This is a genomic window from Micromonospora noduli (assembly GCF_003264475.1).
Lineage (GTDB): Bacteria > Actinomycetota > Actinomycetes > Mycobacteriales > Micromonosporaceae > Micromonospora > Micromonospora noduli.
The window spans coordinates 111,085-168,755 of record NZ_PYAC01000033.1; the positions used below are offsets into that span (position 1 = coordinate 111,085).

Consider the following 57,671-nt stretch of genomic DNA (forward strand, 5'->3'; position numbering starts at 1 on the left):
AAGACCTGAAGTTCGAATACGTCCACCCCACGCAGCGGAGCTACAAGTGAACCTGACCCTGCGCATCTGGCGCCAGAAGGGCCCTGAGGACAAGGGTCGGATGGTGACCTACCCGGTCAACGACGTGTCCCCGGCCATGTCGTTCCTGGAGATGCTCGACGTGCTCAACGAGCGGCTGATCCTCGCTGGCGAGGACCCGGTGGCGTTCGACCACGACTGCCGCGAGGGCATCTGCGGCATGTGCGGCCTGATGATCAATGGCGACGCGCACGGGCCGCAGCGCGGCACCACCGCGTGCCAGCTGCACATGCGGCAGTTCAAGGACGGCGAGACGATCGACATCGAGCCGTGGCGGGCCAGCGCCTTCCCGGTGGTCAAGGACCTGGTCGTCAACCGGAGCGCCTTCGACAAGATCATCGCGGCTGGCGGCTACGTCACCGCGCCGACCGGCAGCGCACCCGAAGCCCACTCCACCCCGGTGGCCAAGGCCAACGCCGACGCCGCCTTCGAGTCGGCGGCCTGCATCGGCTGCGGCGCCTGCGTGGCAGCCTGCCCGAACGGCTCCGGCATGCTCTTCACCGCCGCCAAGCTCACCCAGCTCTCGCTGCTGCCGCAGGGCCAGCCCGAGCGCTACACCCGGGTGATCGGCATGGTCGACGCGCACGACGAGGCCGGCTTCGGCGGCTGCACCAACGCCGGCGAATGCACCCCGGCCTGCCCGAAGGGCATCCCGCTGAACACCATCGGCCGGCTCAACCGCGACTACCTCGCGGCCACCGCCAAGGGAGCCAACAACACCCCCGGTTCCTGAGGGTCCGCCGTACCACGCCAGACCGCCGTATCCCGCTTTCCCGGGGGTACGGCGGTCTCTGCTCGCGGTGGGGGCTGGGGCGACCGTCCCCGGCTCCGGGCGGTCAGGCTGGACCCCTGCGCCGGGGACGGTCACCCCAGCCCTGACCCTGGTCACGGCTCGTCCGCACCTTGCGCTCCTGCTGGGGTACGCCGACCGCTCCGCACCCGTCGCGCCCGGCCTCCCCGTGGCGCCCGGCCCGTCGCGCCCGGCCCGCGCGCCCGGCCCGTCGCGCAGCCGCCTCACCCGTCTCGCATCGCATGATCCACTCGGGTTTCAGGAAGTCGGCCTGTCACCGGACGTCGGATACCGCGACTTCAAGGAACCCGAGTGGATCAAGCCGCAACCACCCACGCCAGGGACACGCCGCCGGTTCAAGTGCCCGAGCCCGGGTAGCAGTCCTTTGAGACGGCAGTGAGAAGGGATGAGGGACATGAAGGCGCTCACCTGGCAGGGCAAGCGGGACGTACGGGTCGAGGAGGTCCCGGACCCTCGGATCGAGGAGCCGACCGATGCGATCGTGAAGATCACCTCGACCGCTATCTGCGGTTCCGACCTGCACCTCTACGAGGTGCTCGGGCCGTACCTGAAGCCGGGTGACGTCCTGGGCCACGAGCCGATGGGCATCGTCGAGGAGGTCGGGTCGGAGGTGACCGGGCTCAAGCCGGGCGACCGGGTGGTGGTGCCGTTCAACATCGCCTGCGGCAGCTGTTGGATGTGCGAGCGCCAGCTCTACGCGCAGTGCGAGACCACTCAGGTCACCAGCGAGGGCAAGGGAGCGTCCCTGTTCGGCTACACCTCGCTCTACGGTTCGGTGCCGGGTGGGCAGGCCGAGTACCTGCGCGTCCCGCAGGCCCAGTTCGGGCCGATCAAGATCCCGCAGACCGGCGCGGACGAGCGCTACCTCTACCTGTCCGACATTCTGCCCACCGCCTGGCAGGCGGTGAAGTACGCGGACACCCCACACGGCGGCACCCTGGCGGTCTTCGGCCTGGGTCCGGTTGGGCAGTTCTGCGCCCGGATCGGCCGCCACCTCGGCGCGGGCCGGGTGATCGGGCTGGACCTGGTTCCCGAGCGGCTGGAGTTGGCCCGCCGGCACGGCATCGAGGTGCTCGACGTGAGCCAGCTGTCCGACGTGCCGGGCGCGTTGATTGATCTGGTCGACGGCCGCGGCCCGGACGCGGTGATCGACGCGGTCGGGATGGAGGCGCACGGTTCGCCGGCCGGGAAGTTGGCCCAGACCGCCGCCGGGCTGTTGCCGGACAAGCTGGCCCAGACGATGACCGACCGGGTGGGCGTGGACCGGCTGTCCGTCCTGCACGCCGCGCTCAAGGCTGTTCGCCGTGGCGGCACCGTGTCGCTCTCCGGCGTGTACGGCGGCGAGGCGGACCCGATGCCGCTGATGGAGATGTTCGACCGGGGTATTCAGCTGCGGATGGGGCAGTGCCACGTGCGCCGGTGGACCGACGAGATCCTGCCGCTGCTCTCCGGCGACGACGACCCGCTGGGCGTGGAGGACCTGCGTACCCACCGGGTGCCGCTGGCCCGTGCGCCGCAGGCGTACGAGATGTTCCAGAAGAAGGAGGACGGCTGCATCAAGGTCGTGCTCGAACCATGAGTGCGAGGAGTGAGCCGGGGTTGCGAGCCCCGCAGTCACGAATGCAGCCGGTGCCATGAGTGCGAGGAGTGAGCCGGGGTTGCGAGCCCCGCAGTCACGAATTCAAGTGGCACCGTGAGCCGGGTGGTCGTGATCGTTGGCGCGAGCAGCGGGATCGGCCGGGCGACGGCCCGGGCGTTCGCCGAGCGCGGCGACCGCCTGGTCCTCGCCGCTCGCGCCACCACGATCCTGGCCGAGGTACGCAAGGAGTGCGCCGACGTCGACGTGCTGACCGTGCCGACCGACGTGACCGAGCCGGACGCGCTGGACGCGCTCGCAGGCGCCGCGATCGACCGTTTCGGCCGCATCGACGTGTGGGTGCACACGGCGGCGGTGATGGCCTACGGGCGCTTCGACGAGTTGCCGGAACGGGTCTTCGACCAGGTGGTGCGGACCGACCTGCTCGGCGCCGCCGGCTCGGTGCGGGTGGCGCTGCGACACTTCCGGGCCACCGGGGCCGGCACTGTGATCCTCACCGGTTCGGTGCTCGGGCACATCACCGCGCCGTACATGAGCGCGTACGTGGCGAGCAAGTGGGGGTTGCAGGGTCTGGTCCGGACGGTGCAGCAGGAGTTGCGTGACAGCCCGGAGATCCGGCTGTGTCTGGTCAACCCGGGCAGCGTGGACACACCGGTGTACCAGCAGGCGGCCAACTATCTGGGTCGGATCGGGCGACCTCCGCCGCCGGTCGCCGGCCCGCAGCGGGTGGCCCGGGCCATCGTGGACTGTGTGGACCGGCCGCGCCGGGAGGTGTCGGTGGGCCGGCTCAACGTGGTGCTGCGGGCCGGGTTCGCCGTACTGCCGGGGGTTTACGACGTCGTCGTCGGGCCGTTGATGCGGGCGGCGGGCCTGAGTGGACGGTCGGTTCCCGCGCACGACGGCTCGGTCTTCGCCGCGAACCCGGCCGGCGAAGCGGTACGCGGCGGCCACCTGCCCGACCTGCGGCAACTCGTGTCCGGGCCGGTGGTTGCGGTGGGCGCCGCGCTGCGTCGACGGTTCGGTTGACCTGTTCGGGACTGTTCGGGACAAATTCGGGGGCATCGTGCATCGATCAACTCGCCTAGGGTGGTGGGCCAGCAAGCGCTCTGGCACACCACGATCGGGGAGACGATTGACCATGCGACTGAACCGCAGAACGGCACTCGGGTTGGGCACGGTGGCCACCGCCGGCACGGTGCTGGGCGCTGCCGCCCCGGCGAGCGCCGCCGAGACCACCGAGGCGTCGCCGACCACCCCCGCTCGGGCCGCCCGCCGGGTCGCCTCCGTCTTCACCAAGCACAGCGCCGAGGCCGGCGGCAACTGGCAGGCGTACGTCAGCGTCGCCGACCCGGCCGGTGCGCCGGTGGTTGCGGTCGAGACTGACGCGGACCGGCGGATCGAGGCGTACAGCGTCAACAAGATCGCCGTCGCCACGGCGGTGCTCGACAAGGTCGACCGGGGGCTGCTCACCCTGGACCAGCAGGTCGAGGTGAGCGCGGCGATCGTCGTGCCGGGCGGTGACGGCATCTTCAGCCTGGACGGCGCGTACCCGAGCCTGGTGACCATCGGGCACGTGCTGGCCAACCTGCTGACCGTCTCGGACGACACGGCGGTGCGGCTGTGCGGGCTGGTCGCCCCGGCCGCCGAGATCAACTCCATCCTGGTCGCCAAGGGCTTCCCGAACACCCAGGTCCAGCCGGTGGCGAACCCGAACCGGTTCTTCCTCGGCACCAGCACCCCCCGGGAGACGCACGACCTGCTGCGCGCCCTGGTCGCTGGCACGCTGCTCTCCCCCGCCTCGACGACGTACCTGTTGGGCATCCTGCGCTCCCCGGTGGCGTTCACCGACGGCATCCGGCGCACCATGTCCTCCGACGAGCGGGCCCGGATCGCCACCAAGGCCGGCTGGTACGCCGACGCCCGGCACGAGGCCGGCGTGATCTTCGACCGCTCCGGCGCGGCGGTGCTCACCTACGCCCTCTTCGCCGACGGGCAGGCCAACCCGGAGGACTTCGGCGCGACCCAGCCGGCGGTGCAGGCCCGGGCCGCCATGGGCCCGAAGTTCCTGGCCGCTGTGGACCGGATCGCGGGCGTGGGCAGGACGTTCCGGATCACCGCCCGACGCCCCAGCAACGGCGGCTAGGGCACCCGCTGAGCTCCGTCCCGGGTCGGTCGCCGCTGCCGGCGACCGACCCGGCGTGGCGACCACCGAGGCACGGGTCGGTCCGGGTGACTACCGTGTAGGGCGGACACGTCGGAGGGACGGCAATGGCACGAGCGCAGAACACGGACGTCGAACGGTCGCTCGGGCGACGGATGCGGGGCGCCGCTGGCCTGGCCGCGCTGGCCGGCCTGGCGTGGGTCGCCCGGGATGTGCCGGCGGCCCTGGGTGGCCGGCTCAGCGGGGCGCGGGCCGAACGGGCGGCCCGCTCGCCGCAGTTCCGCGAGGGCACCTTCCACAACCGGGCCGGCACCCGCACGATGATCGCCGAGCCGGGGCGCAACCTGGTCCGCGAGCTGATCTTCGGCAAGCAGAAGCGGCGTCCGACCGCAGCCGTCCCGCTGCTGCGCCCCAGCGCCGGCGGGCCGGAGGCCGCCGACAGCGCCGGCGAACTCAACATCGTCTGGTACGGCCACGCCTCGACCCTGATCGAGATCGAGGGCCGGCGGGTGCTGCTCGACCCGGTCTGGAGCGAGCGGTGCTCCCCCTCGGGCCTGGTCGGCCCGCGCCGGCTGCACGAGCCACCGGTGGGCATCGACGAGCTGCCCCCGCTGGACGCCATCCTGATTTCGCACGACCACTACGACCACCTCGACATGGCCACCGTGCGGGCGCTGCTCGCCGGGCAGTCCGCGCCGTTCCTGGTGCCGCTCGGCGTGGGCGCACACCTGGACCGCTGGGGCGTACCCGCCGAACGGATCATCGAGCTGGACTGGTCCGAGTCGCACCGGGTGGCCGGCTTGGAGATCACCGCCACCGCCGCCCAGCACTTCTCCGGACGAGGGCTGCGCCGCGACGGCACGCTCTGGAGCTCGTGGGTGGTGGCCGGGGCGCACCGCAAGGTCTTCTACACCGGCGACTCCGGCTACTTCGACGGGTACGCCGAGATCGGTGCCGAGCACGGGCCGTTCGACGTGACGCTGATGCAGATCGGCGCGTACGACCGGGCGTGGCCGACGATCCACATGTTCCCGGAGGAGGCGGTCAGCGCCCACCTCGACCTGCGCGGTGGGCTGTTCGTGCCGGTGCACTGGGCGACGTTCAACCTGGCCCTGCACGACTGGTCCGAGCCGGTCGACCGCCTGTGGGCCGAGGCGAAGGCCCGCGACGTGCGGCTCGCCGTTCCCCGGCCGGGCGAGCTGGTGGTGGTCGACGACCCGCCCGCCGTCGACGGCTGGTGGCAGTCCGTCGCCTGAGCCGGGCCAGGCAGGCATCGCCTGAGTCAGGTCAGAGCACGAACGCGTCGGTCCAGAGCGCGCCCGACCGGCCGGAGAGCGCGTCCAGCATGGCCACCGCCTGACCGTCGGTGAGCTGGGCGACGAAGTCCACGATGGCTCGGCCCCGGGCACGCCCGATCCGGTCCGGGGTACGCGGGTGCAGCTCCGCCTCGGCCAGCTCGACCAGGTCGTGCAGCCGCCGGGGCAGTCGGGACTCCTCCTCCGGGTCGAGCAGCCACTCCCAGAGCGCCTCGACCAGGGTGCCCAGCAGCCGGGCCTGGCCGCGCTGGTGCAGGGCGAGATCCGGGCGGGCCAGCACGAACCGGTGGTGGACGAACTTGAGTACCTGCACCTCGTGCCACTGCGCGCAGCCCAGCAGGACGTGCCCGGAGCGCACCGACGGCTGTTCGGTGACCGTGATCGCCTCGACGAAGCGGGTGGACCAGCGGGCGGAGAACCGGGCCACGTACTGCTCGGCCTCGATCGAGCCGTCGAACGGCATCGCGAGCAGCCCGTCCACCAACTCCTCGCGGACGTGCTCGACGGCGGCGGCGAACGCGTCGTCGTCGGCGATCCAGGCGTCCTTGCGGTGCAGTTGCCGGCGTAGCCGCTCAATCGCTGCCCCGGGTCGCCGGGCAGCAGTGGCCAGCGCCGCGTCGGTGATCGCCCGCAGTTGCCCGCTCTCGCGCTGCCAGGCCATCAACTCCGCGGAGACCGAACCCTGCTGGAGCACCCCGACCCGGTAGAAGTCCTCCACGTCGTGGATGGCGTACGCGATGTCGTCGGCGGTGTCCATCACGGACGCCTCCACGGTCTGCTGCCAGTCCGGAATGCGACCGGCGAACGGCGCCCTGGCCTGCCGCAGGTCGTCCAGCTCGGTCCGGTACGCGCCGAACTTCGACGAGCCGCTCTCCGGGTCGTCCGGCGGCGGGGTGGCGCCGCGCGGCGGCGGGTCCATGGTGCGCGGGTGCGGGTCGGGGTGGTCCAGGCGGGTCCACGGGTACTTCAGCATGGCCGCGCGGACCGCCGCGGTCAGGTCCAACCCGGTGGTGGCCGCGCCGCGGATCTCGGTGCTGGTGACAATGCGGTACGACTGTGCGTTGCCCTCGAAACCGTCGGAGAGGCCGAGGCGCTGGCGGGCCAGCCGGTCCAGCACCCGCTCCCCCAGGTGCCCGAACGGTGGGTGGCCGAGGTCGTGGGCGAGCGCTGCCGCCTCCACCACGTCGGGGTCGCAGCCGCCGAGCTTGTCCAGCAGGTCACGCCACCGTTCGTCGGCGCTCAACCGTTCGGCGACCGCCCGGGCCACCTGGGCCACCTTGAGGCTGTGGGTGAGCCGGTTGTGCACCAGCAGCCCGGAGCCGACCGGGCTGATCACCTGGGTGACACCACCGAGGCGGGCGAAGAACGGCGAGCCGACGATCCGGTCCCGGTCGGCACGGAACGGGTTGGCCGTGAGGTCGCCGAGGGCCCGGGCGCTGCCGCCGAAGAGCCGCCGGGCGCGCGGCTCCGCAGCAGATTCCATGATCGCCACGCTAGCGCAGGCCCGACGGGACCGCCGCCGGTCACCCCGGCCGGGCGCGCTGGTTCGGTCCCCCCGCCCCGGCCGGGCGCGGCGACAGCGCCCCGACCCGCCCGGCAGAATGCAGGCGTACCCACTCCCGAAGGCGGATCGAGATCGTGACCCAGTCTGTTCATCAGCGGATCGCCGACGAGCTCGGCGTGGCCGAGCGTCAGGTGCGGGCGGCCGTGGAGCTGCTCGACGGCGGCGCCACAGTGCCGTTCATCGCCCGCTACCGCAAGGAGGCCACCGGCCTGCTCGACGACACCCAGCTGCGCACCCTGGAGGAGCGGCTGCGCTACCTGCGCGAGCTCGACGAGCGGCGGGCCGCGGTGCTGGAGTCGATCCGCGGCCAGGGCAAGTTGGACGAGGCCCTGGAAGCGCAGATCATGGCCGCCGACTCGAAGTCCCGGCTGGAGGACATCTACCTCCCGTACAAGCCGAAGCGGCGAACCCGTGCGCAGATCGCCCGCGAGGCCGGGTTGGCGCCGCTGGCCGAGACGCTGCTGGCCGACCCGGGTCAGGACCCACGGGCGACCGCCGCCGGGTTCGTCGATGAGGAGAAGGGCGTCGTCGACGTCGCCGCCGCGCTGGAGGGCGCCCGGGCCATCCTCATCGAGACCTTCGCGGAGGACGCCGACCTGATCGGCACGCTGCGCGAGCAGATGTGGTCGCGGGGCCGGCTGGTTTCCCGGGTACGCGAGGGTCAGGAGGCGGCCGGCGCGAAGTTCGCCGACTACTTCGACTTCTCCGAGCCGTACCCGAAGCTGCCCTCGCACCGGATCCTGGCGATGTTCCGGGGCGAGAAGGAGGGCGTGCTCGACCTGACCATGGAGTCGGAGGAGGCGGGCGAGGCGGACGCCGTACCGACCGGCCCGACCCGGTACGAGGCGGCCATCGCCGGCCGGTTCGGAGTGTCCGACGCGGGCCGCCCGGCCGACCGTTGGCTGACCGACACGGTCCGCTGGGCGTGGCGTACCCGGATCCTCATCCACCTCGGCGCGGACCTGCGGATGCGGCTGTGGCAGGCGGCCGAGGAGGAGGCGGTGCGGGTCTTCGCCACCAACCTGCGGGACCTGCTGCTCGCCGCGCCGGCCGGCACCCGGCCCACAATGGGCCTGGACCCGGGCCTGCGGACCGGCGTGAAGGTGGCCGTGGTGGACGCCACCGGCAAGGTGGTCGCCACCGACACGATCTATCCGCACGAGCCGCGCCGGCAGTGGGACGCGTCGGTGGAGACCCTCGCCCGGCTGGCCGGGGCGCACGGGGTGGAGCTGATCGCGATCGGCAACGGCACGGCGTCCCGTGAGACCGACAAGCTCGCCGGTGATCTGATCGCCCGGCATCCGCAGCTCAACCTGACCAAGGTGATGGTCTCCGAGGCCGGCGCGTCGGTCTACTCCGCCTCGGCGTACGCCTCGCAGGAGCTGCCCGGGATGGACGTGTCGCTGCGCGGCGCGGTCTCCATCGCCCGCCGCCTCCAGGACCCCCTCGCGGAGCTGGTCAAGATCGACCCGCGCTCGATCGGCGTCGGTCAGTACCAGCACGACCTGTCCGAGGTGAAGCTGTCCCGGTCGCTGGACGCGGTAGTGGAGGACTGCGTGAACGCGGTCGGGGTGGACGTCAACACCGCCTCCGCGCCACTGCTGACCCGGGTCTCCGGGATCGGCGCCGGCCTGGCCGAGAACATCGTGCTGCACCGGGACGCCAACGGGCCGTTCCGTACGCGTACCGAGCTGAAGAAGGTGGCCCGGCTCGGGCCGAAGGCGTTCGAGCAGTGCGCCGGCTTCCTACGCATCCCCGGTGGCGACGACCCGCTGGACTCCTCCAGCGTGCACCCCGAGGCGTACCCGGTGGTGCGCCGCATCCTCTCCACCACCGGGCAGGACCTGCGCTCGGTGATCGGCAAGAGCGGCATCCTGCGCGGGCTGCGGGCCACCGACTTCGTCGACGACCGGTTCGGCCTCCCCACCGTCACCGACATCCTCGCCGAGCTGGAGAAGCCCGGCCGGGACCCCCGCCCGGAGTTCCGCACCGCCACCTTCGTCGAGGGGGTGGAGAAGATCAGCGACCTGACGACGGGGATGGTGCTGGAGGGCGTGGTCACGAACGTGGCCGCGTTCGGCGCGTTCGTCGACGTCGGGGTGCACCAGGACGGGCTGGTGCACGTCTCGGCGATGTCCCGGACCTTCGTGAAGGACCCTCGCGAGGTGGTGAAGTCCGGCGACGTGGTCAAGGTCCGGGTGCTCGACGTGGACGTACCCCGCAAGCGGATCTCGCTGACCCTGCGCCTGGACGACGAGCCCGCCGCCGGTGGTGGCGGCGGTGGTGGTGGTCGGACGAGCCAGGAGGGGCGTGGCGGCCCGGCGCAGCGCGCGCCGCAGGGTGGTCGCGGCGGGCAGAGCGCATCCGGTGGCCCGCAGGGTGGTCGCGGCACCGGGCAGCAGGACGGTCGTGGCGGGCAGGGCGGTCGCGGCGGCGGACAGGGCGGTCGTGGCGGGCAGGCCGGTCGCGGCGGCGGGCAGCAGGGCGGTCGTGGCGGGCAGCAGGGCGGTCGTGGCGGGCAGCGGCAGGGCGCACCGGCGCCGGCCAATGACGCGATGGCGGAGGCCCTGCGCCGCGCCGGACTGGCCTGACCTGGCGCGAGCAGGTGACCGGGATGCCGCCGAACGGGCGGTCATCCCGGCACCTCGGCCTCTGCGGGCTGTGGAAAAAATCCGCTCGCGTGGCCGCGAGGGTCGGGGTGATGATCTCGCGGTGAGGATGCACGCCGATCAGGTGGACGTGAGCGTGGACGTCGTTTCCGCGCTGGTGGCCGAGCAGTTTCCGCGGTGGCGGGGCCTGCCGGTCCGGCCGCTCCCCTCGACCGGCACGGTGAACGCCCTGTTCCGGCTCGGCCCGGACATCGTGCTGCGGTTTCCGCTGCTCCCCTCGACCGATCCCGAGCTGCGCGCCGAGCTGCGGCGCGAGCAGGAGCACGCCGTGCTGCTCGGCGGGCACCTGCCGGTCGCGGTGCCCGAACCGCTCGGTCTCGGCGAGCCGGGCGACGGGTACCCCGGGCCGTGGACGGCGTACCAGTTCATTCCGGGCCAGACGGCCCAGCCCGACCGGATCGCCGACCTCGACGTCTTCGCGCGCGACCTGGCCGACGTGGTGACGGCTCTGCGCGGCATCGACACCGGCGGGCGGATCTGGTCCGGGAACGGGCGCGGCGGGCGGCTGGCCGCCGAGGACGCCGGCGTGCGTGCCGCGCTCGCTGTCAGCGGCGCGCTCACCGACACCACCGCGCTCAGCGAGGTGTGGGAGCGGTGCCGGGACGCGCACCGCGACGACCTCGCCGACGTGTGGATTCACGGCGATCTGATGCCGGGCAACCTGCTGGTCCGCGACGGCCGGCTGGCCGCGGTCATCGATCTGGGCGCGGTCGGCGTGGGCGACCCCTCGGTGGACCTGATGCCGGCGTGGAACCTGCTCGACGCGGGTTCCCGGGAGACGTACCGGCGGGCGCTCGGCGTGGACGACGACACGTGGGAGCGGGGGCGCGGTTGGGCGCTGCTACAGGCGATCAACGCGCTGCCGTACTACGTCGAGACCAACCCGGTGATGGCCGACATCGCCCGGCACACGCTGCGGGCCGTGCTCGACTGAGTTGGTTCGCGTACCGTCGGCGTCGTGGGTGAGCGAGACGCCCGGGAGTGGCGGGATCAGCAGCGGCAGGCGGTGCGGGCGCACGCCGACGCAGACGCGCGGCGGCGGGCCGCCGAGCACGCGGAGGCGGCGGAGCTGGTGGCCTGGTTCGTGGCCGAGGCGACCCGGCGAGGGCTGCCCACCACCCGGCTGGCCGCCCGGGGATACGACGGGCGTGGGCGCTACCGGACCGGGCTGACCGGCTGGTACGTCGACCGGGCCGAAACCCGGGCGGTGGACGTGGCTGGTCGATTCCACCTGCTGACCGTGCCGGGCGGTCTGCGGGCTCGGCTGTTCGGTGTCGACCCGCAGCCCAGCCCGGCGCCGTTGGTCGTCGGAGCGGGGGGTCGCGACGGTGAGTCGATCCCGCTGCGGACGCTGCTCAACCGGCTGCTGAACGACGGGACCGGCGAGCCAGGTTCCACCACGAGGCCTGCTGCACCACGAGGGTGAGCAGCCCGGCCAGGACGATCGCGCACAGGTTGATCACCAACTGGAGAGCCGAGCCGGCCGCCTCGTCCCACTCTCCGTAGGCGGCGGCCACCGCCACGTTCGCCGCGGCCGGCACGGTGGTCACCGAGATCAGCACCCCGACCAGGCTGCCGGACTTCTTCGACGTCAACGACAGCATGCCGGCCACGCCGGCGAGTAGACCGACCACCCAGGACAACGCGTCCGGCCGCCAGATGAAATCGGTGAGCGGGCGCTCGGCGAGCAGCATCTCCTCGGTCACCAGGCCGGCGGCGGTCAGCGCCCAGGTGCTCAGCACGGTCGCCACCATGGCCGCCAGGAAGCCTCCGGCGAGGGCCTGCACGGACCTGCCGATCACGTCGAGCCGGCGGCGCAGCAGCGCCACGCAGAGCGCGGCGAGCGGGCCGAACTCCGGACCGACCACCATCGCCCCGACGATGAGGATCGGCTGATCCAGCAGCACACCGATGCCGGCGATCATCGTGGCCACCACGATCAACACCAGGTAGGTGCCGGACAGTTCGGTCTGTTCGCCGGTCTTCGCGGCGATCTCGTCCCAGACCACCGCGTCGGCGCCGCTGCCGGGCGCATTCTCCGCAGCCCGGTCGGCCGACGCGGAGATGGTCAGCTCGACGTCCTCGGCGGCGATACCGCCACTCGTTTCCACACCGAGCTGCTGCAGGCCCCGCAGGACAGCGTCGGCGCTCTCCCGGACCACATCGCAGAGGATCAGGTCGCCCTGCGGCTGCAGGGCAACGCCGGGCAGCACGGCAAGGTGCGTGACCCCCGCCTCCGCGGACAGCAGGTCGACGACCTCCGCGGACCGGCCCGTCGGGGCAATCACCCTGAGGTGCAGCACTCGTTCTCCCTGTTGTACGCGGCACGCAGGCGCGGCCGGCAGCACTCTAGCCGGCCGGGCTCGGCCGTCGGTTCGTGTGCCAGGGCCGGTCGGCTCTATTTCGTGCAGGGTCGGTGGAAACGGCCATCAACGCCCATAAGCCCTGCTACAACCATTTTGGTCCTTTATCACGTCCGATCGGAGGCGCCGTCCGTGGATCTGATCCACAACCGTCCGTCCGTGGCACCGCGCAGCGGCGGCCCGACCGTGACCGACCCGGTCTACCTGTCGTCGCCGGACATCGGCGAGCTGGAGGAGTCTTACCTCCTGCGTGCCATCCGCGGCGGCCGCTTCGACCCCGACGGGCCGGAACTGGGCGCGTTCGAACGAGAGATGGCCGCACGGGTCAAAGTCGGGTACGCGCTGGGGCTCTCTTCCGGCACCGCCGCGCTGCACATGGCGTTGCTCGCGGTGGGTGCCGGGCCGGACAGCGTGGTGGTGGTGCCCACGCTCACGTTCGCGGCCACCGCCAACGCGGTCACCTACACCGGCGCCGAACCGGTCTTCGTGGACTGCGACGCCTCCACCGGCAACCTCGATGTCGACCTGCTCTCCGACCTGCTCGGCCAACTCACCGATACCGGCCGACGGGTCGCCGCCGTGCTGGCCGTCGACATCAACGGCCGGTGCGCCGACTACGACCGGCTGCTGCCGCTCTGCGCGGCCATCGGCGTTCCCGTGGTGGAGGACGCCGCGCAGGCGTTGGGCTCCACATACCGTGGGCGCTGCGCCGGCACCCTCGGCCGGGTCGGGATCTACTCGTTCAGCCACAACAAGGTGATGACCACCTCGGCCGGAGGAATGCTGATCTCCGACGACGCCGCGCTCGTCGCCCGCGCCCGTCACCTGGCCACCCAGGCCCGCGAGCCGGTGTCGCACTACGAGCACCGCGACATCGGCTACAACTACCGCCTCAGCACGCTGCTGGCCGCTCTCGGCCGAGCGCAGCTCAGCAGGCTGGACACGATGGTCGCCCGACGGCGGGCGCTGCGGGACCGGTACGCGCGACTTTTCGCCACCGTGCCGGGCACGCAGATCCTCGGCGCCGACGACCCCGGCTCGAACTGTTGGCTGACCTCCGTGGTGGTCGAGCCGGAGCGGACCGGCTGGGACCCCGGCGAACTCGCCGCGCACCTGGCCGGCCGTGGTGTGGAGAGCCGGCCAATGTGGAAGCCGATGCACCGCCAACCGGTGTACGAGGACCGGCAGGCCGCCCTCACGGGCGCCGCCGACCACCTCTTCGCCACCAGCCTCTCGCTGCCCAGCGGCTCCGCGCTCACCGACGACCAGGTCGAGCGCGTGTTCGCCGCGATCGCCGAGTTCCTTGAGGGACGCCAATGAGCCGGCCCTATGACGCCGTCAAGCGGTTGCTGGACGTGCTCGTGGCCGCCGTCGGTCTGCTGCTGACCGCCCCGGTGCTCGCCGCTGTGGCATTGGCCGTCCTGATCACGATGGGTCGTCCGGTGCTGTTCCGCCAGGCCCGGCCGGGGCGGCACGGGCGGCTGTTCGAGCTGGTCAAGTTCCGCTCGATGAGCATCGACGGCGAGGACGGCGCACCGACCAACGACGGCGCCCGGCTCACCCCGTTCGGCCGGTGGCTGCGGACGACCAGCCTGGACGAGCTGCCTCAACTGTGGAACGTGCTGCGCGGCGAGATGAGCCTGGTCGGGCCGCGCCCGCTGCTGCCGGCGTACCTGAACCGGTACACCCCGGAGCAATTCCGCCGCCACGAGGTGCGTCCCGGCATCACCGGTCTCCAGCAGGCATACGGGCGCAACGCGCTGAGCTGGGACGACCGGTTCGCCCTCGACGTGTGCTACGTGCGGCAGCGTTCGTTCGGGCTGGACCTGCGCATCCTGCTCCGCACGGTACGCATCGTGCTGCGCCGTGATGGCATCACCGCCCCCGGGGCTGCCACCGCACGCGAGTATCTCGGCCCGCGTGGGCTGGCCGCCGCAGGCACCGGCCACAGCTCCGCGGAGGGCCCTCGGTGAGCCCGGTCACCGGCCTCGACCACCGTGTTGGGCACTGTCGGGCGGTCAAGGGACTCCCAGCCCGGTGAGCGCCGTCGGAGCGGTTCATCCGCCCAGTCCGCGACGGTTACGTATCGCGGTGCTGGTCAAGACCAACGCGGGCGGAATGTGGCTGCTCCCCCAGGTGGAAGAGCTGCGGCACCGGGGGCATGAGGTGGCCGTGGTGCTGCCGCCCGGGTCCGGTCGGCTCAGCGACGAACTGGAACGCCGGGGCATCGAGGTGCTCGCCTCACCGTACGACTTCACGATGGACCGGTACGTTCCCATCGGGCTGCTGCGGCTACGCGCGCTGCTGCGCCGGCTGCGCCCCGACGTGGTGCAGTACCACCTCATCGCCTCGGCCTACGCGGTGCGGCTGGCCACGCTGGGTCTACCGGTGCATCGGGTGCACATGGTGGCCGGCCCGGCGTACCTGGAGTCCCGACTGGTCCGGTCGGTGGAGCGGATGATGTGGCGGCTGGACGATGTGGTGATCTGCAGCTGCCGGTATGCCTCCGTCCGGTACGGGGAGCTGGGCTGCCCGCCGCAGCGACGCCCGGTCGCCGTGTACGGGGTGGACACCGACGCGTTCAGCCCGGACGCGACCGGTCCGGACCAACGGGCGAAGCTCCGGGCCGAGCTGGGGATCGACCAGGCCGCGTTCCTCGCGGTGATGGTCTCCCACGTCTACCCGCCCATGCGCCTGGTCCGCTCGGGTCGGGGCGTGAAGGGGCATGAGGTGCTGCTGGCCGCGTGGCGGACGTTCCGCCGCCGGCACCCGGAAGCGCATCTGTTGCTGGTCGGGGGCGGCTGGACGGGTGCCGGGGAAGACTACCGGCGGCAGCTCAGCGATCAGTTTGACGTTACCGGCGATCCTGGGGTGACCTGGGTGGAATCGGTCCCGGACGTGCGGCCCTGCTACGCCGCCGCCGACGTCAGCGTCTCCCCGTCGCTGTGCGACGGGCCGGGATCGGCGGTGGAGGCCGGGTCGATGGGCGTGCCGAGCATCGTCAGTGCGGCCGGCGGTCTTCCCGAGGCGGTCACCGAACGCTCCGGCTGGGTGGTGCCACCGGCCGATCCGACGGCCCTGCTGGGCGCGCTCGACGCGGCGTACCAGGGCTGGGTCGCCGGCACGCTCGCCCTGCGCGGCCGGTTGGCCCGCCGACACGTGCAGGCGTCCTTCGACGACCTGCGGGCGGCGGCCGAGGTGGCGGACATCGTGGAGGACGTGGCGGCCCGCCGCCGCTGAGCACGACGCCGGTGGTCCGGTGGTTGGTCCCACCGGACCACCGACCGCCCGCCGTGGGGTCAGTGCCGGATGCCCGCCCAGTCGTGGTCGAGGAGGAACGCCACATCAAGCGGTGTTCGGCGCGGCGATCATCTGCCACCTGCGACGCCCAGAGCCTGCGACGCCCCTGCCGTCAGACCTGGCTGGACCTACCGTGAGCGGCCGAAAGAGTTCATTTCTCCCGTAACGTCCCGGTGTTAGTTGAGGTTGACGAGGGTGTGCCCGTCTCGCCGTAGCGAGCCGGCGGGCAGAAACCTGCCCCACAAGACGGATCCGCCCACCTGCCGACAGCACCGGAGACGTAATTGTGGATCTTCCTTATGAGAGGAACCGGTCATGGCCACGGACCTCGTGATCGTGGGCTGCGGTGGACACGGCCGAGAAGTTCTCACGATCGTCCATGCCGTCAACAAGGCCTCCGACCACGGATCCGCCTGGCGGATAGCCGGCTTCGTCGACGATGCGCCGAGTGAGGTCAACCTGAAACGCCTACGCGCACTCGGCGCCGACTACCTGGGCCGGATTCACGTTCTCGCGACGCTGCCGGCAGAGACCCACGTGGCCCTTGGCATCGGCGACCCGCGCGGAAGGCAGACAGTGGTCGACAGGATGGCGGCATATCCACGGCCCGCAGCGGTGCTGGTGCATCCGGACGCGACGGTGGGACCAGACCTCGTCCACGGCGAAGGGCTGTTGGTCTTCGCCGGTGCCCGGGTCACCACCAACGTCGTTCTGGGCCGGCACGTCCACCTCAACCAGAACGCGACAGTCGGACACGACTGTGTTCTCGGTGATTTCGTATCGATCAATCCACTGGCCGCCGTCTCCGGCGGCTGCCGGGTCGACAGCGGCGCGCTGGTCGGCGCCGGCGCCGTCGTCCTCCAGCAGCGTCACGTCGCCACCGCCGCCACCGTCGGCGCGGCGGCCTGCGTTGTCCGGGACGTCCCGTCGCACGCCGTCGTCAAGGGGGTACCAGCCCGATGAACTCCCGCTCCGCACGTCCGGAGATCCTCCGCCCCTACCTGCCGGCAGATGGATCAGAGGGGAACGTCCGGCCCCTGCGGGTGGCTGTCCTCGTCAAGACCAACGAGGGCGGGATGTGGATCCTGCCGCAGATCGAAGAACTTCGCAGACGGCGCCACCAGGTAGTCGTCATTCTGCCGCCCGGGCCGGGCCGGCTCACCGTCGAGCTGCGGCAACGAGGCTTCGAGGTGGCCGAGTCGCCGTTCGACTTCCGCGTCGGCGCCCCCAGCCTGCGAAAACTGCTGGGGCTACGGGCACTGATCCGCCGGCTACGTCCGGACGTTCTCCACTATCACCTGCTCGCATCCGCGTTCGCCGGCCGGATCGCGACGCTTGGCCTGCCGGTCGGTCGCGTGCACATGGTCGCCGGCCCGCTCTATCTGGAGTCCCCGCTCATCCGTCTGTTCGAGCGCCTGCTGTGGCGGCTGGACGACGTCATCATCTGCGGCTGCCAACACGCCGCCGACCGGTACGGGGAACTGGGGTGCCCTCCCGAGCGCAGAGCGGTCGCGACCTACGGAGTCAATACGGACCGGCATCGCCCGGACTGGCTGTCCCCCACACCCACCCCGACCGCTGGGCTCGACTACGACCCGCAGGTCCCCGTCGAGGCGCGGGCGAAGGCGCGCGCGGAGTTGGGGATCGCCGCCGACACGTTCCTCGCCATCATGGTCGCCTACGTGTATCCACCGATCCGACTCGTCAACCGGGGCCGCGGCATCAAGGGACACGACGTGCTCTTCCCGGCCTGGCGTCGGTTCCGCGAGCGCCACCCGAACTCGCACCTTCTCGTCGTCGGCGGCGGCTGGGCAGAGGAGGGCGCACGCCATCGGCTCGAACTGATCGACCGCTTCGGGATCAACGCCGACCCGGGTATCACGTGGTTGGAGACGGTGGACGATGTTCGACCCTGGTACGTCGCCGCAGACGTCAGCGTCAGCCCGTCGCTGGGCGAGAGCCATGGGGCGGCCGTCGAGGCCGGAGCGATGGCGGTACCGAGCATCGTCAGCCAGGCCGGCGGCCTACCGGAAACTGTCGACGAGCAGTGCGGGTGGGTGGTGCCGATGGACGACATACCGGCGCTGACCGACGCTTTGTCACAGGCCCACACGGCGTTCGAGGACGGCACGTTGACCGAGCGGGGACGTGCGGCGCGACGCCGGATGGTCGAGTTGTTCGACAACCGCAGGTCGGCGCTGACGGTCGCCGACACCATCGAGGCTGTCGCCGTCCGTGGGCGGCGCCGGTGAGAGTGGTCGTCACCTCCGAGGCCCGATTCTCCCGTACTCCCGATGGCGCGGTGTGGACCACCGATGGGCCGGACCACGGTTTCTGGGTCCGGTATCTGACGACGTTCCACCGGGTTCGGGTGATGGCTCGGGTCCGCGAGGTGACGGCGGCACCGGACGGCGCCCGGCGAGTCGACGGTGACGACATTGACGTGTGGCCCGTGCCGTACTACGTCGGGCCGCGGCAGTACATCTCGGTTCGACCGGCGATCCAGGCAGCCGTGCGCGGAGCCGCGACGAATCACGACGCGGTGATCCTGCGGGTGCCATCGGCCATCGGTACGCTCCTGGCGGCTCACCGCGATCGCGCACAACTGCCGTACGGCGTGGAGGTGGTGGCGGACCCGTACGACGTGTTCGCGCCCGGCGTCATCAGGCACCCGCTACGTCCCCTGCTGCGACGCCGATTCGTGGCCAGGCTGCGCCACGAGTGCCGCAGGGCGGTCGCCGCCTCGTACGTCACCGAGCGCCACCTGCAATCGAGATATCCAACCCGCACCGACGTGCCCACCGTGGCAGCGTCGAGCATCGACCTCTCGGCGTCGGCCTTCGCGATGGCGAGTCGCGGGCCTAGCGCGAAAGGCGAGGCGCACCACATCATCACCGTGGGCACGATGGACCAGATGTACAAGGGGTTCGACACCCTGATCACCGCAGTGGCGCGGTTAAACCACGTTGGCGTACCAGCCCGGATGTCGCATATCGGGACAGGCCGGTTCCAGCCGCGCCTTGAGCAGCTCGCCGCTCGCCTCGGCGTGGCGGACAAGGTCGCGTTCGTGGGCTGGTGCTCTCCCGGAGAGGAGCTACGCCAGCACCTTGACGCCGCCGACCTCTTCGTCATGCCGTCCCGGACCGAGGGACTTCCGCGGGCTTTGATCGAGGCGATGGCCCGCGCCCTGCCCGCCGTCGGCACGCGGGTGGGTGGGATTCCCGAACTGCTGCCGGCGGTGGACATGGTCCGCCCCGACGACCCACGGGAACTCGCCCGGGTAATCGGCGAGATGCTCCAAGACCCGGACCGGATGAGCGCAGCCTCCGCCCGCAACCTCGCGCACGCCCGACGGTACTCCCGGGAGTCCCTGAATCCCCGGCGCGAAGCCTTCTACCAGGCCGTGCGCGACGCGACCAAACGGCCGATCACGACACCCTCTCGCTGACCACCCGCCACCCTGATCTCCGTCCCGCGACCTGTGAGGAGCGCCGAGCGATGGCATCCCTAGGACCAGCCAAACCACGCCGTCTGTCCGACGGTCAAGCCCGCTCCGCTCCTGGTCAGCTGCGCGACACACGACCGGGCGACCCACCGGTGCCCCCCGGCTCCAGGCGCGCAGACGGCACACTGGGGGTACCTTCTCGGGCTGGCGGCCCCGTCCGGGTGGTCCATGTGATGGGATGCCTCGATCGGGGCGGAATCGAGACGTCCTCGCTGGACATATGTCGCACCATTCCGCAGTCGGAGATCTTTCAGACCTTTGTCACTGTCGCCGGTTGGGAAGGCACACTGGCGGATGACTTCCGGGCTGCCGGTGCCGCCGTCACACAATTGCCGGTGAATCCGAAGCACTCCTTCCCCCTGCGCATGTGGCGGTACCTGCGATCGTCGCAGCCAGATGTCGTGGTGTCCCACATCAGCTTGACCAGCGCCCTCGTCCTGCTGGCAGCGCGAGCGGGCGGAGTACCGACACGGATCGCGCGGCTGTCCAGCGAAGGCGACGGCCGGCCGGACACCCGCCGACGTCGCGCCCAACGGGCGCTGCTCAGACGGTTGCTTTCCCACGCGGCCACTGACGTCCTAGGAGTGACCGCAGCGTCCAGGGACTTCGCCGCGGGACGCCCGGATGATCAGCGGTACCGTGTGCTTCCGAACGGCGTCGCCATCGGCCGGATAGATGGGTGGGACCAGCAGAGCGCCCGCCGACACTGGGGACTACCGCTCGATGTGCCGGTGTTCGGCTATATCGGCAGGGCCGCGCCAGAGAAGAACAGGCAGTTCCTCATAGAAGTGCACCGAGCCGCATGCGAGGTGCAGCCGCAGGCCCGACTCCTGATCGCTGGCCCAGGTGGCACCGCTGATATCACCGGTGTGCACCCGGAAGCAGCTGGCGATGCACGAATAATCCTGGCGGGTGAGGTCGACGAGGTCGCGTCCGTGCTGGCTGCCTCCGATGTATTGCTTCTGCCGTCGATACGGGAAGGGCTTCCGGGTGTGGTGCTGGAGGCCCTGGCCGCTGGTGTTCCCGTGGTGACAACCGACCTGCCCACGCTGGTAGAGGTGGCAACGCTGGTCGAGGGAGTAGTGCCGGCATCATTGACGGCCGGGGCGGACGCCTGGGCCGCCATCGCGCTGCGTCAGGCGGAAATGCCAGCTGAACAGCGTCAAGCGCTCAGCCGCTCCTTGAGGTCGTCGCACTTCACAGTCGAACATGTCGTGCAGGAATGGCGACGGCTCTGGCAGCGGACCGCCAGCCGCTCCTGACCTTGACCGCTGGCGCAGTCAGCTGGGTGGTTGCCGAGTGGAAGTCCGCCCGGCTCGCTGAATCCCCGGCCCAGCTGGTTCGGGTAGTCGGCTAGACCGAACACTGTCCAACAGACGGGCCGCGCAGATGATGCTCAGGCAAAGCAAGACCTGTGCCACGACCGGCGTGAAGTTGTTGCGGGTCCAGACCAGCAGCACGTAGCCGATCATTCCTACCGAATACTCCCACATCGACCAGGATTGGCGGGAGTCCAGAAACGCGACCGCGGCCCCGATCAAGGCCATCACGACGACGACGCCGACGACGCCGGCAGCGCGGTATGCCTCAGCTGTGGGCGATCCGCCGATGGCACCCAACTCCGGCTGGGCCAGGAAGACAGTGGAAAGGTTGCGCTCATCGAGCGTCGCTGGGACGACATCCAGCCCCAGGGCGTGGCCGATCAGACGCTCCACCGGCGCCCAGTAGGTCTGCCAGCCCACCGCAGGCACGTGTCCGTTGACGTCCCATTCCCGCACTACGACCACAGTACGCAGCGTCGCGCTCATCTCAGCGAGACCGTCCAGCGGGTTGAGTGACGCCGCCGTCAAACGGAACCCACTCGGTCCGCCCTCACGTGCCTGACGTACCACCGATCCCAGTGTGAGCAGGCCGAGAAAGGCTGCGCCGTGCCATAGCCGGATCCGCACATGCTGCCGTCGGCTCCAGGCCAGGAGGAAGGCTGCCAGCGGAAAGATCGTGCCACTGCGCCACCCGATGACGAGCGGAACGATGACGACGGGCAGAAAGGCCAATGCCCACCAGTGCGATTTGCCAAGACGGCCGTTTGTCCCCAGCACTGCCATACCTATGCCAAAAGACAAGAACGACCATGCCAACTCCGGTGTGTGCTGCTCGGTACGAAACAACGCGTAGTTGTCTGCACCGAGAGTGTTCAACCCCTCGGACAAGACGACCTTGAGAAGTAGCACGGTCCCCAGGAGTATTAGGATCGGCCCCATCCACACGATGCTCGAGGTCGCTACGCGGTCTCTCGCGGCCGCCGCAGTGCGTTGGTGCCGCCCGGCGCTTCGCCGGCAAGCGACGGCGGCATAGCCGAGCAGATACGCCGCCATGCTAACCGTGACCAACACCAGCGCTGCAGCGATCTGCGGCGACAGCAGCCACGTCAACGGATCACCGGTACTTCCGGTGAGGAGCCTCGGCATGGCACCGAGGATGAGGTAAGGCGTCAGGCCAACATGGAACACGGCATAGATGAACAGGAACATCGAGCCGAGACTTACCTGCCGGTTGCCACGAAGTCGCGCCAGCAGGACAACATTCGAAACCGCAACAAGCGCGGCCGAGGCCGCCGCGAGCCTGGGCGAAGCCACCAGCGCGGGGAGCGCGAGAGCAATGCTGATCAGTTGCAGCATGGCGACGCCGACTACGGCATCCGGCCGAATGCCTGACCGCGCCGGAACGTCGTCACGACCAACCCCGGCCTGACTTCGGCGCCCAAGCCTCCCGATCGGCGAGACGGTAGGCGTGACGAGGGCCATGCGTCAGTCCCTTCACTCTTCACGGGCTGAAACGCATCGGCGGGGCGCCCGGCTTCATGCGGCGTACCGCATTCACCGCCGACGTGCCGACCACGGCCCTGTCCCAGGTACTGACCCGCCCGCAATGGACACCTTCCTCTGAGTGTTTCTATCAGAAAAGGGCAGCCTTTTAGGGCTGCTTCACGGCAAGCCGACTAATGTGATTTGTGCTCACCTGCACCGATAGCTCGATCATTATTGACAAGACGAGCAGGGTCACTGTCGCCCCGGGGGCCGCACCCATTTCGCTCATGGTCCGTTACAACCTGAGTACATGTCCAGACAGTGGCGAGCGGACCACGCCCTAGTTGCATCTCGACCTGTCCTGCAGCCAGGTGTCCGCTCGCTCGCGATCCAACCGGACCCGGAAAAACCCAGGCGGCGGACACACCATGAGACGAACGCTCACCGCGATGGCGGGGGCGAGCCTGACGCAAGCTGCCAGTCTTGCCATTGGCGGCATTCTGGCCAGCCGGCTGCTCGGGCCTCACGACCGAGGTCTGATGGTGCTCGGTGCCACGAGCGGTAGCATCGCCTCGTTGGTAGCCGCTCTCGGCACGTCTCACGCTCTCCGGGCACGACTGCCGACGCTGAAGGACGAGTCGTCGCGTCAAAGACTGCTTGCTTCCTACACCTGGCTGACGGTGGCTGCGGTGGTCCTCAGTGGCACATTGGCCGCCGTCGCGTGTCGGGTATGCGGGCTAACCATTGACCAGGGCCTGGCCGAACCCTCGTTCCTACTTGCGGTGCTGCTCGTAACCAGCGGTCAAATAGCCCTGGTCCAGTTCCCAGACACGTGGTACGCGGCTGGTCGTTTCCGAACCGGCAGCACTTGGGCTGCCGCCGTCGCGGCCGGAGGCACTGTGGGTCTCGTGCTCGCCGCGTTGCTGCTCGATCGGACGGCCTGGGCACTGTTGGCCGGTCAGGCAGTCGGCATGATGACGCTGGCGGTCGCACAAGCACTTCACCTGCGCTCGTCTCGACTGCTCGTGTTCGCCAAGCCCAACCGGTGGGAGACGGTCCGGCTGCTTCGCTCGGGCATCCAGTCACTAAGTCTCACCATCGGACTCGCGTTGGCACTCCGCGCAGATCGATACATCCTGGGCGGCGCCGCTGGCGCCGATGTCGTCGGTGTCTATTCGACAGCGGCGACGCTGAGCGAGGCACCTCGCGTAGTACCCGCGGCCTTGGGCCAAATAACCTACCGGAAGGTCACCCTGGGCTGTGAGACAGCCGAGGTGGACCGAACCGCGTTCTACGCATTCCTCGCCTCCCTGGCCACGGGTCTACCGGTGGCGGTGGCGGGCTGGTTCCTCATAACACCCGTCTTCGGCTCCGCGTTCGCCGACGCCAAGCCGCTCCTATTGGTCCTGCTGCTCGGCGAACTGCTGTTCGCACCGTTCGCGGTGGCCAGTCGGGGCCTACTGGGGGGCGGCTGGGTGGGATGCGCAGGGCTGGTCGGAGCGAGCGGGACGGTAGCCGCGCTGCTGCTGTACTCGGTAACGGCTCCGATCTGGGGAGCAGCCGGGGCTGCCTGGTCTTCCGCCCTGCTCTACGGTGGCCTGTCCGTGGCATCGATGACCGTTCTGCGCAGTCGGCTCATCTGGCAGCGTAGACAAGCGCCGCTCCCTGATGCTCCCGCCTCCTCGGACCACGGGCTCCAACGCGTCCCCAACTAGCCAGGTGTCGCACGCTCAGCCGCCGTCCGTCCAAATCGCCTTGACCGTGTCGGCGAGCGCATGCCCAGGGGCCCAGCCGAGTTCCCGGGCAGCGGAGATGTCGGCGCACATCCACGACACGGTCGCCGAGCGGGCGGCGTCCGACGCCGGGGCGGTCTCGTTGACCGCACCGGTGAACCCGGCAGCGTCGGCCAGCAGTCGGACGACATAGCGGATTCGTACTGCGTTGCCGCTGCCGACGTTGAGAACGGGTGGAACCCGGGGAGCACCGACGGCGGCCTGGACGGCTGATGCAACGTCCCGGACGTCCACGAAGTCCCGCCAGGCATCCAGCGAACCCAGCGCGATCGCCGGCGAGCCCTGCCTGATTGCGTCACGCAGCAGCCGCACCGTGCGGCCCAAGACGTTCTGCTCGGCCATGCCGGACCCGATCGGGTTGAATACCCGCAAGACCACGGCATCGATCCGGCGGGCCGCGATCGCCAACTCGGTCAGCCGGGTGGCCGCCAGCTGACTGAGCCCGTAACCGCCCACAGGCTCGGTCGGGTTGCCCTCTCCGACCGCCCGCCCGACGGGCACCGGGCCGTACTCGCCAGCCGAGCCGAGCCGGACCAGTCGGGCACCGGGCGCGCCGGCGACGACGGCCTCGATGAGCTTCGCGGTGACCAGCGTATGTGCGCGCAGCAGCTGGTGGTCGTCGCCGGCCATCCGACCGCTGCAGTTGATCACAGCGGTTGGCCGGCTGGCCCGGACCAGGGCGGTGAGGTCGCGCAAGTCGACCGTAACCAGGTCACACTCTGCGCGAGTGGGGCAGGTCAGGGTGGCGTCGGCAGCCAGCGCCGTCCGCACATGGCGGCCCAGGAAACCGGAGGCGCCAAAGAGCAGGATCCTGGTCATCTCGGAGGCGGACCGCGGTCAGGCCGAGCGTGCACGGGCGGCGGGCCATTGGGCAGTGGGAACCCGGGCCCGACGGAACCAGTCGACCGTCTCCCGGAGCCCGTCAACGAGAGAGGTCGCGTTGACCGCCGGGAAGAGTTCCCGCAGCCGCTCGCAGTCGGCCTGGGAGTCCCGCACGTCACCGGCGCGGGACGGCCCGTACACGACCTCCAGCCGCCGGCCCAGCACGACCTCCAACTCGGCGATCAGTTCCAGTAACGAGATCCGGGCGCCGAAGGCGAGATTGACCGTATCCGGCGCGGAGACCCCTCGCAGGATCGCGTCGCTGATCACCGAGATGACGCTGCCGACGTACGTGAAGTCGCGGGTCTGCGTACCGTCGCCGTGCACCTGCAGTGGACGCCCGTCCAGAGCAGCGCTGACGAATCGGGGAACGACCGCGGCGTAGGCGTGGTCGGCCGCCTGCCGGGGACCGAAGACATTGAAGAACCGGAACGGCAGCACCGACATGCCGTAGCAGGCGGCGTACGCGTTGGCGTATGCCTCGGTCGCCAGCTTGGAGACCGCGTACGGGCTGAGCGGTATCGGGCGCAGGGTCTCCCGACGGGGCAGGGTCGGGTTGGCACCGTAGACCGACGACGAGGAGGCCAGAATGATCTGGGCAACCTTGTGTCGCCGCGCCGCTTCCAAGACCATCAGGGTGCCGGTGGCGTTGGCGTGATGGCTGCTTACCGGGTTGTCAATGGAGCGGGGCACCGATCCGAGAGCACCCAGGTGCACCAGGCTTGTCGCCCCGTGGACCGCCTCGTCGAGAAGGTCGGGGTCCAGGATGGTGCCGGTCAGCAGCCGCACCGGCAGGTCGAGGAGGTTGTCCAGCGAGCCAGTCGACAAGTCGTCCACAGCGACGATCTCACTTACCCTGGGAATCCCGGCGAGGGTCTCGATGAGGTTGGAGCCGATGAACCCTGCCCCACCGGTCACGACGATCTTCAAGACTGCTCCTGTCGCTGGTTGCGGTCGTTGACCGCGCTGTTTGTGTCCTACGAGTTGAGGCCAGAGTGCCGGCCGCCACCGCGTCGGTTCGGGGGCGGCCGGTCACGGTGAGATTGGCGCTCAGACGGAGCGGTCGACCCGGTAGCGGGCGAGATTGGCGGGGTCGAGGAACCATTCCACGGTGGCCTTCAGCCCGGCGTCGAGGGACGTAACCGGCGCCCAGCCGGTCTGCGCACGGAGCAGACTGGCGTCACCGAGAAGCCGTTCCACCTCGGAGCCGGTCGGACGTAGTCGTGCATCCGAAACCAAGATCTGCGGATCGGCGCCAAAAATCCCAGCTATCCGGCGGACCAGTTCACCGACCGAGGTTTCCCGGCCCGTGGCCGCTTGGAACACCTGCCCGACCACACGGTCGGCGGGCGCGGACCCCACCGCGATGAAGGCGGCGACGGTGTCCCCGACGAACACCAGGTCCCGGGTGGTCTCGACGGCACCCAACTCAATGAGGTCGGGCTCACGTGCGAGTTGGGCGACGATTGTCGGGATGACCGCCCGGGTCGACTGGCGCGGGCCATACGTGTTGAACGGGCGCAGGGTGACCACCGGCAACTCGAAGCTCAGGTGGTAGCTCTCGGCCAGCTTATCCGCGCCGATCTTGGTGGCCGCGTACGGGGACTGCCCGCGCAGTCGGTGCGTCTCGGTCATAGGGACGCTGGTCGCCGTGCCATAAACCTCGCTGGTCGAGGTAACCACCACTCGCGGGCTGCCTGCCACCCGAGCACTCTCGAGCACGTTGAGCGTGCCGACGATGTTCGTCTCTACGTACGACTGCGGCGCCAGGTAGGAGTACGGGATGCCGCCGAGGGCGGCCAGGTGGTAGACCACCGACACGTCGTCGACCAGCCGCTGCACCATTCCCCGGTCCCGGATGTCGCCAGCGACCACCTCCACTTGCGCCAACTGGTCAGCGCCGAAGGTGTCCAGCCAGCCGTACGAGCCGGCCCCGTTGTAGTGGACGAAGGCCCGCACCCGGTGCCCCCGATTGACGAGTGCCTCGACGAGGTGCGAGCCGATGAACCCGCCTGCGCCGGTCACCGCCACCAGTTCGTCGGTCGAAGATGCCTGCATGGGGCCTGCTCCTAGTCTGCTGTCGATACGGGTGAAATGCGGGTCAGCTGAGCGGCTGTCACCGTGTCGACCTCGACGTGGGGGCGGGCCACACCAGCCGGCAGCAGGATGGGCTCAACCTCGGCGAAGCAGCGGTTGGCCTCGTCGTAGTCCTCAGGACGGCCGATATCGAGCCAGTACCCGCTGAAGTCATAGCTGGTCGGGGGCTCGCCCTTCCTGAGTAGATCTAGAACGAGCTCGTCGAACCCGAAAGCGCGCCCCGGTTGATAGTTCGCGATCGTGCGGGCGGAAAGGCCATAGACGCCCATGCTGACCCGGTAGTCCAAGACCGGCTTCTCGTTGAACTTAATGATCTTGTCACCCTCGGCCTCCAGCACCCCAAAATCGATCTTCACGCTCCGCCGGTAGGTGGCCACCGTCAACGGGGCGCCCGACCGAACGTGCGTGGCAAGCAGGTCGGCGTAGTCGAGATCGGTGAGCACGTCCCCGTTCATCACCAAGAAATGCTCGGGGAGTCGGTCGCGCATCCCGAACAGCGGCCCGATGGTTGACAGGGGTGCCCCCTCCTCCAGGTAATCGACTCGAAGGCCGAACCGGGAGCCGTCACCAACGAAGGCCCGGATCAGCGAGCCGAGATGGTTGATCGCCAGGGTGACCTGGGTGAATCCTCGAGCCGCCAATTGGTAAAGGATGATCTCGAGAATCGCGTAGTTGTCGCCGATCGGGACCAACGGCTTGGGCAGCACCGAGGTGTACGGGCGTAGCCGCACCCCCTTGCCGCCCGCCATGATCACTACGTACATCTCGCCCTCGCCCTCTTCGTCCTGCGGCGACCGTCCGAGCCGAATAGGCGACGTCCGACAGGAGGTGACTCCTGACGGAACAACGACCAGAAGAACGCAGAGATGCGCAAAAGGGACCTCGCGCCTCGGCGGTGGTTTGCTGTTGCGTCTTGGCCGACCCGAGCCACCGTCACCTACAGCCCCGACACCGGCACGGTCAGCGACCTCGCACCCATCGACCTATTGACACTGATCACGCCGCACCGAAGGCTCGCGCCTACAGGTCCTTCACCCAAGGAGGCGCGATGAGACCGAGACGACTGGCGATCGCCGGCGTGGTCACCCTGCTCGGCGCACTGGCACTGACCCCACCGGCCAGCGCGCGGCCGCCGTCCGACCCGGCCGTCCGCGACGGCCTGGAGGTGTACGTCGGCACTGTCGACGCAAAACAGCGGGAGCAACTGCGCGCGGCGGGGGTCGACCTCGGCCACGACGCGAAGGCGGACGCGTCCGGCCGCACGACTGTCGAGACGGTCCTCAGCCGACGGCAGGCGAAGCGGTTGACCGACAAGGGCGTACCGCTGTCGGTGAAGAAGGTGCGAGGCAAGGACGCGTCGCAGGCGCTACGGGAGCAGGCCGCGGCCGGCTGGACGAGTTTCCGTCAGTACGGTGAGCCGGGCGGCCTGCGAGACGAGCTGAACGCCACCGCGGCCCGGTATCCCAAGCTGACCAAGGTGGAGACGATCGGTCGCAGCCAGCAGGGGCAGCCGATCGTCGCCGTGAAGGTCACCAAGAACGCGCGGACCGTCGCGGACGGCCAGCGACCGGCGGTGCTCTACGCCGGCGCGCAGCACGCCCGCGAGTGGATCACGCCGGAGATGACCCGCCGGCTGATGCATCACGTGCTGGACAGCTACGGCACCGACCGGGAGATCACCCGACTGCTGGACACGACCGAACTGTGGTTCCTGCCGGTCGCCAACCCGGACGGATACGACTTCACGTTCACCCCCGGTAACCGTTTGTGGCGCAAGAACCTGCGGGACAACAACGGTGACGGGCAGCTCGGCTCCGGCGACGGCGTCGACCTCAACCGCAACTTCAGCTACAAGTGGGGGTACGACAACGAGGGCTCCTCTCCGGAGCCGAACAGCGAGACCTACCGGGGCCCGGGCCCCAACTCCGAGCCGGAGACCAAGGCCCTGGACCGGCTCTTCAAGCGGGTCGGGTTCGAGTTCTTCGTCAACTACCACTCGGCGGCCGAGCTGCTGCTCTACGGCATCGGCTGGCAGGTGAGCACACCCAGCCCCGACGACGAGATCTACAAGGCGATGGTCGGGGACGACGAGCATCCCGCGGTGCCCGGCTACGACCCGGACATCTCGGCGGAGCTGTACACCACAAACGGTGACACCGACAGTCACGCCACCGTCAGGTACGGCACGCTGGGCTTCACCCCGGAGATGTCCACCTGCGAGGCCGCCTCGGCCGTCGACCCGGACGACCAGTGGCGCCCCGAGGACTGCGTCAGCGGCTTCATCTTCCCTGACGACGAGACGCTGATCGCCGGCGAGGTGAGCAAGAATCTACCGTTCGCGTTGGCAGTGGCCCGGTCGGCGGCGGACCCGGACGACCCGGTTTCGGTGGTCGGTCGGAGCACTCCGGACTTCGTGGTCGACGCCTTCGACACCTCGTACGGGCGCACCCAGCAGGTCGCCTCGATCACCCGTCGGGCGCTGAGAAACGTGCGGATGCACTACACGATCAACGGTGGGCGGCCGAAGACGGTCGCGGTCCGCGAGTGGCGCGGTGGCGAGCGGTACGGCGACACACACGACGACTACTACGCCGAGCTACGGGGCACGGTCAGCGGCGCGAAGCCGGGCGACCGGGTGGAGGTCTGGTTCACCGGGAACAAACCGCGCGCCGGGGTGGTGGCCAGCGAACACTTCACCTATCGGGTGCACAACGACGTCGGGGGCGACGTGCTGGTCCTCGCGATGGAGGACGTCACCGGCCTCAGCCCGGCGCAGACCGGCACCACAGCGAAGTACGCCGACGAGGTCGCAGCGTCGCTGGGCGCCGCCGGGCGCAGCAGTGACGTGTACGACTTCGACGCGATGGGCCGCAGGGCGCCGCACCCGCTCGGCGTGCTGTCGCACTACGAGGCGGTGGTCTGGGAGACCGGCGACGACGTGATCCTGCGCTCCCCCGGTCAGGTGGCCGGCACGACGGCCAGGGCGGCACTGGAAACCGAGCTGGCCGTTCGGGACTATCTGAACGAGGGCGGCAAACTACTGGTCAGCGGCCAGTACGCGTTGTTCGCGCAGGGCGCCAACGGGTCGTACGTCTATCACCCGGACGCGCCGCCGGAGTGCACCGACGCCGAGGCCGCCAGCTGTCTGCCGCTGTTGAACGACTTCCAGCAGTACTGGCTGGGCGCGCACACCTACGTCAGCGACGGCGGAACCAACCCGGACGGGGAGCCGTTCCCGGTCGTCGGGACCGACGCGGCGTTCACCGGCTTCGAGGGGCAGCTGAACGCCTCCGGCTCGGCGGAGAACCAGGCGCACACCGCGTCGTTCCTGACCACGTCGAGCTTCCTGCCGCAGGACGAGTTCCCGCAGTTCGCCAGTTCCGCGCCGGTGGGCTGGACCCGGCCGGGCGGCGCGCCGTTCGATCCGCGTACGGGTGAGTGGTACCTGTACAGCGGGCAGACCGACGAGTCGTACAAGCGGCTCACACGCACTGTGGATCTCACCGGGGCGAGCAGCGGAGAGTTGCGCTTCTTCACCTCCTACGAGATCGAGCAGGACTGGGATTTCATGTTCGTCGAGGCGCACGAGGTGGGTAGCGACGACTGGACGACCCTGCCGGACGCCAACGGCAAAACCAGCACGGTCACCGGGGACAGCTGCACCGAGGGTTGGGTGGAGCAGTTGCACCCGTTCCTCGCGCACTACCAGGGCGCGGACTGCTCTCCCACCGGGAGCACCGGCAGTTGGAACGCGGCGAGCGGGTCGTCGGGAGGCTGGAAGGAGTTCGTGGTCGACCTGTCGGGCTACGCAGGTAAGCAGGTCGAGGTGTCGATCACGTACGCCTCGGACTGGGGCACCCAGGGTCTCGGCGTCTTCCTGGACGACGCCCGGGTGCTGGTCGACGGGTCGACAGTGGCGGAGACCTCGTTCGAGTCGGCCGACCTGGGTGGCTGGACGGTGGCCGGCCCACCGCCCGGCTCCGCTGGCAACGCCAACGACTGGTCGCGCAGCCAGCAGGCGTTCGAGGAGGGCTCGGTGGTGGTCACCGGGGACACGGTGTACCTGGGCTTCGGGTTGGAGGGTCTGCCTCCGGCGGCCCGCGACGACCTGGTCGCCCGCTCGCTGACCCACCTCGCCGGGCAGTCCCGCCCCTGATGGTGGCGAGGTGCGCCGACGGTCCGCGGACCGTCGGCGCACCTTTGGTGTACGCCGGGTACGGTCGCCGCCGATGTGGTGAGCTGTACGGGTGTCGGGGCTGGGACTTGTGCTGCACCCCACCCGGGATGTCACCGAGGTGGTCGGGATCATCGAACGGTGGGCGAAGCGTCACCACAAGACGCTGATGGTTCGCGAGGAGGACCAGCACCGCGTCTCGTCCTGCATCGTGCCGGTGCCGGAGGACGAGGTGGCGGCCCGCGCCGACGCCTTGATCAGCGTCGGCGGCGACGGCACCATGTTGGGTGCGCTGCGATCCGCCGTCCTCGACCCGAAGCCGGTGCTCGGCGTACACCTGGGTCGTGTGGGTTTTCTCGTCGAGATCGAGCCGCCGGAGCTTCCTGAGGCGCTGAGCCGGTTGCTGTCGAAGGAGTTCACCATCGAGTCGCACGCCTGCCTCGCCTGCGACGTGTGTGGCGACGACGTGGTGGCGTTCAACGACATCGCGTTGGTGCGCCAGCCCGGCTCCGGCTTCGTCAACGTCACACTCGCCATCGACGGCCAGCAGTACGGCTACTACCGCTGCGACGCCGTGGTGGTCAGCACCCCGATCGGCTCCACGGCGTACAGCTACGCCGCCGGCGGCCCGCTGATCTCCCCGGCGGCGGACTCGATGGTGATCACGCCGTCGGCACCGATGGCCGGCATCTCCCGGTCGGTGGTGCTCTCACCGAGCGAGAAGATCCGGCTGGAACTGGAGCCCGACTCGTCCCCGGTGGTGGTGGAGATGGACGGGTTGGTGTTCCGCGACCCGGCCACCGAGGGAGCGGTGGAAATCAGCTACCGCCGCAACGCCGGCCTGGTGGTGCGCTTCGACCCGCTGCGCTACCAGGAACGCAACCAGTTGAAGATGACGCTGCTCGACCTGCCGTTCCTGCCCGAGCAGCTCCGCGAGCTGCTCCCTGAGGAACTGCGCCGCACCCAACGGGAAATACCTCCGCCCTGCTGACCCCGCCCACCCGTCCCCATCAAGGCGGGCGGATGGGCGGGTGGGCGCCGGGGTTAGGAGGTCAGAGCTTGGTCTACCAGAGCTTTGGCTTCTTCTTGGATCTTCTTGAGGTGGTCGGGGCCTTGGAAGGACTCGGCGTAGATCTTGTAGACGTCCTCGGTGCCGGAGGGCCTCGCGGCGAACCAGCCGGACTCGGTGCTGACCTTGAGGCCGCCGATCGCCGCGCCGTTACCGGGAGCGGTGGTCAGCGTCGAGGTGATCGGCTCACCGGCGAGTTCGGTGGCGGTGACCTGCTCCGGGGAGAGCTTGCCGAGCACGGCCTTCTGCTCCCGGGTGGCAGGGGCGTCGATCCGGGCGTACGCGGGGGCGCCGAAGCGTTCGGCCAACTCCGCCCAGTGCTCGCTCGGGCTGCGGCCGGTGGTGGCCTGGATCTCGGCGGCGAGCAGGCAGAGCAGCAGGCCGTCCTTGTCGGTGGTCCAGGTCGAGCCGTCGCGCCGCAGGAACGACGCCCCGGCGCTCTCCTCGCCACCGAAGCCGACAGCGCCATCCAGCAGACCAGGCACGAACCACTTGAAGCCGACCGGCACCTCCAGCAGCGGCCGACCCAGGTCGGCGGCGACCCGGTCGATCATCGACGAGGAGACCAGGGTCTTGCCCACCGCGGCGGCCGGCCCCCACTCGGTGCGGGTGCGGAAGAGGTGACGAATCGCCACGGCCAGGTAGTGGTTGGGGTTCATCAGCCCGGCGTCCGGGGTGACGATGCCGTGCCGGTCGGCGTCGGCGTCGTTGCCCGTGGAGATCTGGTAGTCGGCCCGCGCGGCGATCAGCGACGCCATCGCGTTCGGCGAGGAGCAGTCCATCCGGATCTTGCCGTCGCCGTCCAGGGTCATGAACCGCCAGGTCGGGTCGACCGTCGGGTTGACCACGGTCAGGTCCAGGCGGTGCCGCTCGGCGATCTCACCCCAGTACGCCACGCTCGCCCCGCCCAGCGGGTCCGCGCCGATGCGGATCCCCGCGTCACGGATGGCGTCGATGTCGATCGCGGCCGGCAGGTCGTCGACGTAGTTGGCGAGGAAGTCGTACTCCCCGGTGGTGTCGGCGGCCCGCGCCCGTGCGTAGGTGATCCGGCGGACCTCCTTGAGCCCGGCGGCGAGGATGGCGTTGGCCCGGTCCTGGATCCACCGGGTCACGTCGGTGTCGGCCGGCCCACCGTTTGTGGGGTTGTACTTGAAACCGCCGTCGTCGGGCGGGTTGTGCGAAGGGGTGATCACGATGCCGTCGGCGAGCCCGCTGGTCCGCCCACTGTTGTGCGTGAGGATCGCGTGCGACAGTGCCGGGGTCGGGGTGTAACCGTCGCGGCTGTCCACCAGCACGGTGACCCCATTGGCGGCGAGCACCTCCAGGGCGTCCACCGCGGCCGGCGCGGAGAGCGCGTGGGTGTCCCGGGCGAGGAAGAGCGGCCCGTCCAGCCCCTGCTCGCGCCGGTAGTCGCAGAGCGCCTGGGTGACCGCGAGGATGTGGTCGGAGTTGAACGCGTTGCGCAGGCTGGAGCCGCGGTGGCCGGAGGTGCCGAAGGAGACCTGCTGGGCCGGGTCCGCGGGATCCGGATGCTCGGCGTAGTAGGCGGTCACCAGGCGCGGCACGTCGACCAGGTCGGCGGGCTCGGCGGGCTGGCCGGCACGGGGGTGGGTCACTGCGGGATCCTCCTCGGGGAGTGCCTGTCGGTCACGGCACGACCTTCTGGCCCTTGCCGATCACCACGATGCCGTTGTCGGAAACGGTGTAGCGCTGCCGGTCCTTCTCCAGGTCGACGCCGATCTCGACGCCCTCCGGGACGAACACGTTCTTGTCCAGGATGGCCCGCCGGACCACCGCGTGCCGGCCGATCTCCACACCCTCCATCAGCACCGAACCCTCGACGTGCGCCCAGGAGTGCACCCGCACCTTCGGCGAGACGATCGAGTTCTCCACCAGCGAGCCGGAGATCACCACACCCGGGGAGACCATCGAGCCGACCGCCCGGCCCACCCGCTCACCCCACTGGTGCACGAACTTCGCCGGCGGCCACGGCGGCTGCTCGGTGTAGATCGGCCAGTCAAAGTTGTACATGTTGAAGACGGGGTGCACGTTGATCAGATCCATGTGCGCGTCGTAGAACGAGTCGAGCGTTCCCACGTCCCGCCAGTAGCCGCGATCACGGTCGGTGCTGCCCGGCACCTCGTTGTCGCGGAAGTCGTAGACGTTGGCCTCGCCGCGTTCGACGAGCATCGGGATGATGCTGCCGCCCATGTCGTGCTTGCTGGACTTGTCTTCGGCGTCGCGCTCGACCGCCTCGCAGAGCGCCCGGGTGGTGAAGACGTAGTTGCCCATCGAGGCGTAGATCTCATCCGGCGCGTCGGGCAGACCGACCGCGTCGGTGGGCTTCTCGCGGAACGCCCGGATCCGCTTGCCGTCCTCGCCGACCTCGATGACGCCGAACTGGTCGGCCATCGACAGCGGCTGGCGGATGCCGGCCACTGTCACCGCCGCGCCGGAGGCGATGTGGTCCTCCACCATCTGCCGCGGGTCCATCCGGTAGATGTGGTCGGCGCCGAAGACGATCACGTAGTCGGGCTGCTCGTCGTTGATCAGGTTGAAGCTCTGGTAGATGGCGTCGGCCGAGCCGGCGAACCACCACGGGCCACGACGCTGCTGCGCCGGCACGGGGGTGACGTAGTTGCCGAGCAGCGTGGACATGCGCCAGGTCTTGGTGATGTGTCGGTCGAGGGAGTGGGACTTGTACTGGGTCAGCACGACGATCTTGAGATAGCCGGCGTTGGCCAGGTTGGAGAGGACGAAGTCGACCATGCGGTACATCCCGCCGAACGGGACGGCCGGCTTGGCCCGATCCGTGGTGAGTGGCATCAGGCGCTTGCCCTCCCCACCCGCCAGGACGATCGCGAGCACCTTGGCAGCCATGCCCCGACGCTATCCACCCGCGTCCCACTTCACCACTCGTACGGGGAGTCTTCTGCACTAGGGTGCGCACATGACCGACTCCTCCCCGGCCACCGGATCCCTGCGCGTCGATCTGCTCACCCGCGAGTACCCACCGGAGGTCTACGGCGGCGCGGGTGTGCACGTCGAGTACCTGGCTCGGGAGTTGCGCCGCCTCGCCGACGTACGGGTGCACTGCTTCGGTCTGCCGCGCACCGAGCCGGGCGTCACCGCGTACGCCGAACCGCCGGGCCTGACCGGCGCGAACGCCGCACTGCGCACGATGGGCGTGGACCTGGAGATGGCCGCCGGCGCGGCCGGCACCGACGTGGTGCACAGCCACACCTGGTACGCGAACCTGGCCGGCCACACCGCGAAGCTGCTGCACGGTGTGCCGCACGTGGTGACCGCGCACAGCCTGGAGCCGCTGCGGCCGTGGAAGGCCGAGCAGCTGGGCGGCGGTTACGTGCTCTCCTCCTGGATCGAGCGCACCGCGATGGAGGCCGCCGACGCGGTGATCGCGGTCAGCGGCGGAATGCGCAACGACGTGCTCACCGCGTACCCGCAGATCGACCCCGACCGGGTCCGGGTGGTCTACAACGGCATCGACACCATCCAGTACGCCCCGGATCAGGGCACCGACGTGCTTGACCGGCTCGGCGTCGACCCGTCCCGCCCCAGCGTGGTCTACGTGGGCAGGATCACCCGGCAGAAGGGGCTGCCGTACCTGCTGCGGGCCGCCCGGGAGTTGCCGGCGGACACCCAGCTCGTCCTGCTCGCCGGCGCGCCGGACACCGCCGAGATCGCCGCCGAGGTGGAGGAGCTGGTCGCCGAGCTGCGGGCCAACCGTTCCGGCGTGGTCTGGGTGGCCGAGATGCTGCCCAAGCCCGAGGTGATCCAGGTGCTCACGCACGCCACCGTCTTCGTCTGCCCGTCGGTCTACGAACCGATGGGCATCGTCAACCTGGAGGCGATGGCCTGCGAGACGGCCGTGGTGGCGACCGCGACCGGCGGCATCCCCGAGGTCGTGGCCGACGACGAGACCGGCCTGCTGGTGCCGATCGAGCAGGCCACCGACGGCTCCGGCACTCCACTGGACCCGGACCGCTTCGTGGCCGACCTGGCGGCCGCGATCAACACGCTGCTGGCCGACCCGGCGCGCACCGAGCGGTTCGGCCTGGCCGGTCGACGGCGCGCGGTGCAGCACTTCTCCTGGGACGCCATCGCCCGACAGACAGTGGAGGTCTACCGCTCCGTCGGCGCGGCCTGAGGCAGACGGACTTCAGATAGCTGTCCCCGGCGGAGACTTGAACAACGACGTCGCCTCGGCAGCATGACCACCACGCCCGTTCCGTAGCGCGCTGGCGGCGATGCGGATGAGGTCGATGTTGACGCCGGCGGCACCGCTCGGATCGTGCACCTTCAGCTTCACGTCGAGGCTCACCGCTGTCTCACCCCAACCCTGCGCCTCAAGGTTGAGGTGAGCCACCTTCTGCGACGCGAGATGCGGCAGGTACCCGAGCGGTGCCACCTCGACGCTGTCGGCGTCCGACAGAGCGTTGAGCTTGGACTGCTTCTTGGTGTTGGGGTTCTCGACGAGGTTGCGGAAGTCCTCGGTGCCGCCCAGATTGACCTGGTAGGAGCTGACCAGCGTGAGGCCCCGCTCCTGCAGGAGCCGCAGCAGCGCGTTGTGCAGCACCGAGGTGCCGAACTGGCTGGCCAGGTCGTCGCCGAGCAACGGCAGTCCGGCTGCCTCGAACCTGTCGATCCAGCGTGGATGGCGGGCGACCGGGTCGGAGGTCGTGTTGATGAAGGCGACACCCGCGGTGTGGGCCGCCTCGGCGTACGCCTGGGCGGTCTCCGGCCGACCGCTCGGCGCGGAGTAGAGCAGCACCTCCGCCCCTGCCAGCGCCGCCGCCACCCGTCGCACCTCGCTCGCGTCGACGAGGCCCTTCGTGACCGGCACGCCGGCCCTGGGCAGATCGCAGTCCAGCCGAGGGAAGTTGTTGGGCGCCAGGAAGATCGCCTCGGTCAGGTCCCGACCGACCTTCTCCTCGGAGGTGGCGAAGGCCGCCACGACGTCGATGTCGCCCACCCCGAGCCCGTCGATAGTCGGCCTACGAATCCCGACCAGGCTGCCGCTCTGGCGGTAGAGAGCTAGCCCCTGCACCAGCGCCGACGTGTTGTTACCGACACCGACAACCGCGACCTTCACCCGTTCGATCATGGCCGGAGGCTACGTCACCTCCGCGTGTTTCGACGGCCTGGTGATCCGCTCCGACGGGACCACAACGACCCCGCAATTGTCGTACAGGTGTTCTAATCTTTGCCTGTGATCGATGCGTTGGAGCAGGCCGATGCCGCGGTGGCGGCCTGCTTCGACACGGCCGCCTGGGCCAGCGAGCCCGATCTCGTGGCGGCGCTGGACGCCGCGCACCGCCTCGAGCAACGGCTGGCCGCAGTCAAGCTGAGCCTCGTGCGCGAGCTGGACGGTCGAGGTACGGCGACGGCGCAGGGCGCGTCCTCGACGGCGGTGTGGCTGCGGGACCGGTTGCGGCTCGGGGTCGGTGTCGCCCGACGGCTGGTCGAGCTGGCCGCGACGCTCGACGCCGCTCCGCCCGGGGTGCGGGAAGCGTTGGCTGGCGGGGTGGTCGACGTGGAGCAGGTCCGGGTCATCGCCGAGACGGTCGAGACCGTCCACGCCAGCGCCGGCGCGGAGGCCGCCGACAAGGCCGTCGGCGTCCTCGTCGACTGGGCGACGCAGTTCGACGCCGCGCTGCTGCGCAAGCTCGGCACCCGCATCCTCGACCACGTCGCCCCGGACGTCGCCGATGCCGCCGCCGAGGCCGCACTGCGGGCCCAGGAGTCCCGGGCCGCCCGAGACCGGCACATCACCATCAGCGAGCAGACCGACGGCCGGCTACGCCTCGCCGGCATCCTCGACACCGAAGCCGCCGCCGCTTTGCGCGCCGCCATCGATCCGCTCACCACGCCCACCGGGCCCGACGACACCCGCACCCCGGGGCAACGCCGCCACGACGCCCTGGTCGACGTGTGTCGGCTCGCCCTTCGCAGCGGTGAGCTACCCGAGAACGGCGGCGACCTCGCCCAGGTCGTCGTCACCACCGACTACGACGGATTGACCCGACAGTTGGGCACCGGCGCTCTCGACATCGGCCCGCACCTCACCCCCGAGGCCGTGCGCCGCCTGGCCTGCGACGCGAGCATCCTGCCGGCCGTGCTCGGCGGCACCGGTCAACCACTCGACGTCGGCCGGCAACGCCGCCTCATCAGCGGCCCACTGCGCCGCGCCCTGGTGCTGCGCGACCGGGGCTGCGCGTTCCCCGGCTGCGACCGCCCACCGCGATGGTGCGACGGCCACCACATCCGCCACTGGGCCGACGGCGGCACCACCTGCCTGGCCAACGCCGTGCTGCTCTGCGGCCACCACCACCGACACCTGCACCACGGCGACTGGGTCGTCCAGCTTGGCGGCGACGGGCACCCGGAGTTCGTCCCACCGGCCTGGCTCGACCCCGAACAGGTCCCCCGCCGCAACCAGTACCACCCACGCAGATAGTCAACGACGCGGTTGGCCGCAGCCCGTTCGCGGGCGTGCGTCAGGTGACGCGGAGGGTGGCGGCGAGCTGGGCCAGGCCGGTCGGTGCGTCGGCGGACCGCCACACGACAGCGACCAACTTCCGTACCGCCGGCCGGTCGTGCACCTCACTGCGGGCGGTGCGCTCCGCGTCGAGCACCGCCCGGCCCGCGCGGTGCATGTCGCCGGCCAGGGCATACGCGCGAGCCACATCGAGGAGGTACGCGGCCCGGTGCTCGGGCGGCAGCCACCGCCACTCGTCGCCAGCCACCAGCCGCTCGTGCCGGGCGGTCGCCGTGGTGACGTCGCCGAGGGCCGCGTCGGCAACCACCCGGGCCGCCTCAACCGCCGCCCGACCGAAGCCCACACCGCCCGAGCCCGCGCCGCCACAGCCCTCAGCACCAGGGCCAGGGCCAGGGCCAGGGCCAGGGCCAGGGCCAGGGCCAGGGCCAGCGGCAGCATTCGGGCCGATGTCTCGGGCGATCGTCGCGGCCTGATCGAGTGACTGGCGGGCGAGGCGTTCGTCTCCCCCGCCTGCGGCGGCGAGGGCGGCTTGAAGAAGCAGCGTCCCACGCAGCGCGCGGGTCGGGGAGCCATCGTGCGTGCCGATGCGGTCCGCGGCGACGAGCGCAGCGTCCAGGGCGGAGCGCCGTCGACCACGAGACCGCAGGGCCTGACTCAGTGACACGGTGGCGACGCCGGCCAGCTGCGGGTCGGGGGCCGCCAGGGCGACGGTCATTCCACGGTCGGCGGCCAGCCAGGCCAACTCTCCCTGGTCGACCTTGACCAGCACCAGCGCGATGAGCGCGTACACCGACACCAGCAGCGCGTCCGTCGCGCCGGGGCGAGCGGCGTGCACTTCGCGGACGGCGTCGAGCACACCGGGCAGCACTGCCAGCAAGGCCGGGTACCGGGCGTGCCGATAGCTCTGCTCGGCATGCCCCAGCCGAGCACCCAACTCCTCCACCAGCGGCGGTCGGTCCGCGCCCGGTAGGTGGTAGCGGGCCAGCGCCGTCCGGACCCCGTCCACCCCGGCGGCGACCGGAGTCGGCCGCACGGGCCGGGCCGCCAACAGGACCTCCACGTCGATGCGGAGCGTCTCGGCGACCTCCCGGAGGTTGGACACCCGCTCCAACCGGCGTACCCCACGCTCGACCTTGTCCACCCAACTCTTCGACTTGCCGAGCCGGTCGGCGAACTGCTGCTGCGTCATGTTCCGCCGTACCCGCCACTGCGCGACCCGGCGACCCACCGGCAGCTCGTTCACCGCCGGCCCGTCGCGCTCACCGCAGGACCCCAACCACAAACAGCACTAGTACGACCACCGCGATCGCGATGCCGTAGGCGTACTGCCGCCGGGTGAGCGGCGCCCGCGCCGGCCGGGCCGGAGCGGGCACCCGATCCCCGTCCGGCTGCGGAGGCCGCGCCCCGGCGATGGGGTACGCGGGCGGCAGCGGCCCATCCGGCAGTCGCTCGTCCAACGGTGCCTCCTCGCGGCGCGATGAATGGGTGGGTGCCGTGGGTAGTGGGCGGTGGAGTGGTCGGTGATGAGGATGCAGGTCAGGGGCGGTATGGCACGGGAACCTCCCCGGCCTTCGACGAGGCACTCCGCTGCTGACGAGAGGACCTCCTACGCCATCCAACTTAGGACCCTAAGTAGCCAGAGTCAACACAGGGTCCAGACTGTGTCGCGCGTGGTGAGACTCTGTACAGGCTGACGAGAGGTGGTCCCACCATGCCCCGCAAGCCTGTCTACGAGCAGGTCGTCGATGACATCACGACGTCGATCCGAAGCGGCACCCTCAAGCCCGGCGACAAGTTGCCGACGATCGCTGAACTCGCCCGCCAGTACAACTCGTCCGACAACCCGATCAAGCGGGCTCTCTGGATCCTGGACGAGCGGGGTTGGATTGAGGTGCACCAGGGCAAGGGCTCGTTCGTGGCACCGAATCCGCCTGCCTGACGCCGTTCGGACTCTCGCCCGGCCTAGATCCACTCGGGTTTCAGGAAATCGCCGCATCCGGGTCGCCTCGACACCGCGCTTTCCTGGAACCGGTGTGGATCTTGACGGCTTGGCCGCGCGCGAACGGATCTCGCGCAGTAGGTTGGCGGGGTGACTGGACGGTTCCCGATCGAAGACGTCTCCCCCGTCGTCTCGTGCGGGCGATACCCGGCCAAGGCGGTGGTCGACGAGCCCGTTCCGGTGTCGGCGCGCGCCTACCGGGAGGGGCACGACGCGCTGGGCTGCAACGTGGTGTGGGCTGGGCCGGACGGCGCGAGCCGGCCGTTCACCCGGATGCGCCCCGGCGAGCCCGGCCAGGACCGCTGGCACGCCACCATCGCACCGGACGCCGTCGGCTCGTGGTCCTTCTCCGTGGAGGCGTTCCAGGACCCGTACCTGACCTGGCAGAACGCGGTGACCAAGAAGATCGCCGCCGGGCAGGGGCCGGAGGACCTGGCCAACGACCTGGCCGAGGGCGCGCGGGTGCTCGCCGCCGCCCGGGGTCTCGTGCCGACCGCCGACCGGCCCCGGGTCGCCGACGCGCTCACCGCGCTGGTCGACACCGACCTGCCACTGGCGCAGCGGGTCGACCCGGCGCTGGGCCTGGCCGACCTGCTCTGGGAGCACCCGGTCCGGGAGCTGGTCACCGTCGGTGACACGTACTCGATCTGGGTTGACCGCAAGCGGGCGCTCTACTCGGCCTGGTACGAGTTCTTCCCCCGCTCCGAAGGGGCGGTGGGCGGGCGGTCCGGCACCTTCGCGACCGCCACCGAGCGGCTGCCAGGGGTGGCCGCGATGGGTTTCGACGTGCTCTACCTGCCGCCGATCCACCCGATCGGGCGGGTCAACCGCAAGGGCCCGAACAACGCGCTCACCGCCGGGCCGACCGACGTGGGCTCGCCGTGGGCGATCGGCGCCGCCGAGGGCGGCCACGACACCATCCACCCCGATCTGGGTACGCAGGCGGACTTCCGGGCCTTCATCCAGGCGGCGGCGGCACAGGGCCTGGAAGTGGCGATGGACCTGGCGTTGCAGTGCGCGCCGGACCACCCGTGGGTCACCGAGCACCCGGAGTGGTTCACCACCCGGGCCGACGGCAGCATCGCGTACGCGGAGAACCCGCCGAAGAAATACCAGGACATCTACCCGGTCAACTTCGACAACGACCCGGAGGGCATCCGGGCCGAGGTGCTGCGGGTGGTGCTGCACTGGGTCGGCGAGGGCATCCGGATCTTCCGGGTGGACAACCCGCACACCAAGCCGTTCGACTTCTGGCACTGGCTGATCGCCGAGGTGAAGGCGGTCGACCCGGACGTGCTGTTCCTGGCCGAGGCGTTCACCCGGCCGGCCATCATGCACGGCCTCGGCAAGATCGGCTTCACGCAGTCGTACACCTATTTCACCTGGCGCACGACGGCGGCCGAGATGCGGGCGTACTGCGAGGAGCTGATCGAGGCGGCCGACTACATGCGGCCGAACTTCTGGCCGAACACGCCGGACATCCTGCACGAGTCGTTGCAGCACGGCGGCCCGCCGATGTTCAAGATCCGGGCGGTGCTGGCCGCGCTGCTCTCCCCCTCCTGGGGCCTGTACGCCGGTTACGAGCTGTTCGAGCACGTGGCCCGACCGGGCGCCGAGGAGTACCTGGACAACGAGAAGTACGAGCTGCGACCCCGGGACTGGGCCGGTGCCGAGGCGCAGGGCCGCTCGTTGGCGCCGTTCCTCGCCACCCTCAACCGGGTACGCCAGCACAACCCGGCCCTGCATCAGCTCCGCAACCTGCGCTTCCACGAGATCGACAACCCGGCACTGCTCTGCTGGTCCAAGCACGATCCGGAGACCGGCAACACGGTCATCGTGATCTGCTCTTTCGACTCGCGCGAGGTGCAGTGGGGCAACACCACCCTCGACATGCCGGCGCTCGGCTTCGACTGGCACGAACGGTTCACTGTGTACGACGAGCTGACCGGCACCAGTTACGACTGGGGTCAGCGCAACGCGGTACGGCTCGACCCGTACCTGCAACCCGCGCACGTGTTGACAGTGCGTCGCCCGACCCCGCCGACCGTGCCGCTGCCGGCGGGCGCCGAGCCGGCCGACCTCACCGTCGCCGAGGTGCCCGACGACCTCTCCGGCGGCACCGCGCCGACGACACCGGCCACGACGACACCGGCCACGACGACACCGGCCACGAAGACTCCGGCCACGACCCCGGCCACTGTGGCGTCCCGGCTGTCCGCCGCCCGTTCGTCCCGTTCCGCGCCGACCGCTCCCGCACCGAAGGACGCCCGATGGACCAGCTGATCTCCGGCGCGACGCACGACCCGCACGCGGTGCTCGGCGCGCACCCCGCCGACTCCTCGACGACGATCCGCACGATGCGCCGGGGCGCCGCCGACGTGGCGCTGCTCGTCGGCGACGAGCGGTACCCGATGAAGCGGGTGCACGACGTGGGCGTCTTCGAGGCGCAGGTCGACGGCACCGTGCTCGACTACCGGGTGGAGGTCGACGGCACCACCCACGACGACCCGTACCGCTACCCGCCGACCCTCGGCGAGCTGGACCTGCACCTGATCCGCGAGGGCCGGCACGAGCGACTGTGGGAGGCGCTCGGCGCCCGGGTCTTCGACGAGGGCGTGGCGTTCGGCGTCTGGGCGCCCAACGCCCGTGGGGTGCGGGTGATCGGCGACTTCACCGGCTGGGGCCCCGACGACGGCTGGCCGATGCGGTCACTCGGCTCCAGCGGGGTGTGGGAGCTGTTCGTCCCCAACGCCCGGGCCGGGGCCCGCTACAAGTACCGGGTGCTGGGCGCCGACGGGCAGTGGCGGGACAAGGCCGATCCCCTCGCGGCGTACGCCGAGGTGCCGCCGGCCACCGCCTCGGTGGTGCACCACTCGACGTACCGGTGGAACGACGCGGACTGGCTGGTCCGGCGCGCCGAACGGCAGCCGCACCAGGAACCGATGAGCGTCTACGAGGTGCACCTCGGTTCGTGGCGACCCGGGCTGAGCTACCGCGAGCTGGCCGAACAACTCACCGCGTACGTCACCGAGCTGGGCTTCACGCACGTGGAGTTCCTCCCGGTGATGGAGCACCCGTTCGGCGGCTCCTGGGGCTACCAGGTGACCGGCTACTACGCGCCGACCTCCCGGTTCGGCGACCCGGACGAGTTCCGCCACCTCGTCGACCGGCTGCACGCCGCCGGCATCGGCGTACTCCTGGACTGGGTGCCCGCGCACTTCCCGAAGGACGAGTGGGCCCTCGCGCGCTTCGACGGCACCCCGCTCTACGAGCACCCCGACCCGCGGCGCGGCGAGCACCCCGACTGGGGCACGTACGTCTTCGACTTCGGTCGCAACGAGGTGCGCAACTTCCTGGTCGCCAACGCGCTCTACTGGTGCGACCAGTTCCACGTCGACGGGCTGCGGGTCGACGCGGTCGCCTCGATGCTCTACCTGGACTACTCCCGCAACCACGGCGAGTGGGCCCCGAACAAGTACGGCGGCCGGGAGAACCTGGAGGCCATCGCGCTCATGCAGGAGGTGAACGCGACCGTCTACAAGCACCACGCCGGCGTCGTCATGATCGCCGAGGAGTCGACCGCCTGGCCGGGCGTCACCCGCCCCACCGCCGACGGCGGGCTGGGCTTCGGGTTCAAGTGGAACATGGGCTGGATGCACGACACCCTGCTCTACACCTCGAAGGACCCGATCTACCGCCAGCACCACCACCACCAGCTCACCTTCTCCCTGGCGTACGCCTGGAGCGAGAACTACGTGCTGCCGATCAGCCACGACGAGGTGGTGCACGGCAAGGGCTCACTGGCCGGCAAGATGCCCGGCGACACCTGGCAGCGGTTGGCGAACGTCCGGGCGCTGCTGGCGTACATGTGGGCGCACCCCGGCAAGCAACTGCTCTTCATGGGCTCCGAACTGGCCGACGACCGGGAGTGGAGCGAGGAGCGCGGCCTCGACTGGTACCTGCTGCACGACCCGGCCCGCGCCGGTGTGCAACGACTCGTCGGTGACCTCAACCGGGTCTACCGGGACACCCCGGCGCTCTGGGCACAGGACACCGAGCCGGCCGGGTTCCGCTGGATCGCCGGCGACGACGTCGCCAACAACACAGTGTCGTTCGTCCGGATCGCCCCGGACGGCTCGACGCTGGTGTGCGTGGCGAACTTCTCCGCTCAGCCGCTGCACGACTACCGGATCGGCCTGCCGGCCGGCGGAACGTGGACCGAGGTGCTCAACACCGACGCCCACCACTACGGCGGGTCGGGGGTGGGCAACATGGGTGCGGTGCACGCCGAGAACGTGCCGTGGCACGGAATGGTTGCCTCGGCGGCCCTCCAGGTCCCCCCGCTGGGTGCGGTCTGGCTCCGCCAGGGCTGACCCGCTGACGCTCTCCCCATGATCACTTGATGCTGAGTAGTTCTGTGGATCTTCTGGCAACTACTCAGCATCAAGTGATCGAGCGGCGTCCGCTCGTCGAGCCTCGAAGCGTGCGTGCCACGCCATCCACCGTCACTTCCCACCTCCCGCCCCGGCGGGTCGGATGGGACCGTAGCCCAGCGCGGCAACCTCGACGGCAGGCAGGATCGCGGCCGGGGCATCATGGCTGCTCCGCCCGGAGGAACGCGGAGATGTCGGCGGCTATCTCGTTCGGGTATTCGCCGTTGAGGGCGTGCGAAGCGTCCGGGTAGGTCTTCACGGTGCCGTGGGTCAGGGACCGCTCCGCCAGCTTCGCGGCCTCGCCAGCGTCGTGCAGCCGGGACTTTCCCGCCATCAGGACGAGCACCGGGACGTCGACCGCCGCAAGCTGGTCCTCGGATGGCCGGGTCGGAGCGGACAGCTTCATCACGTACGCCTGCATGCCGGCCTCGATCATCCGGGCGACCGGTACGTCCTCCACCGGGGCGCCGTTCGCCGTCCAACTGGTGAAGCTGTCCCGCCAGGATCGGGGCGCCCAGCGAACGCTCACCGGGATGGACCGCAGCACCACCTCCGCTGACAGACCAGCGAAGACCAGGACCGGATCGAGCAGCACGACGCTCCCCACCTTCTGCGGCCGGTGCACCGCGAGGTTCATCGCCGTCCAACCGCCGAACGACACGCCGACCAGGTGGATGGTCGGCTCGGGCAGCGCCAGCAGGACCTCGTGCAACCACTGCGCGTGTGCCGTCGTGCCCGTGATGGGGCGCTGCTGAATGCTCATGCCCGGCTCACCGAGCAGATCGACGGTGTAGACGCCGCGCAGTCGCAGCAACGACGGCAGGTTGTCCGCCCAAACCGGTGACGCCGACGCCCGGCCGGGCAGGAGCAGCAGGGGCGCGGCTGCCGGCTCGGCGCCGCCGCTGAAGTGGTAGAGCCGCACGACGCCGTATCCGGTCCGGACATCGAGCGTGCGGTCGGGGGCCGGCAACTGCGCCATCGCCTCCCGGTACGCACCGACGAAACGGTCGTGGGACTCCGTCGACGTGAAGTAGCCGACGGGTGCGGGGTCGCGCAGCGCGTACGCGATCGCCACCGTGATCACCGCGAGCACCGCGGCGGCCCGGATCAGGAGGCGCCGATGCGCTCGCAGGAATGTGCCCACCCTCCGCACGACCTTCATCACCATGAGGTCAGATTACTAACCGCGTGGTAGAAAATACAACCAGCAGGTCAGAGAGTGGGGGGCGAAGCGGCCGGTACGGTAAGCGGGTGCACCCGAACGACGCCACGTCAGCGCAGGTCCGCCCCGCCAAGCCACTCACGATCACCGAGCAGGCGCGACGGGCGCAACTCATTGGCGTGACCATCGATCTGGTTGCCCGGCACGGCTATTCGGGCACCTCACTCGCCCGGATCGCGGAGGCGGCTGGCATCTCCAAGGCCGCCGTCCTCTACCACTTCCCGTCCAAGGACGCGGTCGTGCGGACCGCGTACGCCTCGGTCCTGGAGTCCCTCACCGGGTACGTCGGCGCCGAAGTCGGGTCGCGATCCGGTGCGCCCGCGGTGGAGGCCTACGTCCGGTCCCTGGTGGCGTACCTGCGGGAGCACCCGGACCACACACGGATGATCGTCGAGGCGTTGAGCGAGGAGACCGGCATCGGTGACACGCCGAACGCGCGCAGTCGGCGGGAGGCGGTCGCCGGTCTGATCGACGCGGCGCGGGCGGCCGGCGACTACCGGCCCAGCATCGACCCGCAGGCCACCGCCGTCATCGTGAACGGGGCCATCGACGCGATCGTGTCGGAATGCCTGGCCGACCCCGAGTTCGACAGCCGCCACGCAGCCGAGGAACTGGTCACCATGCTTCGCCGGTCCCTCGGCACCGCACCGCAGGACGCCGGGAATCCGTCGTCCTGATCGGCTGTCACACCAGGCCGGCGTCGCGCAGTAGCTGCCACAGGCCGGCGCCGTCCGGGGCGGACAGCCACTTCTGCCCCACCGGTCCCGCCGACGACGAGCCGGCCGGGGCGGGCAGGCTGCCGGCCAGCACCGCCTGGGTCGGGGAGAGCCGGCGGATCGCCACCCCGGCGACGTTCTCCGGGTGGGCGGCGGCGAACTCCCGGTAGATCTCCTGGTCGTGCTGCCCGTCGTCGCCGACCAGCAGCCACTTCACGTCGGGAAACTCCTTGGCCATCCGGGCCAGGGTGACCCGCTTGTGCTCCCGCCCGCTGCGGAACCACCGGTCGGCGGTCGGACCCCAGTCGGTCAACAGCAGCGGCCCGGCCGGGTAGAGGTGCCGGGACAGAAACCGGGTCAGCGTCGGTGCCACGTTCCAGGCGCCGGTGGAGAGGTAGAAGACCGGGGCGCCGGGGTGCGCGGTGACCAGCCGCTCGTAGAGCACCGCCATACCGGGAACGGCATTACGGGCGTGCTCGTCGAGCACGAACGTGTTCCATGCGGCGAGCAGCGGCCGGGGCAGCGCGGTCACCATCACCGTGTCGTCGATGTCGGAGATGATGCCGAACTTGACCTCCGGGTCGAGGATGCGCACCGGGGCGTCGACCGGCTCCGCGTCCGGGACACTGAGCCGGACCGTACCCCAGCCGGGCGGCAGGTCCGCCTCGACCAGTGTGTCGACGAAGCCGCTGCGGTCGGCCCGCGTCTCGTGCCGCACCCCGCCGGCCTCGATGGTCACAGTGACGTGCTTGTTCGGCAGCGTCGTGAAGCTGCGCCAGCCGCGGACCTTGTCCAGCCGACCTCGCTGGCGGGTGTCCGGACGGCCCAGCAGCACCCGACACATCACCCGCACCCAACCCGGCGCGCCGTAGCCGGTGTACGCGACGATGTTGACCCGCCAGCCGGTGCGCCGCAGCCGGCGCTCGACGAGCTGGTGCACGGCGTCCTCGATCCGCGCAGCCCGGTGCAGGTTCGGAACGGCCAGTTGGCCGGCGGGAGTGGGTGGCACGCGCCAACCCTGCCACACGTCGACAGCCACGGCCACGCGAGCCGACCCCGGCCGCGCGACCGCGGCCCGGCCACCGTGGAGCCGATCCAGCCCCACTCCGGCTGCGCCGATCCACCTCGGCGACCCGGCCGAACGTGAAACACTCCGGTCGGGACGACGACGGGGGCGCTGGTCGTGTCGCATCCAGAGCAGCACCGTGGGCGATGGCGCCCGCGACTCGATCGGCCGGCGCTCGTCGCGCTGCTGTTCGGGCTCGCCGGTGTCGTCTACCGGCTGGTCCTGACGCTCTTCACGGTGCCGGTGTCGAACAGCGACGAGGCGACCTTCGGCCTCGCCGCGCTGCACATCGGGCAGGGCCGGGAACACCCGGTCTTCCTCTACGGCCAGCACTACATGGGGATGTTGGAGTCGTACCTGGCCGCTCCCCTGGTGGCGGTGTTCGGGCCGAGCTGGCCGGTGCTGCGGCTGCCGATGCTCGCCCTCTACGCGGTCTTCCTCTACCTGATCCACCGGCTGACCCGCCGGCTCGGCACCCCGTGGTTCGCCGCCTTCGTGGTGGGTCTGCTCGCGCTCGGCCCGGAGCGGGTGGTGCGTGACCAGCTCACCGTTGTCGGTGGGCGGCCGGAGGTGAAGCCCGCGGTGCTCCTGATGCTGCTGATCACGGTGGGGTTGGCCGCCGGCACGGTCCACCGCCGACGGCTCGCGATCGGCCTGTTCGGTTTGCTCGTCGGGCTGTCCGTCTGGTCGGACTGGCTGATCCTGCCGTACCTCGCGGTGGCCGGGCTGGCACTGGTCTGGGCGGTGCGGCGGGAGTTGTTGGGCTGGTCCGGTCTGCTGCTGGTGGCGGGGGTGGTCGTCGGCCTGGCTCCGATGATCGTCGACAACCTGCGGGCCGGGCCCGGTGACGACTCGCTGTCGGTGTTCCGGGAGGTCAGCACCAAGGCCGGGCCGCAGCCGCCGTGGTCCGACCGGGTCCGGGGTGGCCTGCTGGAGGGCGTGCCGCTGGCGCACGGGCTCTGCCCGGTGGACGGCTGCGGACGCTGGCAACAGTGGTTCGGCGTGCTGTACCCGGTGCTGCTGCTGGTCGCCGCGGCGCTCGCGGCGCTCGCGTACCGCCGCGCCGCCGGGGCGCCGCGTGGGGAGCGGGTCGGGCCGGTCGTGCAGCTCGCGCTGATCGCCGGCGCGGCGTTGACACTGCTGTCGTACGTGCGCAGTCCGCTCGCCGCGACCAGCCCGCTGGACAACGCCCGGTACCTGTCGGTGCTGCAACTGTCGCTGCCGGCGGTGCTCTGGCCGCTCTGGGTGGCGGCGCTGACCACCTGGCGGGGCACCAGCAGCGTGCTGGGGCGGTTCACCGGCGCGCTGTCCGCCGCCGTGCTGGCCGCGCTGACCGTGACCACCCTGGTGATCACCGTGCTGTTCGCGGCCACCGGCACCGCGGCGTCGCGGACCGAGGAGCGCGAGGCCCGGGAGTTGGCCGCCGCGCTGCGCGCCGACGGACCCCACGAGGTGTACGGGGACTACTGGACCTGCAACCGGTTGATCTTCAATACGGATGAGTCGGTGGTCTGCGGGGTGCTCAACGGAAACCTGTCGCCGGGCCAGAACCGCTACCGACCGTACTGGCGGCAGGTGGGGCGGGCCGAACGGCCGGGCTACGTGGTCGAGGTCGACTCGCCGATGGACCGGCGGTTGCGCCAATTGCTCGCCGACCGGGCCGACGCCGCGCTGGTGCGGGAGGTCGCCGGCTATCGCGTGTACCACCCCGACACCCCGGTGCGGCCCTGGCGGTAGGGGCTGGTCGTACGCTGGCCGGGCCGGCGCGTGGGGCGCCGCCGTTTCGCCCGTCGAGGAGACCCATGCTCATCCTGTTGCCGCCCTCGGAGGGGAAGGCCGACGCCGGCACCGGGCGGCGCTGGGCCCCGGACCGGCTCTCGCTGCCCGAGCTGAACCCGGCCCGCGAGCGGGTGCTGGACGCCCTGGTGGCGCTGAGCGCCGGTCCCGACGAGGAGGCCGCTCGGGCGGCGCTCGGCCTCAGCGAGGGCCAGCGGGGCGAGCTGCGGCGCAACGCCCGACTGCGGGAGGCCGCCACCGCACCGGCCGAGCGGCTCTACACCGGGGTGCTCTACGAGGCGTTGGACCTCGCCTCGTTGCCGGCCACTGCGCAACGGGCGGCCCGCCGGTCGATCCTGATCAGCTCCGGGTTGTGGGGCGCGGTCCGACTGGCCGACCGGATCCCGCCGTACCGCTGCCCCATCGGCGCCCGCCTGCCCGACGTCGGGGCGCTGTCGACGTACTGGCGCAGGGAACTGACGCCGGCGGTGGACGGCGCCGCCGGGCGCGGCCCGGTGCTGGACCTGCGCTCCGGCGCGTACGCCGCCACCTGGACGCCGCGCGGTGAGCTGGCCGAGCGCACTGTCACCGTGCGGGTTCTGCACGAGCGGGAGGTCGACGGCGTGCCGGTCCGCTCGGTGGTCAGCCACTTCAACAAGGCGACCAAGGGGCGTCTGGTCCGGGACCTGCTCGTCGCCGGCGCCCGACCGCGCACCGCTGCGGAACTGGTGGGCACCCTGCGGGAGTTGAAGCACACAGTGCTGGAGCAGGCCACCGCCGCGGGCCGGGTGCGCCAGGTGGATCTGGTGGTCACAGACCTGTAGCCGCACCGCAGCCGCAAGATTTGCTCAAGGCTGGGCCGGACCGGTTCCGTAACGGCGTGCCAGGGGCCACGGTAGGGCAACCCAGACTCCGACAAGGGAGCCTCCGTTGACCCACGAACCCCTAGTGCTCGACCGGCCCCACACCCCGACCACCCCGTCCCCGCTGGGCTGGCTGACACTGGGCGACGCGTTCGAGGCTGCCTGCCTGCTGCGTTGCACACCGCCACCGACCGCCGCCCGGCCCAGCGCGGTACGGGCCGAGCACACCGCCGGGGTGGAGTTCAACCGGGAGGACGCCGCGCAGCGAATGCGGCAACTGCTCAACCGGCTGGACATCCCGGTCACCCACGAGGTGGCCGTCGGTGGCCTGCGTCGCCGTTACGAGCTGCACCGGCTGTGGGTGCCCCGGGAGCACCAGGGCGCGTACACCCGAATGTTGGACGCGGGCTGGTGGCAGGGGCGACGCGAGCTGCTCGGCGGGCCGCTGCCCGGCGCCTCACCGGCCCGCCGACGGTTGGTGACCCGCCTGGCGGAAGCAGCCTGGCGCTCGGCGTTGCTGGCCGCCGGGCGGCACGTCCGCCGGCACATCCTCGGTGTCCGGCTCACCGACCGGGAGCTGGCCGCGGTGCTGATCCGGGGCGCGGCCGTGCTCGACGTGCCGGCCCGGCTCCGCCCCGGCACCGGTTGCTTCCTGGTCAGCGTGGCCGACGGCCCGGACCGGCAGCGCATCCTGCGCAGTGCGGCGTTGGAGCCGGCGCGCGGCCCGATCGCGGAACCCGGGACGGCGCCCGGGGTGACCCCGGCGTCGGCACGGGACGCGGGCGTGGCGCCGGCAGGTCGGGCGGCCTGCTGATCGGGTTCCGACCGTCCGGCACGTCGCCAACCCGGGCTTGCGCGCACCCGCCCGACGGCGCACAGTGCACCGCGTGAGTCGTACCTCGTCCCGCCGGGCCGGCCTGGCCACCCTGTCGACGGTGCTGCTGATCGCGAACCTGGCCATCGCCAGCTGCCGGGACGCCCCGACCGAGCCGACGTCGATCCGGATCGCCACCGGTAGCCCCACCGCGGTCTACTACGCGTTCGGGCAGTCCCTGGCGGCCATCCTCAACCGGGAACTCCCCGACGTACGGGCCAGCGTGGTGATCACCGCCGCCTCGGCGGAGAACGTCCAGCTCGTCGGCTCCGGCGGGGCCGAGCTGGGCTTCACCCAGGCCGACGTGCTGCCCACCAGCACGGCGGGAAGCCCCACTGTCGACGCCGTCGCCCGGGTGTACGACGACCAACTGCACCTGGTCACCACGAGCGGCGGCCCGGTCCGCACGGTCGCCGACCTGCGCGGCCGGCGAGTCTCCGTCGGTGCTGCCGGCTCGGGCACCGAGATCACCGCGACCCGGCTGCTGGAGGTGGCCCGCCTCGGTGGTGACGAGGTGCGCCGCGAACGGCTCGGACTGGACGACTCGGTGGCGGCGCTGCGCTCCGGGCGGATCGACGCGTTCTTCTTCTCCGGTGGGTTGCCGGTCCGGGGCATCGAGGAGTTGGCCGACGCCAGTGCCATCCGGATCGTGGACCTCAGCGAGTGGACCGAGCCGCTGCGCTCACGCTACGGCCAGGTCTACGTCTCCCGGGACATCCCCCGCTCGGTGTACGGGGTGGACGCGGTGACCACCGTGGCCGACCCGAACTACCTGATCGTCCGGGCCGACCTGCCGGAGCCGTTGGTCCGTGAGGTGACCCGGCTGCTGATGGACCGTCGCGCCGAGCTGGCCGCCGCCCATCCGGCGGCGGGACGGATGAGCCCTCGCTCGGCGATCGTCACCGCACCGCTGTCGCTGCACCCCGGCGCCGCGTCCTGGTACCGCGCCACCAAACCGTGACGGCCGGGCCTCACCGCGCCGGGGAGTGTCGCAGGTCGGCGGCCGGTTCCTCCTCCGCCGGCTCCACCTGAAGGGCCGGCGTCGGGAACCACAGGGCGGCGACCAGCCCCCGCGACTCCCCCGGGCGCATGGTGAGCCGCCCGTCCGAGGCGTCCACCAGCACGGCCGCGATGGTCAGACCGAGCCCCGCGCCGTCCACGTTCTGCGCGTCCGGGGCCCGCCAGAACCGCTCGGTCGCCTGGCCGAGCTGACTCTCGGTCATGCCTGGGCCGGAGTCGCGAACCTCCAGCGCCACCCCGCCGTCGCGGCGGGCCACCGTCACCGTCACCGCGCCGCCCGCCCCGCTGAACTTCACCGCGTTGTCGATGAGCGCGTCCAGCGCCTGGTCGACGGCGGTCGGCACGGTCTGCGCGTACGCCGGGGCGTCGGTAGTGGCCAGCCGCAACGCGACCGACCGGTGCCGGGCCAGCGGCGCCCACGCGGCCACCCGGGAGGCGGCCACCGCGGCGGCGTCCACGGTGACGCGCTCGTTCTCCTCCCGTTCGGCCCGGGCGAGGGTGAGCAGCGCGTCGAGCACCAGCGCGAGCCGGTCGGTCTCCTCCAGGGCCAGCCGGTGCTCGGACCGACCGTCCGGGTCGGTGAGGCTGGGCCCCAACTCCTCCACCCGCAACCGCAGCGCGGTGAGTGGGTTACGCAGTTGGTGACTGGCGTGCGCGACGAAGGCCCGCTGCCGGTCCATCACGTCGGAGACCACGTCGGCCATGTGGTTGAAGCTGGCCGCGAGGCGGCGCAGCTCCGGCGGTCCCAGCCGGTGCTGCACCCGGGCTCCCCGGTCGCCCTCGGCGATCTCGTGGGTGACCGCGTCCAGTTCGGTGACCGGGCGCAGCACCCAACCAGCCAGCCCGAACGCGGTGAGCACGCAGGCCAGCACGGCGAGCAGACCGGCCAGGGCGAGCAGCAGCCACCACGCGACGACGGCTCGGCGGATCGGACCGGCCGGGGTCACGATCACCACCGCTCCGAGCACCTCACCTCCGTCGTTGATCGGTACCGCCACCACCACCGGGTCGGTCGTCCACGGCCAGACCGACTCGGGGGCGCTGGTCTGCTGCCCGGACAGCGCGACGTCCAGCACCGTCGCGGTCCCCGGGCTGGCCTGCCACCTCGGCGACGAGACCGGAATGTTCCGGTCCCGGTCGACGATCGCGGCGCTGATCGCGTACAGGTCGTCGTAGCTGGTCAGCTCCGACTCGATCGGGCCGGGCCCGCCGTCGCGCAACGCCGGGCCGGCCAGCGAGGCGAACCGGGTGGCGTCGGCGAGCCGGTCGGCGCGGACCCGTTCGGTCTCACGGCTGGCCATGGTGGCGGCCAGTGGGGTCTCCAACGCGATGAGGACGAGGACCATCAGCAGCAGATAGCTGATCACCAGGCGACGGCGCACGTCAGCTCCTCACGCGTCGCGCAGCCGGTAGCCGACGCCGCGTACGGTCTCCACCAGGCGGGCGTCGCCGAGCTTGCCGCGCAGCGACCCGACGTGCACCTCGACGGTGTGCCGGTCGGCCCAGGTGGTGCCCCAGGCGTCGAGCAGGATCCGATCGCGGGGCACCGCCACCCCGGGCTGGCGGGCCAGCGAGAGCAGCACGTCGAACTCCTTGCGGGTCAACGTGACGGCGCGGCCGTCGACGGTCACCGTCCGCGCGGCCACGTCGATGCGGACCGGCCCGGCCTCGATGAGGTGCCGCTCGGGCGCGGCGTTCGCGGCGCGGCGCAGCACCGCCTCGATCCGGGCCTGCAACTCCACCATCGAGAACGGCTTGACCACGTAGTCGTCAGCGCCCAGGCGCAGACCCAGCACCCGGTCACGTTCCTCGCCCCGGGCGGTCACCGCGATGATGCCGAGCTGACTGCTGCGCCGACGCAGCTCCCGGCACAGGTCCGTGCCGTCCCCGTCGGGCAGGGTCAGGTCGAGCAGCACCAGGTCACAGGGGGCGGCGGAGAGCGCCGCGGCGACGGTGGCGGCGTGCTCGACCTCGTACCCCCGGCGGGTGAGGGCGGAGGACAGCGCAGCGGCCACCCGGCGGTCGTCCTCCACCAGCAGGATCCGCACCCGTGCCCCCGTCCCTCGCAGCGCTGTTCTGCGAATGGTGGCAGAAGTGCGCGGGGACCGGGAGGCCGCCCACCCGCGCTGGGCGGGCTACCGGCCGCTACAGGCCGAAGGTGTCGTCGGCGACAGCGTCCCGGACGCCGTCGGTGAACCCGCGGAAGCCCGGGTCCTCGTGGCTGGCCGGCACGCTGGTGACGTTGACCCCGCTGGCCTGCGTGACCGCGTCGACCAGGGCCGGATAGTCGATTTCGGCATCCTGGAGGGCGTCATCGTCCGCCTCGGCAAGGTTGATCACGTGCTGCACGTCGTCGGACGACGTGTCCGGGTCATCGGCCCACTCGCCGCCGGCCTGGTAGCACTCGTCGTACAGCGCGCGCTGGCTGTCGGTCCAGTCGTCGTCGTAGCTCTGCATCGCCCATCCCTCCGCGGCCCTTGACCTGAGCATGCCCGGCGGGAGGCGACGGGCGCGGCGGTACCGGCGAAAACCGGGCGGGCGCGCCGACCACGGCCCCGTACGCTGCTGTGGTGATCTACAAACTGCTGTCGAGCGCCGAATGGGACGACGCCCTCGCCGCCGGTGCCTTCACCGGCTCCGCGGTGGACCGGCAGGACGGGTTCATCCATCTCTCCGGCGCCGACCAGGTGGTCGAGACGGCGCGGCGGTACTTCACCGGGGCGACCAGGTTGACACTGCTCAGCGTCGAGGAGGAGCGACTGGGCGACGCGCTGCGGTGGGAGCCGTCACGCGGCGGGCAGCTCTTCCCGCACGTGTACGGCCCGCTGCCGGTCACGGCGGTGGTGGCGGCGCGGGCGTTGCCGGCGGACCTTCCGGCTGCCGACGCGGTGGCCGCCCTGCTGGGCTGACCCGGTGGCCGCGCTGCTGGCTGACACGGACGCGCCCGGCCCGACAGTGTCGGGCCGGGCGCGATGCCGTAGTGACGGGGCTCAGTGGCAGAGCCGGTCGATCTCCTGCTGGAACCGGTCCATCGGGTTCGCCTCGGCGGGGCCGAGCAGGTAGGTCTTCAGCTCCCGGCGGGCCTCGGTCATCGGGTCGTCGCCGGCCCGGGTGACCGACACGATCTTCTCCAGCTCGCCGCAGTCCTTGGAGAGCAAGTACGCGGCCCGCGCCGTCGGGTACTCGCGGCGGAAGTCGTCCTCCGACAGGCCGGCCGGGTTGGCCACCACGTACGGCCGCTGGCTCTGCACGAAGTCGGACACCACACTGGACACGTCGCTGATCAGCAGATCGGTCTGGTTGAAGCAGTCGAACAGCGCCGGCGTGCGGCCGGTGACCACCAGGTGCGCGGTGCCGTCCAGCGAGGACGCGTCCGGGTTGCCGCCGGCGGCGCGGATCGCCGTGACGACCCGTTCGTGCACGGCCTTCGCCGCCTTGGACCGCGACCCGGTGAGCGGGTGCGGCTTGTAGATCAGGCGGACCCGGGGGTTCGTGGCGAGCAGTCCCTTGACGATCCGCTCACCCATCAGCACCAGCGAGGTGTGGTACGGGTCGTCGTCGAGCCAGCCCTCCCAGGTGGGCGCGTAGAGCACTGTGAACGGCCGGTCCACCGACTCGGCGCCGAAGGTGTGCACACCGGCGAGCTGCGGCCGGCCGATCTCGACGATGTCCTGGTCGAGCACACCCACACCGGCCCGCGCGTAGCGCTCCCGGCCGGCCAGGCCGGCGACCCAGACCTCGTCGTACACCTTGCTGTAGGGGTTGACGCTGGCCTGCTTGTCGCTGTCGCCGTGCCCGACGAAGACGTGCTTCGTACCCGGCTCGCGGAGCATGTGGATGTTCGCGCCGACGTTTGCGGAGTAGAGCGCCGCGCGGATGCCGCCGAGGTCGAGGTTCATGAAGTCGACGCCGGCCGGTACGCAGATCACCGGCAGCCGGGTGTCGGCCAACTCCAGGAACGCCTCCCGGCTGCGCATCAGCACCACCGCGCGCTGCTGGAGCGCCTCGGTCGGGGCGAGCCACATGTTCGCCTGGTAGACGTCCTTGGCCGGGCCGGCGAAGTAGAGCGCCACCTCCGGCCGGTAGTTGTCCAGCCAGCGCTGGACCGCCGGCAGCAGCGGGCCCTGCCCGGCGCCCCGACCCCGGAGCCAGGTCAGCGCGATGATGGCGCCCACCAGACCGGTCGCCACGACCGCCACCGCGCCGGCCGCGAAGAACGGCGTCGGATCGTGCTGCACCGCGGCGGCCACGCCGGCCGGCACCAGCAGCAGGTTGAGCAGGGGCATCCGGTCACCGGCGACCGCCGCCGCCCAGGCGGGTGGTTGGGGGGCGCTGGACAGTGGACCCAGCTCGATGTTGCGCACCATGGCGGAGAGCGGGTTACGCCGCTCGATCATGGTGGAGAGCGCACCGGCGAAGACCGACACGACCCACACCGCGGCCGGCAGCACCAGCAGCAGGGTCAGCTCGCCACCGCTGAGCCGCACCTCGGCAACGACCAGCAACACGGCGGCGAGGTCCCGGGTCAGCTGCCGGTACGACCAGTGCAGGCCCACCTTCTCCAGCAGCAGCTGCGACGGCGGAGACCAGCGGGCGACGGCGAACTCGCCGAAGATGGCGGCCAACCCGGCGACGGCGAACAGGCCGATCCAACCGAATACGCCACCGACGAGCATGACCAGGTAGGCCAGGACCAGTAGCGCACTCTGGGCGGCCACACCGAGGCGTCCTGTCAACGTGCCGAACAAACGAGTTCGCTCCCTACGAGATTTCGTTGCGGGCGGTGCCCGTGATGGACCGACGTCACTCCCCCGTCGCACAGCGGCTCAGTAGCGGCCGGCTGCGTGTGACTGCGACCTTAACGCGAGGGGACAGCTCGGTGTCGCTCGGGTATCCGGCACCATTTCGGGCAAAGTTCCGCACCGGGGCGCGCCCGACCCCACCACGGGGCCGGGCGCTCGGTGCGGGTGAAGCGCTCAGCCGACCCGCCGGAAGC

At 70.8% G+C, this 57,671-nt stretch carries 49 protein-coding genes (2 of these 49 only partly in view); 30 read left to right on the forward strand and 19 right to left on the reverse strand.

The window, feature by feature from the left end:
• The 6 genes from MED15_RS25170 to MED15_RS25195 all read left to right on the forward strand — a co-directional run.
• On the forward strand, positions 1-50 hold the 3' portion of the coding sequence (locus MED15_RS25170) for a fumarate reductase/succinate dehydrogenase flavoprotein subunit (protein ID WP_112584672.1). It extends 1,888 nt beyond the left edge of the window; the window shows 50 of its 1,938 coding nt (coding positions 1,889-1,938); the start codon falls outside the window, past its left edge; its stop codon occupies positions 48-50.
• Positions 47-811 (forward strand): succinate dehydrogenase/fumarate reductase iron-sulfur subunit, encoded by a 765-nt coding sequence (locus MED15_RS25175; protein WP_112737111.1) that lies wholly within the window; start codon positions 47-49, stop codon positions 809-811. Before MED15_RS25170 ends, MED15_RS25175 begins: the two co-directional genes overlap by 4 nt.
• Positions 812-1,283: 472 nt before the next feature.
• A complete protein-coding gene (locus MED15_RS25180) occupies positions 1,284-2,468 on the forward strand; it encodes a zinc-dependent alcohol dehydrogenase (protein WP_112603766.1) in 1,185 nt (394 codons plus the stop codon).
• 123 nt (positions 2,469-2,591) lie between these two features.
• The gene (locus MED15_RS25185) at positions 2,592-3,512 is read left to right on the forward strand and encodes an SDR family NAD(P)-dependent oxidoreductase (protein ID WP_244220574.1); all 921 of its coding nucleotides are present in this window, start codon (positions 2,592-2,594) and stop codon (positions 3,510-3,512) included.
• A gap of 112 nt (positions 3,513-3,624) precedes the next feature.
• Positions 3,625-4,629 (forward strand): serine hydrolase, encoded by a 1,005-nt coding sequence (locus MED15_RS25190; RefSeq protein WP_244220575.1) that lies wholly within the window; start codon positions 3,625-3,627, stop codon positions 4,627-4,629.
• A 125-nt stretch (positions 4,630-4,754) separates the two neighbouring features.
• A complete protein-coding gene (locus MED15_RS25195) occupies positions 4,755-5,903 on the forward strand; it encodes an MBL fold metallo-hydrolase (protein WP_112584677.1) in 1,149 nt (382 codons plus the stop codon).
• 31 nt (positions 5,904-5,934) lie between these two features.
• Here MED15_RS25195 and MED15_RS25200 read toward each other — a convergent pair whose 3' ends face one another.
• The gene (locus tag MED15_RS25200; protein ID WP_112584707.1) at positions 5,935-7,446 is read right to left on the reverse strand and encodes a deoxyguanosinetriphosphate triphosphohydrolase family protein; all 1,512 of its coding nucleotides are present in this window, start codon (positions 7,444-7,446) and stop codon (positions 5,935-5,937) included.
• 155 nt (positions 7,447-7,601) lie between these two features.
• Here MED15_RS25200 and MED15_RS25205 point away from each other — a divergent pair, with 155 nt between their 5' ends.
• The 3 genes from MED15_RS25205 (at position 7,602) to MED15_RS25215 (ending at position 11,622) form a co-directional block, all read left to right on the forward strand.
• Complete coding sequence (locus MED15_RS25205; RefSeq protein ID WP_112726692.1) at positions 7,602-10,118, forward strand: Tex family protein; 2,517 nt, start codon at positions 7,602-7,604, stop codon at positions 10,116-10,118.
• Positions 10,119-10,245: 127 nt separating this feature from the next.
• Complete coding sequence (locus MED15_RS25210) at positions 10,246-11,130, forward strand: aminoglycoside phosphotransferase family protein (protein ID WP_112737116.1); 885 nt, start codon at positions 10,246-10,248, stop codon at positions 11,128-11,130.
• Positions 11,131-11,154: 24 nt separating this feature from the next.
• The gene (locus tag MED15_RS25215; protein ID WP_112601712.1) at positions 11,155-11,622 is read left to right on the forward strand and encodes a hypothetical protein; all 468 of its coding nucleotides are present in this window, start codon (positions 11,155-11,157) and stop codon (positions 11,620-11,622) included.
• Here MED15_RS25215 and MED15_RS25220 read toward each other — a convergent pair.
• Positions 11,552-12,499 carry a DUF389 domain-containing protein gene (locus MED15_RS25220; RefSeq protein WP_112731232.1) on the reverse strand — a complete coding sequence of 316 codons (948 nt, stop codon included), beginning with the start codon at positions 12,497-12,499 and terminating at the stop codon, positions 11,552-11,554. The two genes, MED15_RS25215 and MED15_RS25220, sit on opposite strands and share 71 nt — an antisense overlap.
• Before the next feature lie 192 nt (positions 12,500-12,691).
• On the opposite strand from MED15_RS25220, the gene MED15_RS25225 reads away from it, so the two are divergent.
• From MED15_RS25225 to MED15_RS25255, 7 genes are all read left to right on the forward strand, one after another.
• Positions 12,692-13,879, forward strand: coding sequence for a DegT/DnrJ/EryC1/StrS family aminotransferase (locus MED15_RS25225; RefSeq protein ID WP_112584682.1), 1,188 nt, complete (start codon positions 12,692-12,694; stop codon positions 13,877-13,879).
• On the forward strand, positions 13,876-14,532 hold the full coding sequence (locus tag MED15_RS25230; RefSeq protein WP_112584683.1) for a sugar transferase: 657 nt from the start codon (positions 13,876-13,878) through the stop codon (positions 14,530-14,532). The genes MED15_RS25225 and MED15_RS25230 overlap by 4 nt, the downstream gene beginning before the upstream one ends.
• 118 nt (positions 14,533-14,650) lie before the next feature.
• Positions 14,651-15,799 (forward strand): glycosyltransferase family 4 protein, encoded by a 1,149-nt coding sequence (locus MED15_RS25235; RefSeq protein ID WP_244220576.1) that lies wholly within the window; start codon positions 14,651-14,653, stop codon positions 15,797-15,799.
• A 375-nt stretch (positions 15,800-16,174) separates the two neighbouring features.
• On the forward strand, positions 16,175-16,822 hold the full coding sequence (locus tag MED15_RS25240; protein WP_112584684.1) for a NeuD/PglB/VioB family sugar acetyltransferase: 648 nt from the start codon (positions 16,175-16,177) through the stop codon (positions 16,820-16,822).
• Positions 16,819-18,111 (forward strand): glycosyltransferase, encoded by a 1,293-nt coding sequence (locus MED15_RS25245; RefSeq protein ID WP_112699787.1) that lies wholly within the window; start codon positions 16,819-16,821, stop codon positions 18,109-18,111. The genes MED15_RS25240 and MED15_RS25245 overlap by 4 nt, the downstream gene beginning before the upstream one ends.
• The gene (locus MED15_RS25250; RefSeq protein ID WP_112584686.1) at positions 18,108-19,307 is read left to right on the forward strand and encodes a glycosyltransferase family 4 protein; all 1,200 of its coding nucleotides are present in this window, start codon (positions 18,108-18,110) and stop codon (positions 19,305-19,307) included. Before MED15_RS25245 ends, MED15_RS25250 begins: the two co-directional genes overlap by 4 nt.
• A gap of 230 nt (positions 19,308-19,537) precedes the next feature.
• Positions 19,538-20,626 carry a glycosyltransferase family 4 protein gene (locus MED15_RS25255; protein WP_181549310.1) on the forward strand — a complete coding sequence of 363 codons (1,089 nt, stop codon included), beginning with the start codon at positions 19,538-19,540 and terminating at the stop codon, positions 20,624-20,626.
• Positions 20,627-20,644: 18 nt separating this feature from the next.
• On the opposite strand, the gene wzy is transcribed toward MED15_RS25255, so the two are convergent.
• Positions 20,645-22,042 (reverse strand): O-antigen polysaccharide polymerase Wzy, encoded by a 1,398-nt coding sequence (wzy, locus tag MED15_RS25260; RefSeq protein ID WP_167457723.1) that lies wholly within the window; start codon positions 22,040-22,042, stop codon positions 20,645-20,647.
• 557 nt (positions 22,043-22,599) lie between these two features.
• Here wzy and MED15_RS25265 point away from each other — a divergent pair.
• Positions 22,600-23,886 (forward strand): lipopolysaccharide biosynthesis protein, encoded by a 1,287-nt coding sequence (locus MED15_RS25265; RefSeq protein WP_112726689.1) that lies wholly within the window; start codon positions 22,600-22,602, stop codon positions 23,884-23,886.
• A gap of 15 nt (positions 23,887-23,901) precedes the next feature.
• On the opposite strand, the gene MED15_RS25270 is transcribed toward MED15_RS25265, so the two are convergent.
• The 4 genes from MED15_RS25270 to MED15_RS25285 form a co-directional block, all read right to left on the reverse strand.
• On the reverse strand, positions 23,902-24,783 hold the full coding sequence (locus MED15_RS25270; RefSeq protein ID WP_112584690.1) for an NAD-dependent epimerase/dehydratase family protein: 882 nt from the start codon (positions 24,781-24,783) through the stop codon (positions 23,902-23,904).
• Positions 24,784-24,801: 18 nt separating this feature from the next.
• A complete protein-coding gene (locus MED15_RS25275) occupies positions 24,802-25,776 on the reverse strand; it encodes an NAD-dependent epimerase/dehydratase family protein (protein ID WP_112584691.1) in 975 nt (324 codons plus the stop codon).
• 120 nt (positions 25,777-25,896) lie between these two features.
• Positions 25,897-26,904 carry a GDP-mannose 4,6-dehydratase gene (locus MED15_RS25280; protein WP_112584692.1) on the reverse strand — a complete coding sequence of 336 codons (1,008 nt, stop codon included), beginning with the start codon at positions 26,902-26,904 and terminating at the stop codon, positions 25,897-25,899.
• Between the two features lie 11 nt (positions 26,905-26,915).
• Positions 26,916-27,707, reverse strand: a complete 792-nt coding sequence (locus MED15_RS25285; RefSeq protein ID WP_112584693.1) for a sugar phosphate nucleotidyltransferase — start codon at positions 27,705-27,707, stop codon at positions 26,916-26,918.
• Positions 27,708-27,991: 284 nt separating this feature from the next.
• Between MED15_RS25285 and MED15_RS25290 the strand changes: the two genes are divergently transcribed.
• On the forward strand, positions 27,992-31,099 hold the full coding sequence (locus tag MED15_RS25290) for a M14 family metallopeptidase (RefSeq protein ID WP_112699784.1): 3,108 nt from the start codon (positions 27,992-27,994) through the stop codon (positions 31,097-31,099).
• A gap of 100 nt (positions 31,100-31,199) precedes the next feature.
• Positions 31,200-32,108: an NAD(+)/NADH kinase gene (locus MED15_RS25295; RefSeq protein WP_238411002.1), complete on the forward strand. Its 909-nt coding sequence runs from the start codon at positions 31,200-31,202 to the stop codon at positions 32,106-32,108.
• Between the two features lie 53 nt (positions 32,109-32,161).
• Here the strand turns inward: MED15_RS25295 and pgm are convergent, their stop codons facing one another.
• Both pgm and glgC read right to left on the reverse strand, forming a co-directional pair.
• Positions 32,162-33,802 carry a phosphoglucomutase (alpha-D-glucose-1,6-bisphosphate-dependent) gene (gene pgm / locus MED15_RS25300; RefSeq protein ID WP_112584696.1) on the reverse strand — a complete coding sequence of 547 codons (1,641 nt, stop codon included), beginning with the start codon at positions 33,800-33,802 and terminating at the stop codon, positions 32,162-32,164.
• A gap of 31 nt (positions 33,803-33,833) precedes the next feature.
• The gene (glgC, locus tag MED15_RS25305) at positions 33,834-35,066 is read right to left on the reverse strand and encodes a glucose-1-phosphate adenylyltransferase (protein WP_091401467.1); all 1,233 of its coding nucleotides are present in this window, start codon (positions 35,064-35,066) and stop codon (positions 33,834-33,836) included.
• Positions 35,067-35,136: 70 nt separating this feature from the next.
• Here glgC and glgA point away from each other — a divergent pair, with 70 nt between their 5' ends.
• Positions 35,137-36,354 carry a glycogen synthase gene (gene glgA, locus MED15_RS25310; protein WP_112699783.1) on the forward strand — a complete coding sequence of 406 codons (1,218 nt, stop codon included), beginning with the start codon at positions 35,137-35,139 and terminating at the stop codon, positions 36,352-36,354.
• Positions 36,355-36,366: 12 nt separating this feature from the next.
• Here glgA and MED15_RS25315 read toward each other — a convergent pair whose 3' ends face one another.
• Entirely contained in the window at positions 36,367-37,311 is a 945-nt protein-coding gene (locus tag MED15_RS25315) for an inositol-3-phosphate synthase (protein WP_112584698.1), read from the reverse strand.
• 105 nt (positions 37,312-37,416) lie between these two features.
• Here MED15_RS25315 and MED15_RS25320 point away from each other — a divergent pair, with 105 nt between their 5' ends.
• Positions 37,417-38,664, forward strand: a complete 1,248-nt coding sequence (locus MED15_RS25320; RefSeq protein ID WP_112737118.1) for an HNH endonuclease signature motif containing protein — start codon at positions 37,417-37,419, stop codon at positions 38,662-38,664.
• Between the two features lie 40 nt (positions 38,665-38,704).
• Here the strand turns inward: MED15_RS25320 and MED15_RS25325 are convergent, their stop codons facing one another.
• Both MED15_RS25325 and MED15_RS25330 read right to left on the reverse strand, forming a co-directional pair.
• Positions 38,705-39,949, reverse strand: a complete 1,245-nt coding sequence (locus MED15_RS25325; protein WP_244220577.1) for a helix-turn-helix domain-containing protein — start codon at positions 39,947-39,949, stop codon at positions 38,705-38,707.
• 16 nt (positions 39,950-39,965) lie between these two features.
• Positions 39,966-40,163, reverse strand: a complete 198-nt coding sequence (locus MED15_RS25330; protein WP_112584700.1) for a hypothetical protein — start codon at positions 40,161-40,163, stop codon at positions 39,966-39,968.
• 254 nt (positions 40,164-40,417) lie between these two features.
• Between MED15_RS25330 and MED15_RS25335 the strand changes: the two genes are divergently transcribed.
• The 3 genes from MED15_RS25335 (at position 40,418) to glgB (ending at position 45,078) form a co-directional block, all read left to right on the forward strand.
• The gene (locus tag MED15_RS25335) at positions 40,418-40,645 is read left to right on the forward strand and encodes a winged helix-turn-helix domain-containing protein (protein WP_112731238.1); all 228 of its coding nucleotides are present in this window, start codon (positions 40,418-40,420) and stop codon (positions 40,643-40,645) included.
• 150 nt (positions 40,646-40,795) lie between these two features.
• On the forward strand, positions 40,796-42,988 hold the full coding sequence (locus MED15_RS25340; protein WP_244220578.1) for an alpha-1,4-glucan--maltose-1-phosphate maltosyltransferase: 2,193 nt from the start codon (positions 40,796-40,798) through the stop codon (positions 42,986-42,988).
• The gene (glgB, locus tag MED15_RS25345) at positions 42,976-45,078 is read left to right on the forward strand and encodes a 1,4-alpha-glucan branching protein GlgB (RefSeq protein WP_112737120.1); all 2,103 of its coding nucleotides are present in this window, start codon (positions 42,976-42,978) and stop codon (positions 45,076-45,078) included. The genes MED15_RS25340 and glgB overlap by 13 nt, the downstream gene beginning before the upstream one ends.
• A 220-nt stretch (positions 45,079-45,298) precedes the next feature.
• Here the strand turns inward: glgB and MED15_RS25350 are convergent, their stop codons facing one another.
• Complete coding sequence (locus MED15_RS25350; protein ID WP_244220579.1) at positions 45,299-46,306, reverse strand: alpha/beta fold hydrolase; 1,008 nt, start codon at positions 46,304-46,306, stop codon at positions 45,299-45,301.
• A gap of 83 nt (positions 46,307-46,389) precedes the next feature.
• Between MED15_RS25350 and MED15_RS25355 the strand changes: the two genes are divergently transcribed.
• Complete coding sequence (locus MED15_RS25355; RefSeq protein ID WP_112731244.1) at positions 46,390-47,037, forward strand: TetR/AcrR family transcriptional regulator; 648 nt, start codon at positions 46,390-46,392, stop codon at positions 47,035-47,037.
• Positions 47,038-47,044: 7 nt separating this feature from the next.
• On the opposite strand, the gene MED15_RS25360 is transcribed toward MED15_RS25355, so the two are convergent.
• Positions 47,045-48,085 carry an App1 family protein gene (locus MED15_RS25360; protein ID WP_112585653.1) on the reverse strand — a complete coding sequence of 347 codons (1,041 nt, stop codon included), beginning with the start codon at positions 48,083-48,085 and terminating at the stop codon, positions 47,045-47,047.
• 174 nt (positions 48,086-48,259) lie between these two features.
• On the opposite strand from MED15_RS25360, the gene MED15_RS25365 reads away from it, so the two are divergent.
• The 4 genes from MED15_RS25365 (at position 48,260) to MED15_RS25380 (ending at position 52,616) form a co-directional block, all read left to right on the forward strand.
• The gene (locus tag MED15_RS25365; RefSeq protein ID WP_112731246.1) at positions 48,260-49,879 is read left to right on the forward strand and encodes an ArnT family glycosyltransferase; all 1,620 of its coding nucleotides are present in this window, start codon (positions 48,260-48,262) and stop codon (positions 49,877-49,879) included.
• A gap of 65 nt (positions 49,880-49,944) precedes the next feature.
• The gene (gene yaaA, locus MED15_RS25370; protein WP_112585555.1) at positions 49,945-50,742 is read left to right on the forward strand and encodes a peroxide stress protein YaaA; all 798 of its coding nucleotides are present in this window, start codon (positions 49,945-49,947) and stop codon (positions 50,740-50,742) included.
• 106 nt (positions 50,743-50,848) lie between these two features.
• Positions 50,849-51,595, forward strand: coding sequence for a hypothetical protein (locus tag MED15_RS25375; protein ID WP_244220580.1), 747 nt, complete (start codon positions 50,849-50,851; stop codon positions 51,593-51,595).
• A gap of 121 nt (positions 51,596-51,716) precedes the next feature.
• On the forward strand, positions 51,717-52,616 hold the full coding sequence (locus MED15_RS25380) for a TAXI family TRAP transporter solute-binding subunit (RefSeq protein WP_373861203.1): 900 nt from the start codon (positions 51,717-51,719) through the stop codon (positions 52,614-52,616).
• Between the two features lie 10 nt (positions 52,617-52,626).
• Here MED15_RS25380 and MED15_RS25385 read toward each other — a convergent pair whose 3' ends face one another.
• The 3 genes from MED15_RS25385 to MED15_RS25395 all read right to left on the reverse strand — a co-directional run bounded on the left by MED15_RS25385 (position 52,627) and on the right by MED15_RS25395 (position 55,132).
• Positions 52,627-54,057, reverse strand: coding sequence for a sensor histidine kinase (locus MED15_RS25385; RefSeq protein ID WP_112731248.1), 1,431 nt, complete (start codon positions 54,055-54,057; stop codon positions 52,627-52,629).
• 9 nt (positions 54,058-54,066) lie between these two features.
• Complete coding sequence (locus MED15_RS25390; protein ID WP_091401433.1) at positions 54,067-54,723, reverse strand: response regulator transcription factor; 657 nt, start codon at positions 54,721-54,723, stop codon at positions 54,067-54,069.
• A gap of 97 nt (positions 54,724-54,820) precedes the next feature.
• Positions 54,821-55,132 (reverse strand): hypothetical protein, encoded by a 312-nt coding sequence (locus MED15_RS25395; RefSeq protein WP_112601696.1) that lies wholly within the window; start codon positions 55,130-55,132, stop codon positions 54,821-54,823.
• A gap of 113 nt (positions 55,133-55,245) precedes the next feature.
• On the opposite strand from MED15_RS25395, the gene MED15_RS25400 reads away from it, so the two are divergent.
• The gene (locus MED15_RS25400) at positions 55,246-55,584 is read left to right on the forward strand and encodes a DUF952 domain-containing protein (RefSeq protein ID WP_112699791.1); all 339 of its coding nucleotides are present in this window, start codon (positions 55,246-55,248) and stop codon (positions 55,582-55,584) included.
• Between the two features lie 81 nt (positions 55,585-55,665).
• Here MED15_RS25400 and MED15_RS25405 read toward each other — a convergent pair whose 3' ends face one another.
• Both MED15_RS25405 and MED15_RS25410 read right to left on the reverse strand, forming a co-directional pair.
• Positions 55,666-57,423 carry a CDP-glycerol glycerophosphotransferase family protein gene (locus MED15_RS25405; protein WP_181518463.1) on the reverse strand — a complete coding sequence of 586 codons (1,758 nt, stop codon included), beginning with the start codon at positions 57,421-57,423 and terminating at the stop codon, positions 55,666-55,668.
• A 228-nt stretch (positions 57,424-57,651) separates the two neighbouring features.
• Positions 57,652-57,671: the final stretch of a DUF6077 domain-containing protein gene (locus MED15_RS25410; RefSeq protein WP_112601695.1), read on the reverse strand. 2,092 nt of this gene lie beyond the right edge of the window; only the last 20 of its 2,112 coding nucleotides appear in the window; its start codon lies off the right edge, out of view; its stop codon occupies positions 57,652-57,654.

Coding starts and splice junctions, on each gene's coding strand:
- MED15_RS25180 (WP_112603766.1), top strand. CDS start 1,284: ATGAAGGCGCTCACCTGGCAGGGCAAGCGGGACGTACGGGTCGAGGAG.
- MED15_RS25190 (WP_244220575.1), top strand. CDS start 3,625: ATGCGACTGAACCGCAGAACGGCACTCGGGTTGGGCACGGTGGCCACC.
- MED15_RS25195 (WP_112584677.1), top strand. CDS start 4,755: ATGGCACGAGCGCAGAACACGGACGTCGAACGGTCGCTCGGGCGACGG.
- MED15_RS25200 (WP_112584707.1), bottom strand. CDS start 7,446: ATGGAATCTGCTGCGGAGCCGCGCGCCCGGCGGCTCTTCGGCGGCAGC.
- MED15_RS25210 (WP_112737116.1), top strand. CDS start 10,246: ATGCACGCCGATCAGGTGGACGTGAGCGTGGACGTCGTTTCCGCGCTG.
- MED15_RS25230 (WP_112584683.1), top strand. CDS start 13,876: ATGAGCCGGCCCTATGACGCCGTCAAGCGGTTGCTGGACGTGCTCGTG.
- MED15_RS25240 (WP_112584684.1), top strand. CDS start 16,175: ATGGCCACGGACCTCGTGATCGTGGGCTGCGGTGGACACGGCCGAGAA.
- MED15_RS25245 (WP_112699787.1), top strand. CDS start 16,819: ATGAACTCCCGCTCCGCACGTCCGGAGATCCTCCGCCCCTACCTGCCG.
- MED15_RS25255 (WP_181549310.1), top strand. CDS start 19,538: ATGGGATGCCTCGATCGGGGCGGAATCGAGACGTCCTCGCTGGACATA.
- wzy (WP_167457723.1), bottom strand. CDS start 22,042: ATGCTGCAACTGATCAGCATTGCTCTCGCGCTCCCCGCGCTGGTGGCT.
- MED15_RS25265 (WP_112726689.1), top strand. CDS start 22,600: ATGAGACGAACGCTCACCGCGATGGCGGGGGCGAGCCTGACGCAAGCT.
- MED15_RS25270 (WP_112584690.1), bottom strand. CDS start 24,783: ATGACCAGGATCCTGCTCTTTGGCGCCTCCGGTTTCCTGGGCCGCCAT.
- MED15_RS25280 (WP_112584692.1), bottom strand. CDS start 26,904: ATGCAGGCATCTTCGACCGACGAACTGGTGGCGGTGACCGGCGCAGGC.
- MED15_RS25285 (WP_112584693.1), bottom strand. CDS start 27,707: ATGTACGTAGTGATCATGGCGGGCGGCAAGGGGGTGCGGCTACGCCCG.
- MED15_RS25290 (WP_112699784.1), top strand. CDS start 27,992: ATGAGACCGAGACGACTGGCGATCGCCGGCGTGGTCACCCTGCTCGGC.
- glgC (WP_091401467.1), bottom strand. CDS start 35,066: ATGGCTGCCAAGGTGCTCGCGATCGTCCTGGCGGGTGGGGAGGGCAAG.
- glgA (WP_112699783.1), top strand. CDS start 35,137: ATGACCGACTCCTCCCCGGCCACCGGATCCCTGCGCGTCGATCTGCTC.
- MED15_RS25315 (WP_112584698.1), bottom strand. CDS start 37,311: ATGATCGAACGGGTGAAGGTCGCGGTTGTCGGTGTCGGTAACAACACG.
- MED15_RS25335 (WP_112731238.1), top strand. CDS start 40,418: ATGCCCCGCAAGCCTGTCTACGAGCAGGTCGTCGATGACATCACGACG.
- glgB (WP_112737120.1), top strand. CDS start 42,976: ATGGACCAGCTGATCTCCGGCGCGACGCACGACCCGCACGCGGTGCTC.
- MED15_RS25350 (WP_244220579.1), bottom strand. CDS start 46,306: ATGGTGATGAAGGTCGTGCGGAGGGTGGGCACATTCCTGCGAGCGCAT.
- yaaA (WP_112585555.1), top strand. CDS start 49,945: ATGCTCATCCTGTTGCCGCCCTCGGAGGGGAAGGCCGACGCCGGCACC.
- MED15_RS25395 (WP_112601696.1), bottom strand. CDS start 55,132: ATGCAGAGCTACGACGACGACTGGACCGACAGCCAGCGCGCGCTGTAC.